The sequence below is a fragment of the Streptomyces sp. NPDC002785 genome (assembly GCF_040295565.1).
Classification (GTDB): Bacteria; Actinomycetota; Actinomycetes; order Streptomycetales; family Streptomycetaceae; genus Streptomyces.
Map to the genome: position 1 here is coordinate 1 of NZ_JBEOVN010000047.1, position 41,357 is coordinate 41,357.

Sequence of the window (41,357 nt, forward strand, 5' to 3'; positions counted from 1 at the left end):
TCACCCTCTCGGGCTTTCCTCCGGGCTTTTCCCTTCGGTCTTGCGTTTCCGACTCTATCAGACTCTTTCGTGTCCGATTCCCGGTCGAAGCGGGGCTGCTTTTCAGTTCTTCGCTTTCGCGTTTCCCTTTCCGGCGGTTCCAACCTTACCAGATTCTTTTTCGTTCCGTTTCCGGTCCGAATTTGAATTCCGGTGGCCTTTGGAGTGGCCTTTACCTTTCGGCTGATCCGACTTTATCAGAAGTTCTGAGTCGAAATTCCCGCCCGTTCGGGGTTCCCAGGGCACATGAGTGTGCGCGGTGTTTCCCGGTCAGGCGGAGCCGTAAACGTACTGGAGCGGGGCCCCCGATGCAAATCGGGGGCCCCGCTCCGGAGTTCGCGTCTGTCGGGGTCAGACCTCGACGACGACGGGAAGGATCATCGGTCGCCGGCGATAGGTGTCGGAGACCCACTTGCCCACCGAGCGGCGGACGAGCTGCTGGAGCTGGTGAGGCTCCATCACGCCGTCCTGGGCGGACTTGTTGAGCGCTTCCTCGATCTTCGGTACGACGGCGTTGAATGCCGAGTCGTCGATACCGGAGCCACGGGCCTGGATGTAGGGACCGCCCGTGATCTTGCCGGAAGTGCTGTCGACCACGATGAAGACCGAAATGATGCCCTCGTCGCCGAGGATGCGGCGGTCCTTGAGAGAGGTCTCGGTGACATCGCCGACCGAGAGGCCGTCGACGTATACGTAACCCGCCTGGACCTTGCCGACGATCTTGGCCTTGCCGTCGATGAGGTCGACGACGACACCGTCCTCTGCAATGACGATGTGGTCCTTGGGTACACCGGTGAGGGCGCCCAGTTCGGCGTTGGCCCTGAGGTGGCGCCATTCGCCGTGGACCGGCATCAGGTTCTTCGGCTTGCAGATGTTGTAGAAGTACAGCAGCTCGCCGGCCGAGGCGTGGCCCGAGACGTGGACCTTGGCGTTGCCCTTGTGGACGACATTGGCGCCCCAGCGGGTCAGGCCGTTGATCACGCGGTAGACGGCGTTCTCGTTGCCCGGGATCAGGGACGACGCCAGGATTACCGTGTCGCCCTGGACGATGCGGATCTGGTGGTCGCGGTTGGCCATACGGGACAGCGCGGCCATCGGCTCGCCCTGGGATCCCGTGCAGACCAGCACGACCTCGTCGTCCGGCAGATCGTCGAGGGTCTTGACGTCGACCACCAGGCCCGCGGGGACCTTCAGATAGCCGAGATCACGGGCGATGCCCATGTTGCGGACCATCGAGCGCCCGACGAAGGCGACCCGGCGGCCGTATTCGTGTGCCGCGTCGAGGATCTGCTGGATGCGGTGCACATGGCTGGCGAAGCTCGCCACGATGATGCGCTTCTGGGCGTTGGCGAAGACCGTGCGCAAGACGTTGGAGATGTCCCGCTCGGGTGGCACGAAGCCGGGGACCTCCGCGTTGGTCGAGTCGGAGAGGAGAAGGTCGATGCCTTCCTCGCTCAGCCGGGCGAACGCGTGCAGGTCGGTGAGCCGGCCGTCCAGCGGGAGCTGGTCCATCTTGAAGTCACCGGTCGCGACGACCATGCCCGCAGGTGTGCGGATGGCGACCGCGAGAGCGTCCGGGATGGAGTGGTTGACCGCGATGAACTCGCAGTCGAAGACGCCGATGCGCTCGCGCTGGCCCTCCGCGACTTCGAGGGTGTACGGACGGATGCGGTGCTCCTGGAGCTTCGCCTCGATCAGCGCGAGGGTCAGCTTGGAGCCGATCAGGGGGATGTCCGGCTTCAGTCGCAGCAGGTACGGGACACCACCGATGTGGTCCTCGTGGCCGTGCGTGAGGACGATCCCGTCGATGTCGTCGAGACGATCCCGGATCGTGGTGAAGTCCGGCAGGATCAGGTCGATTCCGGGCTGCTCTTCCTCCGGGAAGAGAACTCCGCAGTCGACAATGAGCAGGCGGCCGCCGTACTCGAAGACCGTCATGTTGCGGCCGATTTCGCCGAGGCCGCCGAGCGGGGTGACCCGGAGGCCGCCCTTCGGGAGCTTCGGCGGGGTGCCGAGTTCGGGATGCGGATGACTCAAAAGACTCTCCTTACCACGCACGCCACGTACCGCTTGGGCACGTGGCGCGCATGTCATTCGTGCACTTGCTGTTGTCGGTGTTGTCACTCTTGCGAGTGTTCTTCGCTTATTCAGTTGTGAAGTCTGTGGTTACAGCTCTACCCCACCGGCGGCGAGATCGATCTTGAGCTGCGCCGTTTCCTGTGCGGTGAGTTCCACCAGAGGAAGGCGCAGGGGGCCCGCGGGGAGGCCCTGAAGGGCCAGCGCGGCCTTGGTGGTGATCACGCCCTGGGTACGGAACATGCCGGTGAAGACCGGCAGGAGCTTCTGGTGGATCTCCGTGGCCTTCTGGACGTCGCCGCCGAGGTACGCCTCGATGAGGGCCCGCAGGTCCGGGGTGACGACATGGCCGACGACGGAGACGAATCCAATGGCGCCGACCGAGAGCAGTGGCAGGTTCAGCATGTCGTCGCCGGAGTACCAGGCGAGGCCGGACCGGGCGATGGCCCAGCTGGCACGGCCGAGGTCGCCCTTCGCGTCCTTGTTGGCGACGATGCGCGGGTGCTCGGCGAGCCGTACCAGCGTCTCCGTGTCGATGGGCACACCGCTGCGGCCGGGAATGTCGTAGAGCATCACCGGCAGACCGGTGGCGTCGGCGATGGCCGTGAAGTGGCGGAAGATGCCTTCCTGCGGCGGCTTGTTGTAGTACGGCGTCACCGCGAGGAGGCCGTGGGCACCGGAGCGTTCGGCCGTGCGGGCGAGCTCGATGCTGTGGCGGGTGTCGTTGGTTCCGATGCCGGCGACGACGTGGGCCCTGTCTCCCACCGCTTCCAGTACAGCCCTTACGAGCTGGTCCTTCTCCGCATCGCTGGTGGTCGGGGACTCGCCGGTGGTGCCGTTGACGATCAGGCCGTCATTGCCTGCGTCCACCAGATGGGCGGCGAGCCGCTGGGCACCGTCGAGGTCGAGTGCACCGTCCGCCGTGAAGGGCGTGACCATAGCGGTGAGGACCCGCCCGAAGGGGGTCTGCGGAGTGGAGATCGGAGCCATGGGTAACACGCTACTCGTTGCTCGGCGCCCTATGCCCCCTCGGGGGGACACGCAGTAGGAGCCCGGCACTGCCTGCTCGGGGGTTCAAGCAGTGCCGGGTCCGTTTGATCAGCCTAGATGAACTTCACGAAACGCCGCAATACGGACACCGCTTACGGGGCTACGCGTCCGTTCTTGTTGAAGGCTGCATGGGTGAGCGGCATGAGCCGGGCCCAGTGCTCCTCCATCTGCTGGCCGACCATCTCGATCTCCCGCTGAGGGAAGGACGGCACCTTCGCCAGCTCGTGCTGGGTGCGCAAGCCGAGGAAGTGCATCAGCGAGCGGGCGTTGCATGTGGCGTACATCGAGGAGAACAGGCCGACGGGGAGCACCGCGCGGGCGACCTCTCGGGCCACTCCTGCGGCAAGCATCTCCTGGTACGCCTCGTACGCCTGGCGGTAGGAGTCCTCCATGATGCGGCCGGTGAGCTCCTGCTGGGCCTGGGTGCCCTCGACGAACTCGTACTTGCCGGGGCGGCCCTGCTGCACGAGCTTGCGGGACTCCCCCGGAACGTAGAAGACCGGTTCCAGCTCCCTGTAGCGGCCTGATTCCTCGTTGTACGACCAGCCGACGCGGTGGCGCATGAACTCGCGGAACACGAAGATCGGGGCGCTGATGAAGAAGGTCATCGAGTTGTGCTCGAACGGGCTGCCGTGCCGGTCACGCATCAGGTAGTTGATGAGCCCCTTGGACCGCTCGGGGTCCTTGGTGACCTCCTCCAGGGACTGCTCACCGGCCGTGGAGACACGGGCCGCGAACAGGACGTCGGAGTCGCCTGCGGTGTGTTTCACCAGGTCAACGGTGACATCGCTGCGGAAGCTGGGCTTTGCGGGCTCGGGGGTCTCGGTCACCGGCGGGGTCCTTCCAATTGCTTCGCTCGGGCGGCGTCCACTCTACGGGCCGCCACTGACACCGACGGCCGGAACGGTCGTGCAGGGAATTCTTCGACGAATTCGGCAATTCGGGGCACCGAACGGGTCTGCCGTGCGTCTGACTCGGTAGCAGCATCCGTTAGAGAGTTCAAGGAGAGTTTCCTCATGTTCCGCCGGCGTGAATCCGTCCCGTTCTCGTTCGTAGCCGAGGCCGACCGATTCCGCAGTAACGTCACCCCGCCCCCGCGGGAGCGCACCACCGCCTCCCAGCTGGCCGGCCGTTCCCTTGTCGGGCTGACGGTCGTCGCAGGTCTCGTCGGGTCGCTGATCCTCGGCTTGCCCGCCCTGAGCCCCGCCCAGGGGCCGTCGCACACCCAGCAGACCGAGGCCGGCCACGGACGCTGACTCCTACGGACCCCCTGGGGTGGTCTGGTCGGCGGCCTCCTCGGTAGCCTCACCGGGCACAGCAATCGAGCGTGCTTGTGAGTGAGGATCAGTCGTGCCCCTGCCCTTCCTGACGGCCGACCGCGCGTTTGACGCGAGCGCTGAGGACATCGCGCTGCCGTTCGACGACCACGACAGCTGGCGGCGTCCGTACCGCCCAGGACCCTGGCGGGTCGCGGCTGCGGCCGCCCTGTTGCTACTCGTGTCGTTCATCCTGCTCGCGGGGATGATCACCGCGTTCGCCGGGGCGATGCCGGGTGCCGCCGCGTGCCTGGGGCTGACCGTCGTGGTCATCGGCTGTGCCCTGCGGCTGCTGCGGGTCGGCGCCTGGGTGAGCCGGCACGGCGTGCGCCGAGTCGGCTTCTTGACGACGACGACCGTGCCGTGGAACCGCGTCGCGGCCGTCCGTACGGTGCAGCAGCCGGTGAAGTGGCTCGGGTTGCCGCGCACGGTGCAGGGGCAGGCGTTGATCGTCGTACGCCAGGGGGGCGAGGCGATTACGCCCCTGCTCACCGACAGCAATGCGGATTTTCTGGCGCGGGGTGAGGCATTCGACCGTGCGGCCGACACGGTCGAGGCGTGGGGGGACGAGTATCGGCGGGACTGAGCGTGTGGTTACCGGGGCCGTCCGGTGGCCGTTCTGTCCTCAAGCGCCGGACGGGCTTGCTTTGGCCGGACGGGCTTGTTGATTTGGTCGGACGGCCCACCGGCCCGGGTCAGGGTGTGCTGGGCTGGGTGGGCTTGGTGTGCAGAGCGATGGCGCGCTGCATGGCCTTTCGGGCGCGGGGGGTGTCCCTGGCGTCCTGGTAGGCGACGGCCAGGCGGAACCAGCAGCGCCAGTCGTCCGGGGAGTCCTCCGTCTCCTCGCGGCGGCGTGCGAACACGGCATCGGCCGAAGCGCGGTCGATACGGCCGGACGGGGTGCGGACCAGCTCGTCGACCGGCAGGCCGCCCTCCGCGTCCAGTTCCGCGGCCAGCGCGTTGGCCCGCGCCACGAACTGGGTGTTCTTCCAGAGGAACCAGATACCGATCACCGGCAGGATCAGCACCGCGACCCCGAAGGTGACTGTCAGCAGCGTGCCGTGCTGGATGAGCAGGACGCCACGGCTGCCGACCAGGGCGAAGTAGAAGACCAGGACGGCAGCGGTGACGAAGTAAGTGATCTTTGCGCGCATGGCAGGGCTCAGTCAGTTCAGGTCGAGGAAGTGTTCCAGGCCGAATGTGAGGCCGGGAGTGGTCACCACGCGGCGTGTGCCGAGCAAGATGCCCGGCATGAAGCTGCTGTGGTGCAGGGAGTCGTGGCGGATGGTGAGCGTCTCGCCCTCGCCACCGAGCAGCACTTCCTGGTGGGCCAGGAGGCCGCGGAGCCGGATCGCGTGGACCGGGACTCCGTCGACGTCCGCGCCACGGGCACCGTCCAGGGCCGTGGTGGTGGCGTCCGGTTGCGGGGCGCAGCCGGCCTTCCTCCGGGCCTCGGCGATCAGCTCGGCGGTGCGGGTGGCGGTGCCCGAGGGGGCGTCGACCTTGTTGGGGTGGTGCAGTTCGATGACCTCTACGGACTCGAAGTAGCGGGCGGCCTGCTCCGCGAACTTCATCGTGAGGACGGCGCCGATGGAGAAGTTCGGCGCGATGAGCACACCGGTTTCCGGGGAGCCGGAGAGCCAGGTGTTCAGCTGCGCGAGCCGTTCGTCGGACCAGCCCGTCGTACCGACGACGGCGTGGATGCCGTGCCGGATACAGAAGTCGAGGTTGCCCATCACCGACGCGGGGGTGGTGAGCTCGACGACGACCTGGGCGTCGGATTCCGCGAGGGTCTCCAGCTTGTCGCCGCGCCCCAGGGCGGCCACCAGCTCCATGTCGTCGGCGGCCTCGACGGCTCGTACCGCCTCGGATCCGATACGGCCCTGGGCGCCGAGAACGGCCACGCGCAGCTTGCTCATTGCTCTGCTTCCTTACGGGTGGAGTTAGGAGACCGCTTCATCGAGGCGGTCGGCCTGCTTGTCCTTGAGCGGGCCGATGACGGAGAGCGAGGGGCGGTGTCCGAGGACCTCTCCCGCCACCGCGCGTACGTCATCGGGGGTGACCTGCGCTATCCGGGCCAGCATGTCGTCGACCGACATCTGGTCGCCCCAGCACAGTTCGCTCTTGCCGATGCGGTTCATCAGTGCGCCGGTGTCCTCCAGGCCCAGGACCGTGGAGCCGGAGAGCTGCCCGATGGCGCGGCCGATCTCCTCGTCGCTCAGCCCTTCGGACGCTACCCGGTCGAGCTCGTCCCGGCAGATCTTGAGGACATCGTGGACCTGGCTGGGCCGACAGCCCGCGTACACGCCGAAGAGTCCGCAGTCCGCGAAGCCCGAGGTGTACGAGTAGACGCTGTAGGCGAGGCCGCGCTTCTCCCGTACCTCCTGGAACAGGCGTGAACTCATGCCGCCGCCGAGAGCGGTGTTGAGTACGCCGAGCGCCCAGCGGCGGTCGTCGGTGCGGGCCAGGCCGGGCACGCCGAGGACGACGTGGGCCTGCTCGGTCCTGCGGTTCAGCAGCTCGACGCGGCCCGCGGTGCGCAGGGTGCGGGAGCCCGCACGCGGAGCGACCGGGACGGCGTCGGTGCGGGACAGGGCGCCCGCGCGCTCGAAGGCCCTGCGGACCTGGCGTACGACCGTGGCGTGGTCGATGTTGCCCGCGGCGGCGACGACCAGGTGCGTGGGGTCGTAGTGCTTCTTGTAGAAGCGGGCGATCCGGCCGCGGTCGAGCGCGTTGATGGTGTCGACGGTGCCGAGGACCGGGCGGCCGAGGGGGGTGTCGCCGAGCAGTGTGTGCGCGAACAGGTCGTGCACGCAGTCACCCGGGTCGTCCTCGGTCATCGCGATCTCTTCGAGGATGACGCCGCGCTCGGCGTCGACGTCCTCGGCGGTGATCAGCGAGCCGGTCAGCATGTCGCACACGACATCGATGGCCAGCGGCAGGTCGGTGTCGAGGACCCGCGCGTAGTAGCAGGTGTACTCCTTCGCCGTGAAGGCATTCATCTCGCCGCCGACCGCGTCGATGGCGGCGGAGATGTCGAGGGCGCTGCGCTTGGCGGTGCCCTTGAAGAGGAGGTGTTCGAGGTAGTGCGTCGCGCCGTTCAGGGTGGGGGTCTCGTCGCGTGATCCGACGTTGGCCCAGATCCCGAAGGTGGCGGAGCGGACGGAGGGCAGGGTCTCGGTGACGACCCGCAGACCGCCGGGAAGGACGGTGCGGCGGACCGTACCGATGCCGTTGGTGCCCTTGAGAAGCGTTTGGGTACGGGCGACGGCCCGCGCCTTCGAGGAGGCGCGGGCCGTCGTCACGGAACTACGGGACGTCACTTGGCGGCATCGTCCTTCTTCTCGTCCTCTTCGCCCTCGATGACGGGGATCAGGGAGAGCTTGCCGCGGGAGTCGATCTCGGCGATCTCGACCTGGACCTTGGTGCCGACACCGACCACGTCCTCGACGTTCTCCACGCGCTTGCCACCGGCGAGCTTGCGGATCTGCGAGATGTGCAGCAGACCGTCCTTGCCCGGCATGAGGGACACGAACGCACCGAAGGTGGTGGTCTTGACGACCGTACCCAGGTAGCGCTCGCCGACCTCCGGCATGGTCGGGTTGGCGATCGAGTTGATCGTGGCGCGGGCGGCCTCGGCGGCCGGTCCGTCGGCGGCACCGATGTAGATGGTGCCGTCGTCCTCGATCGTGATGTCGGCGCCGGTGTCCTCCTGGATCTGGTTGATCATCTTGCCCTTGGGGCCGATGACCTCACCGATCTTGTCCACCGGGATCTTGACGGTGATGATCCGCGGGGCGTTCGGGGACATCTCGTCCGGGACGTCGATGGCCTCGTTCATCACATCGAGGATGTGGAGGCGGGCGTCGCGGGCCTGCTTCAGCGCGGCGGCCAGGACCGAGGCAGGGATGCCGTCGAGCTTGGTGTCGAGCTGGAGCGCGGTGACGAACTGCTTCGTACCGGCGACCTTGAAGTCCATGTCGCCGAAGGCGTCCTCCGCACCGAGGATGTCGGTGAGGGCGACGTAGTGGGTCTTGCCGTCGATCTCCTGGGAGATCAGGCCCATGGCGATACCGGCGACGGCGGCCTTGAGCGGCACACCGGCGTTCAGCAGCGACATGGTGGAGGCGCAGACCGAGCCCATGGACGTCGAGCCGTTGGAGCCCAGCGCCTCGGAGACCTGGCGGATCGCGTAGGGGAACTCCTCGCGCGTCGGCAGCACCGGCACGATGGCGCGCTCGGCGAGCGCACCGTGGCCGATCTCGCGGCGCTTGGGCGAGCCCACGCGGCCGGTCTCACCGACGGAGTACGGCGGGAAGTTGTAGTTGTGCATGTAGCGCTTGCGGGTCACCGGGGAGAGGGTGTCCAGCTGCTGCTCCATGCGGAGCATGTTGAGGGTGGTGACGCCCAGGATCTGGGTCTCGCCACGCTCGAACAGCGCCGAGCCGTGCACGCGCGGGATGGCCTCGACCTCGGCGGCGAGCGTACGGATGTCCGTGACACCGCGGCCGTCGATGCGGACCTTGTCCTTGATGACGCGCTCGCGGACCAGCTTCTTGGTCAGCGAACGGTACGCGGCCGAGATCTCCTTCTCGCGGCCTTCGAAGGCCGGGAGAAGCTTCTCGGCAGCGATCTCCTTGACGCGGTCCAGCTCGGCCTCGCGGTCCTGCTTGCCGGCGATGGTGAGCGCCTGGGCCAGCTCGGACGTGACGGCGGCGGCGAGCGCCTCGAAGACGTCGTCCTGGTAGTCCAGGAAGACCGGGAAGTCGCCGGTGGGCTTGGCGGCCTTGGCGGCAAGGTCCGACTGGGCCTTGCAGAGGGCCTTGATGAAGGGCTTCGCGGCCTCGAGACCGGCGGCGACGACCTCTTCGGTCGGGGCCTCGGCGCCGTCCTTGACGAGCTGGATGGTCTTCTCGGTGGCCTCGGCCTCGACCATCATGATCGCGACGTCGCCGTCCTCCAGGACGCGACCGGCGACGACCATGTCGAAGACGGCGTCCTCGAGCTCGGTGTGCGTCGGGAAGGCGACCCACTGGCCCTTGATCAGGGCGACACGGGTGCCGCCGACCGGGCCGGAGAAGGGCAGGCCGGCCAGCTGCGTGGAGCAGGAGGCGGCGTTGATCGCGACCACGTCGTACAGGTGGTCGGGGTTGAGGGCCATGATCGTCTCGACGATCTGGATCTCGTTGCGCAGGCCCTTCTTGAAGGAGGGGCGCAGCGGGCGGTCGATGAGGCGGCAGGTGAGGATCGCATCCTCGGAGGGCCGGCCCTCACGACGGAAGAAGGAGCCGGGGATTTTGCCCGCGGCGTACTGCCGCTCCTCGACATCCACCGTGAGGGGGAAGAAGTCGAGCTGGTCCTTGGGCTTCTTGGAAGCCGTGGTGGCCGACAGCACCATGGTGTCGTCGTCCAGGTACGCAACGGCGGAGCCGGCGGCCTGCTTGGCCAGGCGGCCCGTCTCGAAGCGGATGGTGCGGGTGCCGAAGGTTCCGTTGTCGATAACGGCCTCGGCGTAGTGGGTCTCGTTCTCCACTAGCGTTTTCTCCGATACATATCGTCTTCTCGCCCCCACGCCCGTGTGGCGGGGGACGGTAGCGGAGAAGCCCTCCATCGGCGGGCCGGTCTTCGATCGAAGCACCCGGGTCGATGAGTCCGGGGGCCACTACCGAGGACCGGCGGCGGGGAGGTCTGCTTCTCGCTCGTCTGTTGGTCGTTCTCCGACCAGGTTACTGAGATTCGGCTCAGCTTGGCATTCCGGTGGTGCGGGCGGGCCCGCCACTTCCCGGATATGTGTGCGTACGCACAATCGTACGTACAACAAAGGGAGCGGCCCCCTCAGTGGTGGGAACCGCTCCCTTCACGGCGAACTACTTGGCGCCGCCGGCCGCACCGCGGCGGATGCCGAGGCGGTCGACCAGCGCACGGAAGCGCTGGATGTCCTTCTTGGCCAGGTACTGAAGGAGGCGGCGACGCTGGCCGACCAGGATCAGCAGACCACGACGGGAGTGGTGGTCGTGCTTGTGCGTCTTGAGGTGCTCCGTCAGGTCCGAGATCCGGCGGGAGAGCATCGCGACCTGGACCTCGGGGGATCCGGTGTCACCCTCCTTCTGGGCGAACTCGGACATGATCTGCTTCTTCGTAGCGGCGTCGAGCGGCACGCGTACTCCTCTTGATGTTCGATGCGCCCACGAGTGCCCCTGGTCTTGATCGCAGGGGAGCTTCCATGACTCGGAGGCGAAGGTCCGATGAGCGCAGCTTCCAGCATGATCCGGAAGGGCGTACACAAACGGCCGTTACACAGCGTACCAGTCCGGCGCAGCCGGTTCGGCCGGGGTGCGGTGGCCCGGGAGCGACCGGGAGGCGGCTTTGTCCTCGATCGCCCCACGGGCTGGCTTTTGCCCGGCTGAGCCGGGTTTGGCCGGGCGGGCCCGCAGGGTCAGCTGGTGAGGGCGCGGATCGAGTGGTAAAGAGCGAAAACGGCGAGGCACAGGGGCATCGGCGTCAGGAGCACGCACGCTTCGGCGATCTCCAGGAAGCGCCCCAGAACGGGGTGACTCCCTTGCGCGGCACGCTCAGCCCAATGGCAGTGATCAGGACGACGGCGCCCGCGGGGGCGATGCAGCAGTTCTTGACGACGCACAGCACGCTGGACGGCCTGCCCATGACGGTCTCGCTGCGCGCCTTCTACCACCTGACAATCAGCGGCGAAGCGGAGGCCGTCCGTCCACGGCCCGTGCGATGGTCGGTGCGCTCGCCTCGCTGCGCTCCCCCGAGGATCTGGTCATCGCCATCGCGACGGGCCAGGACGCTGTCCCGCGCCGGGAATGGGCGAAGTGGCTTCCGCACGTCCAGGCCCCGGACTTCGTCGACGGCGCCGGCAGCCGCCGCCTGATCACCACCAGCATCGCGGAGCCGGAGGAGATGCTCGCGGGCCGGCTCGACAGCCGGCCGCGCTTCCAGCCCGATGGCCGGCCGCTCGTGGACCAGCCTCATGTCGTCGTTGTGCTCGACGGCCAGTCCGTATCGCCGGTGTCGACGCTCCTTGCGGCCGAGGGCCTCCAGTGCGTGACGGTCGTCGAGTCGTACCGGGTGAGGTCAACGGGGCACACGGCGGCCTGTCCGTCGTGGTGCACCCCCCATTCGCTGCAACTGGAGTCCGGGCACGGGCTGGTCTACGACGGCCTTCCGGCTTGCTCAGTCATGAGGCCGCCGAAGCACTGGCCCGGCAACTGGCGCCGCTCCATGCGGCCTCGGGCGGGGACGACGACGAACCGCTGCTCGTCAATCCCGAATTCACCGATCTGCTGAACCTCGGTGACGTGGCCTCGATCGACGTCAGCAGGATCTGGCGGGCCCGCTCCCGGGCGGAGCGGCTGCGCGTCCCGATCGGCGTCGGCGAGGACGGCAGCCACGTGGTGCTGGACCTCAGGGAAGCGGCGCAGGAGGGCCCTGGCGGACGGTGTCACGCTCTGGGTGGCGGGCCGCGAGCGCCACTGGGTGATGACCAGCGCGACGGATATCGAGAACGGCCTGCTGGGCACTGCTCGCCGGATGGACTGAATACTGTTTCGTTCGCAACCCCGGGCCTGCCGCTTCCAGGGAGGATGGCCGGGAAACGACACGGTTCGATCGAAGGGACGCCGACATGGGCACCCAGCAGGAAAAGGAAGAGCTCTACGCCCTCGACATCTCGGATGTGGAGTGGCTGAGCGCACCGGGGACCGAGAACGTCGAGGAACGGGTCGAGATCGCGCATCTGCCGGGCGGCGCGGTCGCGATGCGCTCGTCACTGGAACCGGAGACCGTGTTGCGGTACACGGAGGCCGAGTGGCGCGCCTTCGTCCTGGGCGCACGGGACGGCGAGTTCGACCTCACGTAGGCGAGGGGCGGTTGAGAGGGTGGCTGTCCGGACACGACGGCCACCCTCTCACTGCGCCTGGGTATGTACCGAGTTGACCGCTTCGGACCGTGCGCGCTGCCGTACTCGGGGCACTTGAGGACGGTGCGTGGCCTACTGGACAGTTTCTGCCGAGAGGAACGGCCTGCCGCAGTGAGCCCGATGACGATTAGGGTGGGTCGGGGCGCGACAGAAGAACCTGCGGGCAGGCGATGCGCGTCCCAAGGGGGAGAGCCGGGCGGATCGGACAACGGAAACGGTCGCCCCCACCCACCACGGCACAAGGGTGCTCGACCACACCAGGAGGCAAAGTGAACGGCGATCGGGACGAGATCCGCGGGGGCCGGAACAAGCCCGTCGACGAGTCGTCCGACGCGGAGCCCGCCGAGATGACGGGTGAGTTCACCATCGACTACACCCCGCCCGCCTGGTACACGCAGAACGCGCCGGGGGACTCGTCGGGTGGTGCCGGATCACACCTGGCGCCGCCGCCGCCCAACGGGGCGCCGTTGTCCGTGCCCGCGCCGCAGGCCGGGGGCGGTTTCGACCCCAACTGGGCTCCGGCGCCGCCCGTTCCTGCTCCTGCTCCTGCTCCTGCTCCTGCTCCTGCTCCTGCTCCTGCTCCTGCTCCTGCTCATTCAGCGGCGAGTGACTCCGCTCCTTCTCCTGCTCCTGCGGAGGGGGCAGCGGCGGGGGCTCCTGACGGGATGACGGACCCGTTCGGGAGCGGTGATGTGGAGAGCGGCGCGACCATGCGGTTCTCACCGGCCGCGCTGAAGCGGGAGATCGAGGAGCGCGAGGAGGCGTCGAAGAACGCAGACGGGGACGTCTCGGGTTCGGGCTCCGGTTCCGTGGGTGCCGGTGCTGACGGTGCTGACGGTGCTGACGGTGCTGACGGTGCTGACGAGAGCGAAACCTCCAATTCCGGTTCCGCGCAGGCGGCGGACGCGACCGGCGAGGAACCAAACGGCGCCGCCGCCGCGGATTCCGATGTCGATACCGCGGCGCCTGCCGAAGCTCCGGGCGGCGTCACGAGCGGTGGTGCCGGCGGACCGGAGGGCTCCGTGCCCTCGGACGCCGTCACGGATGCGGCACCCCAGGACGTACCGCCCCCCGACGCACCGCAGGACGCCGAGGCACCCGCAGCGCCGACCCCCTGGACCCAGGCGCCGCCGCAGGGCGGTCTGCCGCCGCTGCCGCCCGCGTTCCAACCCGCCACGCCGCAGCCCTCCACGCCCCAGTCGGCGCCGCAGTGGCCCGCTCGGACCCCGGCCGACCAGGCGCCCGGCGGCTACGGATTCCCGCATGCCGGAGCGCCCCAACAGCCGCAGGCACCGGTACCGCCGCAGGGCGGTTACGGATTCCCGCAGCAGCCCGCTCCCCCCGCGCAGCAGACACCGGCGCAGGGCAGTTACGGGTTCCCGCAGCCCCCTCAGACGCCCCAGACGCCGCAGGCACCAGTACCGCCGCAGGGCAGTTACGGATTCCCGCAGCAGCCCGCTCCCCCCGCGCAGCAGACACCGGCGCAGGGCAGTTACGGGTTCCCGCAGCCCCCTCAGACGCCCCAGACGCCGCAGGCACCAGTACCGCCGCAGGGCAGTTACGGATTCCCGCAGCCTCCTCAAGCGCCCCAGCAGCCCCAGCAGCCGCAGGCACCCCAGTGGCCCGCGCAGCAGGGCGCGCCCCTGCCGCCTCAGGTCCCCCAGGCGTCCCAGCAGCCGGTCCAGGGCACGCCCCATCTGCCCGCGCAGGTCGCCCCGCAGCCGCCCGCGCCCCAGCAACCGGCCCACCCCCAGCCCCCACAGCAGCAACAACCGCAGGGACAGCCCGTCGACCCGCGCACCGGCACCGCCTGGCCGACCCCGGTCACCCACGACCAGCGCGAGCGTTCCGTGCCCGGCGCCCCGCTCGGGTACACGGCGGCCGTGGAGCTCTCCTCCGACCGGCTGGTCCGGGGCAAGCAGAAGGCGAAGAGCAGCCGTACGCCGTCCAGCGCGTCCCGCTTCAGACTGGGCGGCAAGAAGGAGGAGGCCGAGCGGCAGCGCAAGCTCGACCTGATCCGTACGCCCGTGCTGTCCTGCTACCGGATCGCGGTCATCAGCCTCAAGGGCGGCGTCGGCAAGACCACGACGACCACCGCACTCGGCTCGACCCTGGCCACCGAGCGGCAGGACAAGATCCTGGCCATCGACGCCAACCCGGACGCGGGCACGCTCGGCCGCCGGGTGCGCCGGGAGACCGGGGCCACCATCCGTGACCTGGTCCAGGCGATCCCGTACCTCAACTCGTACATGGACATCCGCCGCTTCACCTCGCAGGCGCCCTCCGGTCTGGAGATCATCGCCAACGACGTGGACCCGGCGGTCTCCACGGCGTTCAACGACGAGGACTACCGGCGCGCGATCGATGTGCTGGGCAAGCAGTACCCGATCATCCTCACCGACTCGGGCACCGGTCTGCTCTACAGCGCGATGCGCGGAGTGCTGGACCTCGCCGACCAGCTCATCATCATCTCGACACCGTCGGTCGACGGTGCGTCAAGTGCGTCCACCACACTGGACTGGCTGTCGGCGCACGGGTACGCGGAGCTCGTGCAGCGCTCCATCACCGTCATCTCGGGTGTCCGTGAAACCGGCAAGATGATCAAGGTCGATGACATCGTGCAGCACTTCGAGATGCGCTGCCGCGGCGTGGTCGTCGTACCGTTCGACGAGCATCTGGCGGCCGGTGCGGAGGTCGATCTCGACATGATGCGCCCCAAGACCCGCGAGGCGTACTTCAACCTCTCCGCGATGGTCGCCGAGGACTTCGCGCGCGCCCAGCAGCAGCAGGGGCTGTGGACATCGGACGGCTCCAGCCCGCCCCCGCAGTACGCCCCGCCGATGCCCGGCCAGCAGGGTTACGCCCCGCAGCAGCAGCAACAGCCGTACTCGCAGCAGCCGTATCCGCTGCCGCAACAGCCGCCGCACGGCGGGCAGCAGCCCCCGCAGCCGTACCCCCCGCAGCCCGGCCCCGGAGTGCAACAGAACGGCTGGCAGCAGTCGTTGCCCTCCCAGGCCCAGTCCGCGGCGAGCCCGGCCGGACCGCCGCCGCCTCACCAGCAGCAGCACGGTCAGCCGGGCCGGCCCGGTCAACCCGGTCAGCCGATCCCGCCCGAACTGCAGGGTCCCGTACCGCCCGCCGCTTGGCAGCAGCAGCCGCCGCCAGCGCCTCAACAGTAAGGCGACAGAGGTCTAAACCAATGAGGGCCCGCACCGTCTCCACGGTGCGGGCCCTCATCGCATTCCCGCAGACCACACGCCGTTTCAATGACCGTTGACGCGGCTCGACCACCGCTGATAAACCTTCGCTTCACCAGCTGGCGAACCACAGATCAACCCGCCTTCTCCGTGCGAGTCATGACGCGAGGTCCCTGACCATGGTCGAAAGAGTTCCACCACTGTCTGCTCAGCCACGCTCACGTCTGCGTGTGCTTCTGGCCTCCGGTGCCGCCGCTCTGGCACTGGCCGCCGGTTCCATCGTCCCGGGTGTACCCCTCGGTGCCGCGCCACAGCAGGCGCAGGCGGCCGACAGCGGCAAGTCGACGCTGACCGTCGCCGTCGCACAGAGCGTCGACTCGCTGAGCCCGTTCCTCGCTCAGCGGCTGATGAGCACGAGCATCAGCCGGCTCATGTACGACTTCCTGACGAACTACGACACCAAGGACAACCACGCGATCCCCGGCCTCGCCACCAAGTGGGAGCCGTCGGCGGACAAGCTGACCTGGACGTACACCATCCGGTCCGACTCCAAGTGGTCGGACGGGCAGCAGGCCACCGCCGAGGACGCGGCGTGGACGTTCAACAAGATGATGACCGACGAGGGCGCCGCGCAGGCCAACGGCAGCTTCGTCGCGAACTTCAAGAAGGTGACGGCGCCCAGCCCGACGCAGCTGGTCATCCAGCTCAAGGAGCCGCAGGCCACCATGGCCGCGCTCGACGTGCCGATAGTGCCGAAGCACGTCTGGGAGAAGGTCGGTGACTTCTCCAAGTTCAACAACGACACGAAGTTCCCGATCGTCGGCAACGGGCCGTTCATCCTGACCGACTACAAGGTCGACCAGTACGTGAAGCTCAAGGCCAACAAGAACTTCTGGCGCGGAACGCCGAAGTTCGACGAGCTGGTCTTCAAGACGTACAAGGACCAGGACGCCGCGGTCGCCGCACTGCGCAAGGGCGAGGTCTCCTTCGTCGCCGGCTCCCCCGCCCTGACACCCGCTCAGGCCGCGTCCCTCAAGGGCGAGAAGAACGTCAAGGTCAACGAGGGCCCGGGCCGCCGATTCTTCGCACTGGCCACCAACCCGGGCGCGCAGACCAAGGACGGCAAGAAGTTCGGCAACGGCAACAAGGCCCTTCTCGACCAGAAGGTGCGCCAGGCCCTCTTCCTGTCCATCGACCGCAAGACCGTCATCGACAAGGTCTTCCAGGGCCACGCCGTCGAGGGCCAGGGCTACATCCCGCCGCGCTTCTCGGCGTACCACTGGCAGCCGTCCGCCGACCAGAGCCTCGCCTACGATCCGGCCAAGGCGGCCAAGCTCCTCGACGAGGCGGGCTACAAGCTCAAGGGCGACCAGCGCGTCGGTAAGGACGGCAAGCCGCTCGACCTGCGCATCCTGTGCCACGCCACGGACCCGAACGACAAGGCGATCGGCAAGTACCTCAAGGAGTGGTGGGGCAAGCTCGGCATCGGCCTCAAGGTCGACTGCCTCGACGACGTCTCGGTGCCCTGGTACGCCGGTGAGTACGACCTCGCCTTCGACGGCTGGTCCGTCAACCCGGACCCGGACTTCGTCCTCGGCATCCACACCTGCGACGCGCTGCCCGCCAAGGCCAAGGAGAGCGCCGCCACCGACAACTTCATCTGCGACAAGACGTACGACGACCTCTACAAGAAGCAGCTCGCCGAGTACGACCCGGCCAAGCGCGCGGACATCGTCAACCAGATGCAGTCGTGGCTGTACGACTCCGGGTACATGAGTGTCATCGCGTACCCGAACGCGGTCGAGGCCTACCGCACCGACCAGATCAAGTCGATCACGACGATGCCCCAGGCGGCAGGCAACATCTACGGCCAGGACGGGTACTGGAGCTGGTGGTCGGCCGTTCCGGCAGGCAGCAGCAGTTCGGACAGCTCCGGCGGTGGCTCCGACTCCACCGGTGTCGTCATCGGCATCGTCGTCGTCGCGCTCGTCGTCATCGGCGGCGGGATCTTCCTCGGCGCCCGTCGGCGAAACACGGTGGACGACCGTGAATAAGTTCGTATCCCCGGGTCCCTGCGGAAACAGCCGCCTTCGCGAAGCGGCGCCGTACACTCGAACCCTGCCCACGGGCAGCGGTCAGGGCTTGGCCGTCATGAGGTTCCATGGAACCGAGTGAGGAGCCGCCCCGCTTGCGGGGAGGAGGAGTCACGACAGCTGAAAGCACTCAGTCGCTCGTCCGGGGTGCGGGAACACGTTCAGGCACCGACGGTCCGGCTCAGGCCGGGCCGTCGGCCGCCCGCGGCCCACGGGCGCGTAACACCAAGGCCTACCTCCAGTACGTGGCGGCCAAGATCGCGGGAGCGGCCGTCTCCCTGTTCGCGGTCCTGGTCACCAGCTTCTTCCTCTTCCGGCTCATTCCCAGCGACCCGGTGAAGCAGATGACGGGCGGCCGCCCCGTCTCTGCCGAACAACTCCAGTCGCTCCGGCATCAGTTCGGCCTCGATCAGCCGATGTGGCGGCAGTTCACCACATACGTCGGCGACGCCCTCACAGGCGACTTCGGCACCTCGTTCCAGTTCCACGCGCCCGTCATCGACAAGATCACCGAGGCGCTTCCGGCGACCCTGCTGCTCACCGGCACGTCGTACGTCCTCTACACCGCGCTCGGCATCTGGCTCGGCACCCGAACCGCCTGGCGCAACGGCTCCATGAGTGACCGCTTCAACACCGCGTTCGCGCTCACGCTCTACTCGGTGCCGTCGTTCTGGCTGGGCCTGCTCCTGATCATCGTCTTCTCGGTGGGCATCGGACCGATCCCCGGAATGTTCCCGACGGGCGGAATGGAAACGGGCGGCGAGAGCGGACTCGCGTACATCCTCGACGTAGCGCACCACCTGGTCCTCCCGGTCATCACACTGGTCGCGGTCGGGTACGCGCAGACGCTCCTGGTGATGCGCTCCTCGCTGCTGGACGAGATGGGCAGCGACTATCTGACGACGGCCCGCGCGAAGGGGCTGCGGGACGACGTCGTGCGCCGCAAGCACGCCGTGCCGAACGCGATGCTGCCGACCTTCACGCTGATGTTCGTGAACCTCGGGCATGTGGTCGCCGGACAGATCCTGGTCGAGACGGTGTTCTCCTGGCCGGGCCTCGGCGGCCTCTTCTACCAGGCACTCAGCGTGCCCGATCTCCCGCTCGTGCAGGGGCTGTTCTTCATCTTCGCCACCGCGGTGATCCTGGCGAACACCCTTGCCGATGTGCTCTATCCGTTGCTCGATCCCCGGGTGGGCCGATGAGAGGCGAATCCATGCCCACGCCCACAAAGGCGGAGGCCGCGCAGAATCCGCGCGCCCTGGCCCGCGCGCGCAAGCGCCGGTCCATCGCCCGTTTCTGGCGGGAGTACCGCAGTCACAGGAGCGGACTGTGGGGTCTGGGCGCGCTCGCCCTGATCGCGCTGGTCGCCCTGTTCGCGCCGCAGCTCGTCGGCGCCGACTCGCAGAGCGTCACCGGCGCCCCCGGTGGCGCGCTGGAGTCGCCGAGCGGTGAATTCCCCCTCGGCACCGACCAGTTCGGCCGCAGCGTGCTGGCCCTGCTGGTGTGGGGCACCCGTGTCTCGTTGACGGTCGGCCTGCTCGCGGCGTTCCTGTGCGTCGCCATCGGTACGGTCGTCGGCATCGTCGCGGGGCACTTCCACGGCTGGTACTCGACGGTCCTGATGCGGATCACCGACTGGTTCCTGGTGATGCCGACCCTGGTCCTCGCGATCGCGCTCGCCACCGTGATGGACCGCTCGATGTGGACGGTCATCATCGCGATCGGCGTCACGACCTGGCCGACCACGGCCCGGCTGGTCCGTGCCCAGACCCTTGCCGTGGAGTCCCGCCCGTACATCGAGCGCGCCCGCGCCCTGGGCGGCGGCCACGGGCACATCATGGTCCGGCACGTCCTGCCGAACGTGATGCCGCTGGTGCTCGCGCAGACCACGCTGGTGATCTCCAGCGCCATCCTCACCGAGGCCACCCTGGCCTTCCTCGGCCTCAGCGACCCGACCACCACCTCCTGGGGCGGCATGCTCCAGGACGCCCGCGAGGCGGGCGCGGTGAGCGCGGGCGACTGGTGGTACCTGGCACCGCCCGGCATCGCCATCGCCGTGGTGGCCCTGGCGTTCACGCTGTGCGGCCGCGCCATCGAGTCCGTCCTCAATCCCAAGCTGGGGGTGGCCCGTTGAGTACGACGAGCATCCGCAAGACACCGCTCCTCGACGTACGGGACCTCACGGTGACGTACGCCGGCGGGGCGCAGGCCGTCCGCGGCGTGAACCTCACCGTCGACGCCGGACAGAAGCTCGGCATCGCCGGCGAGTCCGGCTGCGGGAAGTCAACACTGGCGCTCGCGCTGCTGCGGCTGCTGCCCGCCGGCACGAAGGTCTCCGGCGAGATCCTGCTGAACGGCGAGGACGTCCTCGCCATGAAGTGGGGACAGGTCAGGGCGGTGCGCTGGGCGGGGGCATCGATCGTCTTCCAGGGCGCGATGCACTCCCTCAACGCGGTGCACCGCATCGGGGAGCAGATCGTCGAGCCGATCCTGCTGCACAAGAAGGCGACGCAGGCCGGGGCGGCGAAGAAGGCCGGCGAACTCCTGGAACAGGTGGGGCTGCCGGCCGCCCGCGCGGACGCCTATCCGCACGAGCTCTCCGGCGGGCAGCGGCAGCGCGTGATGATCGCGATGGCACTCGCCTGCGATCCGGGCCTGATCATCGCGGACGAGCCGACCACAGCTCTCGATGTGATGATCCAGGCCCAGATCCTGCGGCTGATCGAGCAGTTGGTGTCCGAGCAGGACCTCGGCCTGATCATGATCAGCCATGACCTGGCGGTGCTCTCGGACACCTGCGACCGGCTCGCGGTGATGTACGCGGGCCGGGTCGTGGAGGAGGGCCCGGCGTCCGAGGTATACGAGAACGCGCACCATCCGTACGGCAAGGCCCTGTCCGGCGCCTTTCCGCGCATCGGCGACCCGGCCTCCCGGTTCGCGCCCCGCGGGCTGCCCGGCGATCCGCCGGACCCGTCGGCGCTGCCCGGCGGCTGCACCTTCCACCCGCGCTGCACGGTGGCCCTGGACTCCTGCACGACGCAGGACCAGGAGCTGCGGGACGCGGGGCCGAAGCGGCGGGCCGCCTGTGTGCTGGTGGAGCCGGGGGCCGCCGCGGCCTTGGCCCTGCCGGGTGCCGAGGAAGCAAGGAGCACATCATGAGCACCACCACTCCCCTGCTCAGTGCCCAGGGGCTGAACGTCACCTTCCCCGGCCGGCGCGGGGCCGCCCCGGCGCGTGCCGTGGACGGCGTCGACCTGGACATCCGGCCCGGCGAGATCGTTGCCCTGGTCGGCGAGTCGGGCTGCGGCAAGACCACGCTGGCGCGTTCGCTGCTGGGCCTGGTCCCGCCGACGTCCGGGCAGGTCACCTTCGGCGGGCAGCCGCTCGACTATGCGAGCCGGGCGCTGAAGGCGTACCGCAAGCGGGTCCAGCTGGTGCTCCAGGACCCCAGCGGCTCGCTCAACCCGAGGCACACGGTGTACGACGCCGTCGCCGAGGGCCTGCGGATCCACGGGTACGCGGGGGACGAGCGGGCGGCGGTGGCCGAGGCGCTGTCGCGGGCGGGGCTGCGGCCTCCCGAGCGGTTCTTCCTGCGCTATCCGCACGAGCTGTCGGGCGGTCAGCGCCAGCGGGTCGTGATCGCGGGCGCACTCGTGCTGGAGCCGGAGCTCATCGTGGCCGACGAGCCGGTGGCCTCGCTGGACGCTTCGGTACGCGGCGAGATCCTGGCCCTGCTGCTGCGGCTGCGGAACGAACTGGGCCTGTCCGCACTGGTGGTCACGCACGACCTCGGCCTGGCGTGGAACATCGCCGACCGGGTCGCGGTGATGTACCTCGGGCGGATCGTGGAAACCGGCGACGTGGAACAGATCCTGACGGCTCCGCAACACCCGTACACCCAGGCGCTGCTGTCGGTGCTGCCGGAGGCCGAGACCGATCCGGTGATTCTGACCGGTGAGCCGCCGGACCCGTCCAGGGTGCCGTCCGGGTGCCGGTTCCACGCCCGCTGCCAGGTGCTGGCCTCGGGCGAGGCCGAGCGGGCGGGTGTCGCGGACGCGTGCCGTACGAAGGATTTGCCGGTGCTTGCGGGCGGCGGCCGGACACAGGTGGCGTGCCACTGGGCGGGCGCGGCTGCGAAGACGCGGGCGTAGCGGGGTGACTGGGGCCTGTCCGGCGGATCACCCTCGGACGGGCCTCGGCTCGTCCGGCGGACGCCGGCGGGCCTCCGTGCTGTCCTGGCTCGGCTGGTGCGGCGAGCGCGGCTACGACGGCCCGAAGGTGCCGATATGGGCGAAGCGGCTCACCCCGCCGGACTCCGAGACCCCGGCCCGCTCGAAGATGGCGATCGACCGGCTCATCGCACGCCGCGACGTCCACCTGAGGGAGAAGACCCTGTGGCGGATGCTCTACGAGACGTGCGCGCGGGCGGAGGAGATCCTCGGCGTCAACATCGAGGAGCTGGACCGGGCCGGCCGCCGGGCCCCGGTGAAGGCCAAGGGCGCCCGGCCGCGCACCCGCCGCCGCGGCGCGGTGCGCGAGGACTTCGTGCTGGAGCCCGTGTACTGGGACGCCGGGACCGCCCGGCTGCTGCCCCGCCTGCTCAAGGGCCGTACGCGCGGGCCGGTGTTCACCACCCACCGCAAGCCCGGCCCCGGCAAGGTCGTCAGCGCCCGCGACGTGTGCGCGGACACCGGCCTGGCCCGGCTGTCGTACGGGCAGGCCCGCATGCTGCTGGACGAACACACCGCCCTCGGAGGCGAGAGCGGCACGGGCTGGGACCTGCACGAGTGGCGGCATTCCGGGCTCACCCACCTAGGCGAGGGCGGGGCGAGCCTGCTGATGCTGATGGCGAAGTCCCGGCACAAGAAGCCGGAGAACGTCCGCAAGTACTTCCATCCCTCGGCGGAAGCGATCGCCGAGGTCACCAGCCTGCTCGCGCCCGGCGACAGCAGGCGGTGACTCCGACACGGGTCACCGGCAGGCTCGTGGGCAAGCACCCCTCGGTCGCCTCCCTGTACCGGGCGCTGGCCGAAGCCGAGGAGACCGCGGCGATTCCCCGGCCGGCCGCCCCGGCCGCCGAGCCGCCCGGTCGGAGAAGATGGCGCGGTGAACACTGCGCTGGCGGAGTCCCTCTCCGCCGTTCTTCTCGTGGTCGTGCTGGCATGCGCGGTCATCCGCCCGTTCGGCTGGCCGGAGGCCGTCGTCGCCGTCCCGGCCGCCGGCCTCGTGATCGCTACCGGGGCGATCTCACTCGACCACGCCGCCGACGAGGCCGCCCGGCTTGGTCCGGTGATCGGGTTCCTGGCGGCCGTGCTGGTCCTGGCCCAGCTGTGCGACGACGAGGGCCTGTTCCACGCGTGCGGAGCGTGGATGGCCCGCACCGCGGCGGGACGGCCGCGCCGCCTGCTGGTGCAGGTGTTCGCCCTCGCCTCGGTGGTCACCGCGGTGCTCAGCCTGGACGCCACCATCGTGCTGCTGACTCCGGTGGTGTTCGCCACCGCCGCCCGGCTCGGGGCCCGGTCCCGGCCGCACGTGTACGCCTGCACCCACCTGTCGAACACCGCCTCGCTGCTGCTGCCGGTCTCCAACCTGACCAACCTGCTGGCGTTCACCGCGAGCGGGCTGAGCTTCACCCGCTTCGCCGCCCTGATGGTGCTGCCCTGGCTGGTGGCCATCGGAGTCGAGTACGTCGTCTTCCGACGGTTCTTCGCCACCGACCTGGACGCCGGCGCCTCCGCCCCGGCCACCGCCGAGCCGCGCGAGGTGCCGGTGTTCGCCCTGACCACCGTCGCGTGCACGCTGGCCGGGTTCGTCCTCACCTCCGCGCTCGGCATCAATCCCGCCTGGGCGGCGTTCGCGGGCGCCGCCGTCCTCGCCGTCCGCGCCCTGGCCCAGCGCCGCACCACGCCCACTGCCATCGTGCGCGCGAGTGCGGTGCCGTTCCTCGCCTTCGTCCTTGCCCTGGGCATCGTGGTCCGCGCCGTCGTCGACAACGGTCTCGACACGGCCCTGGGCCACCTGATCCCCGGCGGCACCGGCCTGCCCGCCCTGCTGGGCATCGCCGCGCTGGCCGCCGTCCTGGCTAATGTGATCAACAATCTGCCCGCGGTGCTGGTGCTGCTGCCGCTGACCGCCCCGTCCGGGCCCGGCGCCGTTCTCGCGGTACTGCTCGGGGTGAACATCGGGCCGAACCTCACCTACGCCGGTTCGCTGGCCACCCTGCTGTGGCGGCGCATCGTCCACGCCCACGACGCCGAGGTGGAGCTGAAAGAGTTCACCCGGCTCGGCCTGTATGCCGTACCGGCCAGCCTGTGCGCCGCGGTACTGGCACTGTGGGTCTCACTGACCGCGATCGGAGGAGGCTGACCGGATGGCTGTGGTGGTCTGGATCGTCGAGGGCACCTGGCCCGCCTGCGTGAACGCCGCCCGCACCCATGCCCCGGAGGGTGCGGACGTCGTCCTGCTCCATGTCACCCCGGCCGACGTCCCGGGCGCGGCACACGGCGCGTTCGCCGGGCTGCTCGGCCGCGGCCACCCCGAACGCGACCCCGGCACCCGCGTCGAACATCTGGCGGCCGCCTCCGCCGGCCAGCTCCTGACCGACGCCGCGCAATCCCTGGGCCGCGAGTGCACCCGGACCGAGCGCACCGGCCGCATCGAGCGGGAAGTCGTCGCCGCCGCCGAAGGCGCCGAGCTGCTGATCCTCGCCCGCGACGGCGACCGCACCCACCTCGGCCCCCGCAGCCTCGGCCCCGCCAGCCGCTTCATCGTCGACCACGCCCCCTGCCCCGTCCTGCTGGTCTGGCCCGAGACCGCACCCGGCATCGCCACCATCCCGACCCCGCCACCACACCCGCCGCACCACCGGTAGCGGACGTCGTCCGGATCCCGGCCGGAGAGACGACTCCCGGGATCCCCTCCAGGCCGCTGGCCAGTGCGGAGGCCCTGGTCAAGGTGGTGGCGACCACGACGACCGGGGCGAGCGCTCACTCGTCGTCGGAGGCGTCCTTGTCGCGCAGGGGACGCAAGCCCCCGGGCAGGTCGGGCAGCTGGAACGAGTACCGGCCGGGCATGTTGATGTGCTGCCGCACGAACGGTGAGAGGCGGGCCACGTCCTCGTCACGGACGTCGAACCCGTCCGCCCGCAGCAGGGTGACGGCCGCGTCCATGTACCTCGTGTTGAACAGCACGACGGCGTTGAGGACCAGGCCGAGGGCGCCGATCTGGTCCTCCATGCCGTCCTGGTAGCGCTGGTAGAGCTGCCCGGAACGGCCGTGGAAGATCTTCAGCGCCTTGAGGACCGGCAGGCCCTCCGGGGTGGCACCGAAGTCGACGACCTGGACGAGGAGGGCCAGGAACGGCCGTACGGTGGGGAACCGGGCGACCAGCATCGCCCGCCATGCCTCGTCCGCGTCCGAGTCGAGCGGCGGGGCCAGCTCGAACAGCGCGGCGATCGCCGCCCGCCAGCTCCTCCCGGGGCACCACCTGCTCGATCTCCGCCCACATCGCCTCCAGCGTCTCCACCTTCGGCGGAGCGATCTCCCCGGTACCGGTGTCGACCTGCTCGCTCGTGGTATCGAACACCACCCGGAACGCGGTCGCCAGCCGCATCCCGGCCCGCTCCACCCTCGGCAGCGTCTTCAGCTTCTGCTCGCCGTCTCCCGCTCCGCCCGCGCCAGCAGCTTCGTCGCGATCAGCACCTCCAGCAGATCGAGCGCGTCGTCGACCGCCCTGGTCGTCAGGTAGACCGCGGTTGCCAGCAGCGTCGCCAGACGCCGGGAGTCGCCGTGACGGCGCAGCAGCGACGCCTTGCCGTCCACCCCGTACCGCGACAGCTCCGCCAGCCGCCGCGGCGGTATCCCCGACACGTCTTAGTTATTGGCCCCTAAGACACTTCTTTCCAGGGTCACCGCAACTCCTCTGTTCGCGGAAGGATCCCCATGTCAGTCGTGGCCACCGGCCCCACCGTGAGCTCCATCTCGGCCAGGCTCGAACGCCTGCCGAGCTCCCGTTGGCACATCAAGGTCCGCACGCTCATCGGCACCGTCACGTTCTTCGAGGCGTTCGATCAGCTGCTGACCGCCTCCGCACTGCCCGTCCTGACCGAACAGTGGAAGCTGAGCACCGGTCAGGGCACGGTGATCGTCACCAGTGGTTCGGTCGGCATGCTGCTCGGTGCACTGGTCGCCGGCTGGCTCGGCGACCGCATCGGCCGGGTCCGAACGGTCGCGCTCGGCGTCGCCGTGACCGCACTGGCCAGCCTCGCCGTCGCCTTCTCCCCGGGCTTCGCCCTCTTCACCGCCTTCCGGTTCGTCCAGGGCCTCGGCATCGGCGGTGTGGTGCCCGTCGCCGCCACGTACATCAACGAAATCGCCCGGGCCGACCACCGCGGCCGGTTCGTAATGCTCTACGAGCTGATCTTCCCGGCCGGTCTCGCCTCGGCGACGCTCGTCGCCAGCTGGGTGGTGCCCAGCTTCGGCTGGCGGGTCACGTTCCTGATCGGCGCTCTGCCCGTGCTGTTGGTAGTCGTCCTGCGCCGCCAGGTCCCCGAGTCGCCCCGCCGGCTGCTTTCGCGCGGCCGGGTCGAGGAGGCCGAGGAGGTCATCGCCCGGATCGAGAAGGACGTGGCCGAGTCCATCGGCTCGCAGCTGCCGGAGCCCGGTCCCGCGACGCCCGTCGAGACCGCGCGCGGCGGGCTGCGCGATCTGTTCGCCGGCCGCTACCTGCGACGCACGCTGGTCGTCTCGGCGCTGTGGTTCGTCGCGTACTACGTCAACCACGGCATCGCGACCTGGCTGCCCTCGCTCTACACCAAGACGTTCGGCCTGGATCTGCGGACCGCCCTGAACTACTCGCTGCTGTCCAACTTGACCGGGCTGATCGGCTGTCTGCTGGTCGCCCTGGTCATCGACAAGGTGGGACGCCGGATCTCGCTCACCGTCGCGCTCGGCGGCGCGGCGGTCGCGCTGCTCTCGCTGGCCGTCCCAGGCGCCACCTCGGGCGGCCAGGTCGCGGTCTGGGCCTCGGTGGCGACGCTCTTCGTGTTCGCCACCAATGTCAGCCTCTACCTGTACACACCCGAGCTGTACCCCACCCGCAGCCGGGCGCGCGGGGCATCGTTCGGCGGGGTGTGGAACAGGCTCGGCGTCATCCTCGGGCCCATCGTGGTCGGCGCGATCATCGGCTCGGGCGGCAGCCTCGCGATGGTCTTCACCCAGCTGGGCTGCGTCGCGGTGGCCGGCGCCGTGGTCGCATGGTTCGCCGTGGAGACCAAGGGGCGCACGCTGGAGGAGCTGAACAGCTGATTCCGACACGACCGGGGCCAAGACCGTTCTCCACGGTCCCGGCCCCGGTCGTGTACGAGGAAAGATTCAGCCGCGCTCGTACGCGGAGATCAGCTCGCTGCACCGCTTCACATCGGCGGCCATCGCCACGAGCAGGTCGTCGATCGAGTCGAACTTCAGCATCCCGCGTACGTACGCGAGGAAGTCCACCGAGACGTGGAGCCCGTACAGGTCGAGGCCGACGCGGTCGATCGCGTACGCCTCCACCGTTCGCTCCGTGCCGTCGAACTGCGGGTTCGTGCCGACCGAGATCGCGGCGGGCATCGCCTCGCCGTTCACATCGAGCCAGCCCGCGTAGACGCCGTCGGCGGGGATCGCGGTGTGCGGCAGGGTCTCCACGTTGGCCGTGGGGAAGCCCATCTCACGGCCGCGCTGTGCGCCGCGGACCACGACGCCCTCGACCCGGTGCGGCCGGCCCAGGATCTCGGCGGCGCCCGCGACATCGCCCTCGGCGACCAGCCGCCGGGTGAGGGTGGAGGAGAACGGCTCGCCTCCGCCCGCCTCGCCGCTCACATACAGGTCGATGACCTCGACGCCGTAGTCGTACGTCTCGCCGAACTCGGTGAGCAGCTGCACATTCCCGGCCGCCTTGTGACCGAAGCGGAAATTGGGGCCCTCGATGACCAGCTGCGCGTGCAGTTTGTCGACGAGCACCTTCACGATGAAGTCGGCCGGCGCCAGCTTCGAGAACTCGGTGGTGAACGGCAGGATCAGCACCGCGTCCACCCCCAGCTCCGCCATCAGCTCGGCGCGCCGGTGGTGCGGGGCGAGCAGCGGCGGGTGGCTGCCGGGCCGTACGACCTCGCTGGGATGCGGATCGAAGGTCACCACGACCGACGGCACACCCAGCTCGCGTGCCCGCTCCACGGCCCGGCCGATGATCAGCTGGTGTCCGCGGTGCACCCCGTCGTAGGAGCCGATGGTGACGACGCTGCGTCCCCAGTCCTGGGGGATGTCCTCCAAGCCACGCCAGCGCTGCACTGTGACCGCTCCTCGCCCGAACCTGTGTACGTGAGATTGCCTATTACGCAGGTCTAAGACTGCCATGCTCACGCCCCGCGGCCTGCATCGGCATCGTCATCGGGCTTCCCAGCGCCTCCACCGTCCGCCGCGCACTCGGGCCGACGAGCGCCGCCCACTCCTGCGGGGCGTCGGCCAGCCACCCGGTGACCAGGGCGGCGAATCCGGGCACGTCACGAGCGAGTTCGACCAGCCGGCGGTCGAAGCGGACCGCACCCTCGGGGGTACGGACCAGCAGCATCCCGGTGCGGTGGACCAGGGCGCGGGTGCGGGCCGGTGCGCGCCCCGCGGAGCCGGTGGCGGCAGCCCGCAGCAGGGTGTCGAGCACGGCCGGGTCGCGGTGGGCGTCCTGCTCGAATTCCAGCAGGACCTCCAGCAGCTCGCCCCTCAGCTGCCCGGAGGCGGGACTGCCGGGCGCGGCGAGCACCCCGGCGAGCGCGCCGCGCACCGGCGGCGGCACGGGACGGTCCCGCAGCAGTCCTGTCACCAGGGGCAGCAACAGCGCGCGGGCGGCCGGACCGTGCTCCAGCCTCCGGTCGATGTACGAGGCGGCGTGCACGGCATCGTCGGGGTGGCTGTCGATGTACGCCCGCACGAGCCCGGCGGCGTGCAGGGCCAGCGCGGGGGCGTCGATCCCGGCGAGCGAGCACAGCACCTCCCCCGCCCCCTCGTCGGACCGGGTGAGCCGCTCCCGGAATGCGGTGAGCACCTGCTCCGGATGGGAGGGCAGCGCGACGGCCAACGCGTCCGCGGCCGGCTGCGGCTCGCCCGCGACGAAGGCCCGCAGAGCCTGTGGGAGGTAGCGCTCCCTGGTCTGCGGATCCTGTACGAGGAGGGTGAGCGCGGCCCCGTGCAGGGAGGAATCGGCCGGGCGGGCCAGCAGGGCCAGGGCGGCCCCGCGCAGCAGCTCGCGGTCGGAGTCGAGGGTGACGTGCGCCGCGGTGACCAGTGCGTACGAGGCGGCGGCGGTCCGGCGGGCGCGCCGGTCCTCGTCACGGGCCCAGCGGTCGACGGCCCGGCAGAGCGCGGAGGGCTCGTCCTCGGCCAGAGCGGCGAGCAGCTCCTCGGCCCGGGGGTGGGCGGTCGAGACGAGCGCGTCGGTCAGATCATCGACGGCCAGGTCCCGACGGGCGTAGAGCAGCGCCTGAGCGGCGGCGGCCACGGTCGGGCGGACCGCTGCGCCCTCATCGGCAGGGAGAGGGCGATCGTCGGTGAACCAGCCGCATAGCAGCGGCTGCACGGTCCGGGGCTGCGCGACGAGCCGCCGCGCGACGGCATCCAGAAATCGCTCGCCGCTGTCGCCATCGGGGTACGGCTCGCAGGTGCGGTCGCCGTCGCCACGGGGGTCGGACCGGCGCGGGCTGTCGGCGGGGACGAGACGCCGGAACAGATCGATCCGGTCCGCCTCGGGCAGTCTCAACCGCCGCCAGAACCATGGCCCGAACTCGGCGTACGCCCCCGGGCTCCCCGGCCCACCCGTGGCCGCACGCCGCACGACACGGCCGGCGAGCAGCCTCAGCACCCCGAGATGGGGCCGGGCATCGGGCACCCGGAGCAGAGTCTCCGAGAGCAGGTGCGCCGCCCACCAGCGGGCGTCACAGGCGGTCTCGGCACGCACCCCCGGCTCCGGTCCCGGCTCCGGTTCCGGTTCCGGTTCCGGTTCCGGCGACATCCGGTCCAGAGCCTCGATCAGATCGGCCAGCCGGTGTGCCAGTGCGGCAGGGCCCTGGCGGCGGCCCAGGAGCAGCAGGGCCTGGATCACCGGGCCGATCCGATGGCGCGGTACGGGCAGGGTGCGCGGCCCCGTCGTCGCCCCGGCCTCCATCGCCACTTCGGGCACGGGCGCCCGGCTGCGCCCGGTACGCGGCCTCCTCGGCTGCGGAACGCGGGGCTCCGACGCCACGGCCCCCTCTCCCGGCCCCTCCTGCGCATGCCACCGGTGAACCAGCGCGTGCAGCGCCGCGTCCAGGTCCAGGTGGGCGCCCTGCACCCAGTCCCCCAGCTCCTCGTGCGCAAAGCGGTAGCCCGCGCCCGCCGGGACGAACAGTCCCTCGCTGAGGACCGCCGACGCCCAGCCCGTGCGCCAGGGGAACACCTCCTCGAACACCGCCCGTTCCAGCTCCCCCTGTCCGGGCCCCAGACAGCGCCGCGCCGCTTCGTGGACCTGCCCCGCCACCTGCGCGGCCAGTCGGCGGACCGCGGTGCCACCGGGCGCCGGGCCCGATACGGCCGCGATGCGGAACGCGATGCGCAGGCACATCAGGTCCAGGTGGGCGCCGAAGACGTCCTCCGCGTCCGGCTGCCCGGCGAGGTCCCCGGGCAGGGCCTCGCGCACCTCCGCGAGAAGGCGCAGGGTGAGCGGGTGCCGGTCGTGGCCGGGGGCGAGCGCATCGGGCGGGATGGCGTACCGCTCCCTGGCCTGTTCGGCCTGGCTCGCGGTGAGGTCGCCGAGGCGGACCGCGGACGGCAGCCGCCTCGCAGGCCTGGCGGGGCTGTGCAGGGCACCGGGTGGGCAGAGCGCGCCGGCCGTCTCCCAGTGCTCGGGCGTGCAGGCGACCACGAGCCGCGCCCCGCTCCCCCGCAGCCAGTCGACGGTACCCGCGATCCACCGGGCCAGCCCGTGTGCCAGTACGGGAGGCATCTCCTCCGGTCCGTCCAGCAGGACGAGCAGTGGGCTCCCGGACTCTTCGGCCAGCCCTGCCACCCGCTCGGGGGTGGCACTCGCCATGTCGCCCCTCGCACCGGCGGCGGTGACGATCCGCCCGGCCCGCCGGAGCGTACGGGCGATCGCGTCGGCGACCGAGGCGTCGTCGGCCAGCAGATCGGCGCCGCGCAGCCAGAGGGTGGGTGCGGGTACTGAGCCGCGGGCCCTGCGGGCGGCGAGTGCGGCCAGTTCGGTGGTACGGCCGGTGCCCGGCGCTCCGACGAGACCGAGGACCACGGCGGGGCCGTGCGGCGCGGACGAGGGGTGGCCGGGGGCCGAGAAGGTGGTGAACTCCGCGATGACGTCCGGGCGTTCAACCGGATCGGGACAGCCGGCCTGCTCGCCCGCCGAGCCGAGCGATGTCGCGGTGAGGTGCAGGGCGCCCGCGAGATTCAGGTCGTGTCCGTATCCGGGAACGCTCGTCGCGTTGCGCCGCAGCAGCTCGTCCAGCGGACCGCCGGTGCCCGCGCCCCTGAGCGGCACCGCGAACCCTGCGGCGGGATGCCCGGCGCGCAGCGCGGTGCCCAGCACGGCGATGACCGCGCCGCTCTCCGGATCGAGGACCGGACCGCCCACGGCCGCACCGCCGAGCCGCAGCGCGTCTCTGCCGTCCGTACCGAGCGCCAGCTCCAGTGCTGCGCCGATCCGATGGGAGCGGCCGTTCGCGGTGTACGTCACCGGGGCCGCGCCGAGCACCCGCGCCTCGCGCCAGCCGTGGGCGGCGATCGTCACATACGTACCGGCGTTGATCCGGTCCCGTAAGACGATCGGCGTCGGCTCCACGCCGAGCGTGGAGAGCCCTCCGGTGCGCAGCAGAGCGAGGTCCAGTTCGGGCAGCGCGGTGACATCGGCGGCCTCGACGGGGTGGCTGCGACCGTCCGTTCCGTGCAGGACAAGCCGGATCGGACCGTCGACCGCTTCGTGGCTGGTAACCACCGTGCCCCGGTCGTCGGCGACGAATCCGGTCCCCCGCGGTCGGCCGTCCGGATCGCAGATACGTACCAGCGCTGCCCGGTCCCCGCTTCCCATGGTCCGACGTTAGGCCGACGGTGATCGGCGCGAACACCACTCGGAGTAAAAGCGCCCCCGAATGCACCCCTGATTCACTCCGAGCGCCTGCCCGTTGGGGTGAATTCATGGTGTCCAGTGGACAGAAACCCTTGGGGGGATCGTGGAGCGGGCAGAGGGGGCCCGCCCGCTCCACGATGACCAACAGCATCCGCTCCACGACGGGGCCTCAGGCCCCGGGTCGCCGGTCAGGCAAAGACAGCGAGGCTCTTGGCCTTGCCCTTCTGCTCCTCGACGAGGACCAGGAACCGCCCGTCAGGCCCGAAGACCCCGACCGGTCCCGGCGGGAAGGCCGGCATGTCCAGCCGTACCCCGTTCAGCAGCAGCTTGGCGCGCTTCTCGTCCACGTCCCAGCGGGGGAACGCCGAGGCGGCGGCCTCGGCCACCGGCATCACGGTCAGCTCCTGCTGGTGCTGGTCGAGCGTCCGCGCCATGTCGAGGCCGTACGGCCCGACCCGGGTGCGCCGCAGCGCGGTCAGATGACCGCCGACGCCGAGCCCGGCGCCGAGGTCGCGGGCGATCGCGCGGATGTACGTCCCCGACGAGCAGACGACGGAGACGACCAGGTCGACGACCGGCGTCCCGTCCTCGGCGACCGCCTCGCGGACGTCGTAGACGTTGAAGGACGAAATCGTCACCGGCCGGGCCGGGATCTCGAACTCCTCGCCGCCGCGCACCCGTGCGTAGGACCGCTTGCCGTCGATCTTGATGGCGCTGACCTTGGACGGCACCTGCATGATCGGTCCGGTCAGGGCCGCGACCCCGGCATCGATGCCCTCACGGGTCACACAGGACGCATCGGTGGACGAGGTGATCTCGCCCTCCGCGTCGTCCGTGATGGTGTTCTGGCCGAGCCGGATCGTGCCGAGGTACTCCTTCTCGGTCAGTGCGAGATGGCCCAGCAGCTTGGTGGCCTTCTCCACACCGAGCACGAGAACGCCCGTCGCCATCGGATCCAGCGTGCCGGCATGGCCGACGCGGCGGGTCCGGGCGATGCCGCGCATCTTGGCGACGACGTCGTGCGAAGTGAAGCCGGACGGCTTGTCGACAATGACAAGGCCGTCCTCCCGTCGCCCGCCGCCACCCTTGCCCGAGGTCGCTGCGCTCCCGCTCCCTTGATCGGGCGTCTTGTTCTGCGATGTCATTCGGAGGCTTCGCCCTCGTCCTCCGCCTTGCGGTACGGGTCGGCGCCGCCGGCGTACGTGGCGCCCGAGGACGCCTCGCGCACCCGTGCGTCCGAGGCCCGTGCCCGGTCGAGGAGGTCCTCGATCGCCTTGGCGTTCTCCGGAAGGGCGTCGGCCACGAAGGCCAGCGTGGGGGTGAACTTCGTCCCCGCCGCCGCTCCGACCGCCGAACGCAGGATGCCCTTGGCGCTCTCCAGGCCGGCCGCCGCGCTCGCCCGCTCCTCGTCGTCGCCGTAGACCGTGTAGAAGACCGTGGCCTCCCGCAGGTCACCGGTGACCCGGGTGTCCGTGATGGTCACGTGCGTACCCAGACGCGGGTCCTTGATACCGCGCTGCAGTTTCTCGGCGACCACCTCCTGGATGAGGTCCGCCAGCTTCTTCGCCCGCGCGTTGTCGGCCACTGGTCCGTCTCCTTCTTTGCCTTGCTCAATCGTCTTCGTCGCTGTGCAGCCGCCGTCGTACGGACAACAGCTCCACCTCGGGCCGGCCGGCGATCAGCCGCTCGCACCGGTCGAGTACGTCTGTGAGGTGTCCGGTGTCCCCGGAGACCACGGCGAGGCCGATCTCGGCCCTGCGGTGGAGATCCTGACCGCCCACCTCCGCCACGCTCACCGCGTACTTGCGCTGGAGTTCGGCGACGATCGGACGGACGACGGAGCGTTTCTCCTTCAACGACCGTACGTCGCCGAGGAGCAGATCGAAGGACAGTGTCCCCACATACATGTATGTCCGGATGTCCCGCCGGTTCGGGGTCGCGCCCTGCGCTTTTGGCAGGGACACAAGAACCGTACACGGAACGGCCGGGGCCGATCGACGGAAATATGACCCGTCGACCGGCCCCGACTGTTGAGGTACGGGTCAGCCTCGCGGCTTCTCGCGCATCTCGTACGTCGCGATGACGTCGTCGATCTTGATGTCGTTGAAGTTTCCGAGGTTGATACCGCCCTCGAAGCCTTCGCGGATCTCGGTGACGTCGTCCTTGAAGCGGCGCAGACCGGAGATGTTGAGGTTCTCCGCGATGACCTTGCCATCGCGCAGCAGGCGCGCCTTGGTGTTGCGCTTGACCTCGCCGGACCGGACCAGCACACCGGCGATGTTGCCCAGCTTGGACGAGCGGAAGATCTCGCGGATCTCCGCCGTGCCGAGCTCGACCTCTTCGTACTCCGGCTTGAGCATGCCCTTGAGGGCCGCCTCGATCTCCTCGATGGCCTGGTAGATCACCGAGTAGTAGCGGACGTCGACACCCTCGCGCTCCGCCATCTGCTGGGCACGCCCGGCAGCGCGGACGTTGAAGCCGATGACGATGGCGTCGGAGCCGGTCGCCAGGTCGATGTCCGACTCGGTGACCGCACCCACACCGCGGTGCAGGACCCGGATGTCGACCTCGTCGCCGACGTCGAGCTGGAGCAGCGAGGACTCGAGAGCCTCCACCGAACCGGACGCGTCGCCCTTGATGATGAGGTTGAGCTCCTGGACCAGACCGGCCTTGAGCGCCTCGTCCAGGTTCTCCAGGGAGAACCGGACACCCTTGCGGGCGAAGTTGGCGTTGCGCTCACGGGCGGCACGCTTCTCGGCGATCTGACGGGCCGTACGGTCCTCGTCGACCACCAGGAAGTTGTCGCCGGCACCCGGGACGTTGGTGAGACCCAGCACGAGGACGGGGGTCGACGGACCCGCTTCCTCGACGTTGTTGCCGTTGTCGTCGAGCATCGCCCGGACACGGCCGTACGCGTCGCCGACGACCATCGTGTCGCCGATGCGCAGCGTGCCGCGCTGGACCAGGACCGTCGAGACGGCACCGCGGCCGCGGTCGAGGTGGGACTCGATCGCAATACCCTGCGCGTCCTGCTCCGGGTTGGCCCGCAGGTCGAGCGAGGCGTCGGCGGTGAGGACGACGGCCTCCAGAAGAGCCTCGATGTTGAGGCCCTGCTTGGCGGAGATGTCGACGAACATCGTGTCGCCGCCGTACTCCTCGGCCACCAGACCGAACTCGGTGAGCTGACCGCGCACCTTGGTCGGGTCCGCGCCCTCGACGTCGATCTTGTTGACCGCGACCACGATCGGCACGTCGGCCGCCTTGGCGTGGTTCAGCGCCTCGATCGTCTGGGGCATCACACCGTCGTTCGCCGCCACCACGAGGATCGCGATGTCGGTGGACTTCGCACCACGGGCACGCATGGCGGTGAACGCCTCGTGACCCGGGGTGTCGATGAAGGTGATACGGCGGTCCTCGCCGTTGACCTCGGAGGAGACCTGGTACGCACCGATGTGCTGCGTGATACCGCCGGCCTCGCCCGCAACGACGTTCGTCTTGCGGATCGCGTCCAGAAGACGGGTCTTACCGTGGTCGACGTGACCCATGACGGTCACGACCGGCGGACGGGAGACCAGAGCCTCTTCGCCGCCCTCGTCCTCGCCGAACTCGATGTCGAAGGACTCGAGCAGCTCGCGGTCCTCCTCCTCGGGGCTGACGATCTCGAGGACGAAGTTCATCTCGTCCGCGAGGAGCTTCAGCGTCTCGTCGGAGACGGACTGCGTGGCAGTGACCATCTCGCCGAGGTTCATCATGACGCCGACGAGCGACGCCGGGTTGGCGTTGATCTTCTCGGCGAAGTCGGTCAGCGAGGCACCGCGCGACAGGCGGACGGACTGTCCGTTGCCGCGAGGCAGCATGACGCCGCCCACCGACGGGGCCTGCATGGCCTCGTACTCCTGGCGCCTCTGCCGCTTCGACTTGCGACCACGACGCGCGGGACCGCCGGGGCGGCCGAACGCACCCTGTGTGCCACCACGGCCACCGGGGCCGCCGGGACGTCCACCGAAGCCGGGACGACCGCCGAAGCCGCCGCCACCGCCGGGACGACCCGCACCGCCACCGCCGCCGCCACCACCGGGACGACCGGCGAAACCGCCGCCACCGCCACCGGGACCGGCCGGACGGCCCGCGAAGCCACCGCCGGCGGGACGGCCTGCGCCGCCACCGCCGCCGGGACGACCGCCGCCACCGGGACCACGGCCACCGCCGGGGCCACCGCCGGGACGCGGGCCCGCAGCGGGACGCTGCGGCATCATGCCCGGGTTCGGACGGTTACCACCGGGGGCACCGCCCGGACGGGGAGCCTGCGGACGGGGCATGCCGCCCGGAGTGGGACGGGCACCGCCCTGGCCCTGCGGGCGCGGGGCGCCACCGGGGCCGCCCTGCGGACGCGGGGCGCCCGGACGGTCCTGACCGCCACCGGGACGCGGGGCGCCGCCGGGACGGGGCGCCTGCGGACGGGCCATGCCCGTCGAGCCGCCGGAGGTGAAGGGGTTGTTGCCCGGACGGGGACCCGCCGGACGTGCGCCGCCGGGACGCGGGGCGCCCTGGCCTGCGGGACGTGCGGGGCGGTCGCCGCCGCGCTCGCCACCACGGCCGCCGTCGCGCTGGCCACCGTCACGCTGACCGCCGGCCGGGGCCGGACGGGCAGGACGGGGCCCGGGGGTGGCACCCGCGGGACGCGGGGCCTGCTGCTGCGGGGCAGCCTGCTGGGCCGGAGCCGGAGCCGAGAACTCGGCAGCGGGGACCGGAGTCACCGGAGCGGGCTTGGGCGCGGGCTTCGGGCCCGGACGCGGGCCCGCAGACGGTGCGGAAGGCGCTGCGGGGGTGCTGCTCGCCGGGGCGGCGGCTGCTGCCGGCTTGGGAGCCGGGGCGCCGGGCTTCGGGGCAGCGGGACGTGCCGCAGCGGCCGGGGAGGGCGCTGCGGGCTTTGCGGGCGTCGCCTTGCGGGGCGCGCCAGGCTTTGCAGCGGACTTGCCGGCGTTGCCGCCGGGCCCCTGCAGTGCGTCGGTCAACTTGCGTACAACCGGCGCCTCGATCGTCGAGGACGCCGAACGGACGAATTCACCGAGTTCTTGGAGCTTGGCCATGACGACCTTGCTCTCGACGCCGAACTCCTTGGCGAGTTCGTATACCCGGACCTTAGCCACTTCGCTCCTTTTAGGTCCGGGTTACCGCCGGACCGTCGCTACTTCATGGGCGTACTCATCGCGTACTCATCGAGTGCTCATCGCAATCTCGACCTACTTCCAACTCGCGAGGTACCTGACCGCACGGGGACCCGTGCCGTTCACTTCTTACGGTGTCGCCCGCTCGACGAACCGCTGCACTGCGGCGGGGTCGAACGGCCCCTTGGCCTTGAAGGCCCGGGGGAATGCCCGGCGGCGAACCGCCAGGTCCAGACAGACAGGGACGGGGTGTACGTAGGCACCCCGGCCGGGCAGCGTACCGCGAGGATCAGGGACGCAGGCGTCCCCGTCCGCGACGATGCGCAGCAGCTCGCTCTTGGCCGCCCGCTCCCGGCATCCCACACAGGTTCGCTCAGGGCAAGCGCGGGCGTGCGTCCGGCCAGACACCTTTAAGTCTACCTCCCCGCACCGACCTCACCCCTTTGGGGCAAAAATCGAACGGACGTTGTCGTGTTCTCAGCGGCATGCCGCCCAGATATATTCCCTGCCGCTGTATTCCCTGCGGCCCACGCGACCCAGCCCCTGGCGCCCTTTCCGGGGCGGCGCCAGGGGTTCCGGCGCGGGCCGCAGCCCGGCGACCGCCGGGTTGGTCAGCTGCGCTCCGAACGCTCGCGGGCCCGCTCGGCCCGCTCCCGGTCGGCGACATCGCGCTCGGCATCGGTCTCGGTGTCCGGACGGATGTCGATGCGCCAGCCGGTCAGGCGGGCGGCGAGGCGGGCATTCTGCCCCTCCTTGCCGATCGCGAGCGACAGCTGGTAGTCCGGAACGGTGACCCGGGCGGACCGTGCGCCGAGGTCCACGACCTCGACCTGGCTCACCCGTGCGGGCGACAGGGCGTTGGCGACCATCTCGGCCGGATCGTCCGACCAGTCCACGATGTCGATCTTCTCGCCGTGCAGCTCGGCCATGACATTGCGGACCCGGCCGCCCATCGGGCCGATGCAGGCGCCCTTGGCGTTCAGCCCGGAGCGGGTTGAACGGACCGCGATCTTGGTGCGGTGACCGGCCTCGCGGGCGATCGCGCAGATCTCGACGGAGCCGTCCGCGATCTCCGGGACCTCCAGCGCGAAGAGCTTCTTCACCAGGCTGGGGTGGGTCCGCGACAGCGTCACGGACGGACCGCGTACGCCCTTGGCGACCCGTACGACATACGTACGCAGACGCAGGCCGTGGGTGTACTCCTCGCCCGGCACCTGCTCCTGCACCGGCAGGATCGCTTCCAGCTTGCCGATGTCGACCAGGACGTTCTTCGGGTCCTTGCCCTGCTGGACGACGCCGGTGACGACATCGCCCTCGTGGCCCGCGTACTCGCCGAAAGTCCTGTCGTCCTCGGCGTCGCGCAGCCTCTGCAGGATGACCTGCTTCGCGGTGGTCGCGGCGATCCGGCCGAAGCCGGACGGGGTGTCGTCGAACTCCTTGGCCTCCTGGCCCGGTTCGAGGTCGGCCGGGTCCTCCTTCGCCCACACCGTCACATGGCCGCGCTCGTCGAGCTTCACGCGCGCGCGTCGGTAGCTTCCGTCCGTACGGTGGTAGGCGATGAGGAGGGCCGACTCGATCGCCTCGACGAGCACGTCGAAGGGGATCTCCTTGTCCTGTGCCAAGCCCTTCAAGAGCTTCACATCGATGTCCACGGCTACGCCTCCTCTTCCTTCTTGTCCTTGCGGCTGAATTCGATCTCCACGCGCGCCTTGGCGATCTCGTCGAAGGCGACCCGGCGGGACGTGGGCTTGCGGCCCTTGACGCCCGGCACTTCGAGGTCGAGTCCTTCCTCGTCCACGGCGAGGATGCGAGCCACCAGCTCGCCGCCCTCGCGCAGGTGCAGCTTGGCCAGGCGGCCCGTGGCACGTACGTAGTGGCGGTGCTCCGTCAGCGGACGGTCGGCACCGGGGGAGCTGACTTCGAGGACGTACTCGCCCTCGCCCATCGCGTCGGTCTCGTCGAGCTTCTCGGAGATCGCGCGGCTCAGCTCGGCGCAGGTGTCCAGCTCCACGCCCTCTTCGGAGTCCACGACGATCCGCAGCACCCGGCGGCGGCCCGCCCGGGACACCTCGATCTCTTCGAGATCCAGCTGCTCGGCGCTGACGAGCGGTTCGAGCAGTCCGCGCAGCCTCTCGCTCTGGGTGGTGCTCATCCGGGTGACTCCTCGGCCGCGTGTGCTGTTGTGGGGATCTCGCGTGTCAGGTCAAAGGGTATCCGGTCCCGAGGGGTGTTGCCGTCCGCCTGCTCCGCTGCCGCGGGTACGCTCGCCTGCGGTGATCACTTCAGGACAGATCCAGTCAAGACAGGTCCAAACCCGAAGGAGAACAGGTGCGGCGCACGGGGACGACGCGCAGAGGTGCGTTCACCGCGACGGGGGTGATCGCTTTGGGGGCGGTGCTGGCCGGCTGCGGCGACGGGACCGGGCGCCGGGAGGACTCCGCACGGGCCGACGCGGCGAGTGCGGCCGAGCAGGCCTCGGCCGCACGGGCGGAGAAGACGCTCCGGGCGGATGCCGCGCGTACCAGCAGGGAACTGCTTGCCCGGTACGAACAGGTGGTCAGGGCCCATCCGGCGACGGCCGCCGGGCTCTCGCCGCTGCAGGACGCCGTACGGGCCCATGCCAAGGCGCTGGCGCCCGATGGCGGTAAGACGCTCGTGTTCTCGCGGACACGCGCGACCGACGCCGGGGCCGCCCTCAAGGAGCTGGCCGCGGCGGAGCGCCGCACCGCGGACACCCACACGACGACGCTGCTGAAGGCCCCGCCGGAGCTGGCCCGGCTGCTGGCATCGATCGCGGCAGCGAGCGCGGCCCATGCCTATCTGCTGACCGAACTGGCCAAGGAGACCTCGTCATGAGCGCCGGGACACAGAAGGCGGCTCAGGCGGCGCTGGCCGCCGAACACGCGGCGGTGTACGGGTACGGGGTGGTCGGCGGCCGGGTCGCCGACGGCCGCCGGGCCGAGGCCACCGCGGCGTACCACGCGCACCGGGCCCGGCGCGACGCACTGGTACGGACCGTGCGTGACCTGGGCGGTGAACCGGTGGCGGCTCAGGCCGCCTACGCTCTGCCGTTCGCGGTGCCGGACCCGGCTGCGGCAGTGCGGCTGGCCGCCCTGCTGGAGGACCGGGTCGCGGCCGTGTACTCCGATCTCGTACGGGCCGCCGGGGGTCCGCTCAGGCGGGAGGCCGCGGATGCGCTGCGGGAGGCCGCAGTGCGTGCGGTCCGCTGGCGGGGCAGCGGCGTACCCTTTCCCGGGCTCGCCGAGCGGACCGCCGACGGAACCGACGCGACGGCAGGGACGAATACCAAAGCCGGGTCCGACGCGATCCACGGGACCGATGTGACGAACGGGACCGGCGCGACGCACTGAAGAAGCTCTGAAAGGGAACAAAGCACGTATGGGTTTCGAACCGCCGCAGCGTCTGGTGCGAGCGCTCGGCGAGTCGTACGGGGATGCGGCCGCCGCCGACTGGCTCGCGCGGCTTCCCGCACTGACCGAGGAAGCGCTGTCCTCGACCGGGCAGGAGTTGACCGTGGAGCGGGTCGCCACCCCCGGGGGCCGCAGCAGTCTGGTCCTGTTGGTGACGTGCTCCGACGGCACCCCGGCCGCGCTGAAGATCGCTCCGTCCGGGGCCCTGCCCGAGCTGGAGCAAGCGGCGCTCGCTCACTGGAACGGCTGGGGCGCGGTGCGGCTCCTGGCCGACAGCCCCGGCGCACTGCTGCTCGAGCGGCTGCATCCCGAGGTGTCCCTGCGCTCACTGCCGGAGGCGAAGGCGCTGCTGGAGGCCGCGGGGACGGTGCGCCGGCTCTGGGTCGAGCCGCCGGCCGGCCATGGATTCGAGACGGTCGCCGAGCGGACCGGGCGCCGGGTGGAGCCGATGCGCGCCTGCGCCGCGGCCGACCCGAGCCTGGAGCCGCTGGTCTCCGCGGCGCTCGCGGCGCGCGAGGAGCTTGTCGCCCACTCGCCCGAACTCCTGCTGCTGCACGGCAACTTCCGCCAGAGCAAGGTGCTCGGCGGTGAGCGGGTGCCCTGGCTGACGGTCGGGCCCGAGCCGCTGGTCGGTGAGCGGGCCTACGACCTGGCGCGCCTGGTGCGCGACCGCGTCGAGGACCTGATCGCCTCCCCCGGCGGCCCGGTGACGGCCCGTCGGCGGATCAAGAAACTCGCCGATTCGCTGGACGTGGACCGGGAGCGACTGCACGGCTGGACGCTGTTCCGCGCGGTGGAGTCGGGAACCCGGGCACTGGCGGTCGGCCGTCGCCAGGAGGGCGAGCTGACGCTGGAGTTCGCGGGCTGGCTGTAAAGGTCCCGCAAAGCCGTAGGCCCCCGCCGGTGCGGGGG

33 protein-coding genes and 4 pseudogenes are annotated in these 41,357 nt (G+C 70.3%); 17 read left to right on the forward strand and 20 right to left on the reverse strand.

Going from position 1 to position 41,357, the window contains the following annotated elements:
• Positions 1-390: 390 nt before the first annotated feature.
• From ABTZ94_RS14290 to thyX, 3 genes are all read right to left on the reverse strand, one after another.
• Positions 391-2,076, reverse strand: coding sequence for a ribonuclease J (locus ABTZ94_RS14290; RefSeq protein WP_351200896.1), 1,686 nt, complete (start codon positions 2,074-2,076; stop codon positions 391-393).
• Between the two features lie 129 nt (positions 2,077-2,205).
• The gene (gene dapA / locus ABTZ94_RS14295; RefSeq protein ID WP_351200898.1) at positions 2,206-3,105 is read right to left on the reverse strand and encodes a 4-hydroxy-tetrahydrodipicolinate synthase; all 900 of its coding nucleotides are present in this window, start codon (positions 3,103-3,105) and stop codon (positions 2,206-2,208) included.
• 152 nt (positions 3,106-3,257) lie between these two features.
• On the reverse strand, positions 3,258-3,995 hold the full coding sequence (thyX, locus tag ABTZ94_RS14300; RefSeq protein WP_351200900.1) for an FAD-dependent thymidylate synthase: 738 nt from the start codon (positions 3,993-3,995) through the stop codon (positions 3,258-3,260).
• A 186-nt stretch (positions 3,996-4,181) separates the two neighbouring features.
• On the opposite strand from thyX, the gene ABTZ94_RS14305 reads away from it, so the two are divergent.
• Both ABTZ94_RS14305 and ABTZ94_RS14310 read left to right on the forward strand, forming a co-directional pair.
• Positions 4,182-4,421: a hypothetical protein gene (locus tag ABTZ94_RS14305; protein ID WP_351200902.1), complete on the forward strand. Its 240-nt coding sequence runs from the start codon at positions 4,182-4,184 to the stop codon at positions 4,419-4,421.
• A gap of 94 nt (positions 4,422-4,515) precedes the next feature.
• Positions 4,516-5,067 (forward strand): SCO5741 family PH domain-containing membrane protein, encoded by a 552-nt coding sequence (locus ABTZ94_RS14310; RefSeq protein ID WP_351200904.1) that lies wholly within the window; start codon positions 4,516-4,518, stop codon positions 5,065-5,067.
• A 109-nt stretch (positions 5,068-5,176) separates the two neighbouring features.
• On the opposite strand, the gene ABTZ94_RS14315 is transcribed toward ABTZ94_RS14310, so the two are convergent.
• The 6 genes and pseudogenes from ABTZ94_RS14315 to ABTZ94_RS14340 all read right to left on the reverse strand — a co-directional run.
• Complete coding sequence (locus tag ABTZ94_RS14315) at positions 5,177-5,635, reverse strand: tetratricopeptide repeat protein (protein WP_114247001.1); 459 nt, start codon at positions 5,633-5,635, stop codon at positions 5,177-5,179.
• A 12-nt stretch (positions 5,636-5,647) separates the two neighbouring features.
• Positions 5,648-6,400, reverse strand: a complete 753-nt coding sequence (gene dapB, locus ABTZ94_RS14320; protein WP_351200907.1) for a 4-hydroxy-tetrahydrodipicolinate reductase — start codon at positions 6,398-6,400, stop codon at positions 5,648-5,650.
• 24 nt (positions 6,401-6,424) lie between these two features.
• Positions 6,425-7,804 (reverse strand): M16 family metallopeptidase, encoded by a 1,380-nt coding sequence (locus ABTZ94_RS14325; RefSeq protein ID WP_351200909.1) that lies wholly within the window; start codon positions 7,802-7,804, stop codon positions 6,425-6,427.
• Positions 7,801-10,014, reverse strand: a complete 2,214-nt coding sequence (locus ABTZ94_RS14330; protein ID WP_351200911.1) for a polyribonucleotide nucleotidyltransferase — start codon at positions 10,012-10,014, stop codon at positions 7,801-7,803. Before ABTZ94_RS14330 ends, ABTZ94_RS14325 begins: the two co-directional genes overlap by 4 nt.
• A 334-nt stretch (positions 10,015-10,348) precedes the next feature.
• Positions 10,349-10,639: a 30S ribosomal protein S15 gene (rpsO, locus tag ABTZ94_RS14335; RefSeq protein WP_003965855.1), complete on the reverse strand. Its 291-nt coding sequence runs from the start codon at positions 10,637-10,639 to the stop codon at positions 10,349-10,351.
• A gap of 278 nt (positions 10,640-10,917) precedes the next feature.
• A pseudogene (locus ABTZ94_RS14340) lies at positions 10,918-11,096 on the reverse strand (type VII secretion integral membrane protein EccD); the annotation flags it as partial.
• Here ABTZ94_RS14340 and ABTZ94_RS14345 point away from each other — a divergent pair.
• The 11 genes and pseudogenes from ABTZ94_RS14345 to ABTZ94_RS14395 all read left to right on the forward strand — a co-directional run.
• Positions 11,089-11,977 (forward strand): annotated as a pseudogene (locus tag ABTZ94_RS14345) (type VII secretion protein EccC); the annotation flags it as partial. The pseudogenes ABTZ94_RS14340 and ABTZ94_RS14345 sit on opposite strands and share 8 nt — an antisense overlap.
• Positions 11,978-12,126: 149 nt before the next feature.
• A complete protein-coding gene (locus tag ABTZ94_RS14350; RefSeq protein ID WP_327272584.1) occupies positions 12,127-12,360 on the forward strand; it encodes a DUF397 domain-containing protein in 234 nt (77 codons plus the stop codon).
• A 329-nt stretch (positions 12,361-12,689) separates the two neighbouring features.
• Positions 12,690-15,599: an SCO5717 family growth-regulating ATPase gene (locus ABTZ94_RS14355; RefSeq protein WP_351200913.1), complete on the forward strand. Its 2,910-nt coding sequence runs from the start codon at positions 12,690-12,692 to the stop codon at positions 15,597-15,599.
• A 197-nt stretch (positions 15,600-15,796) separates the two neighbouring features.
• Positions 15,797-17,671, forward strand: a complete 1,875-nt coding sequence (locus ABTZ94_RS14360) for an ABC transporter substrate-binding protein (RefSeq protein ID WP_351200915.1) — start codon at positions 15,797-15,799, stop codon at positions 17,669-17,671.
• A 107-nt stretch (positions 17,672-17,778) separates the two neighbouring features.
• Positions 17,779-18,912: an ABC transporter permease gene (locus ABTZ94_RS14365; protein ID WP_351200917.1), complete on the forward strand. Its 1,134-nt coding sequence runs from the start codon at positions 17,779-17,781 to the stop codon at positions 18,910-18,912.
• Positions 18,913-18,923: 11 nt separating this feature from the next.
• On the forward strand, positions 18,924-19,844 hold the full coding sequence (locus ABTZ94_RS14370) for an ABC transporter permease (protein ID WP_351200919.1): 921 nt from the start codon (positions 18,924-18,926) through the stop codon (positions 19,842-19,844).
• The gene (locus ABTZ94_RS14375) at positions 19,841-20,869 is read left to right on the forward strand and encodes an ABC transporter ATP-binding protein (RefSeq protein WP_351200921.1); all 1,029 of its coding nucleotides are present in this window, start codon (positions 19,841-19,843) and stop codon (positions 20,867-20,869) included. The genes ABTZ94_RS14370 and ABTZ94_RS14375 overlap by 4 nt, the downstream gene beginning before the upstream one ends.
• Complete coding sequence (locus tag ABTZ94_RS14380; RefSeq protein WP_351200923.1) at positions 20,866-21,861, forward strand: oligopeptide/dipeptide ABC transporter ATP-binding protein; 996 nt, start codon at positions 20,866-20,868, stop codon at positions 21,859-21,861. The genes ABTZ94_RS14375 and ABTZ94_RS14380 overlap by 4 nt, the downstream gene beginning before the upstream one ends.
• Before the next feature lie 64 nt (positions 21,862-21,925).
• Positions 21,926-22,669, forward strand: a pseudogene (locus tag ABTZ94_RS14385) (site-specific integrase); the annotation flags it as partial.
• 147 nt (positions 22,670-22,816) lie between these two features.
• On the forward strand, positions 22,817-24,076 hold the full coding sequence (locus ABTZ94_RS14390; protein WP_351200925.1) for an SLC13 family permease: 1,260 nt from the start codon (positions 22,817-22,819) through the stop codon (positions 24,074-24,076).
• A gap of 4 nt (positions 24,077-24,080) precedes the next feature.
• The gene (locus ABTZ94_RS14395) at positions 24,081-24,581 is read left to right on the forward strand and encodes a universal stress protein (protein ID WP_351200927.1); all 501 of its coding nucleotides are present in this window, start codon (positions 24,081-24,083) and stop codon (positions 24,579-24,581) included.
• 115 nt (positions 24,582-24,696) lie between these two features.
• On the opposite strand, the pseudogene ABTZ94_RS37840 reads toward ABTZ94_RS14395, so the two are convergent.
• Both ABTZ94_RS37840 and ABTZ94_RS37845 read right to left on the reverse strand, forming a co-directional pair.
• A pseudogene (locus ABTZ94_RS37840) lies at positions 24,697-25,002 on the reverse strand (Tn3 family transposase); the annotation flags it as partial.
• A gap of 348 nt (positions 25,003-25,350) precedes the next feature.
• Positions 25,351-25,578: a hypothetical protein gene (locus ABTZ94_RS37845; RefSeq protein WP_502967243.1), complete on the reverse strand. Its 228-nt coding sequence runs from the start codon at positions 25,576-25,578 to the stop codon at positions 25,351-25,353.
• Between the two features lie 72 nt (positions 25,579-25,650).
• Between ABTZ94_RS37845 and ABTZ94_RS14405 the strand changes: the two genes are divergently transcribed.
• The gene (locus tag ABTZ94_RS14405; protein ID WP_351200929.1) at positions 25,651-27,015 is read left to right on the forward strand and encodes an MFS transporter; all 1,365 of its coding nucleotides are present in this window, start codon (positions 25,651-25,653) and stop codon (positions 27,013-27,015) included.
• Between the two features lie 66 nt (positions 27,016-27,081).
• Here ABTZ94_RS14405 and ABTZ94_RS14410 read toward each other — a convergent pair whose 3' ends face one another.
• The 9 genes from ABTZ94_RS14410 to rimP all read right to left on the reverse strand — a co-directional run bounded on the left by ABTZ94_RS14410 (position 27,082) and on the right by rimP (position 39,166).
• Positions 27,082-28,035: a bifunctional riboflavin kinase/FAD synthetase gene (locus tag ABTZ94_RS14410; RefSeq protein WP_351200931.1), complete on the reverse strand. Its 954-nt coding sequence runs from the start codon at positions 28,033-28,035 to the stop codon at positions 27,082-27,084.
• A gap of 43 nt (positions 28,036-28,078) precedes the next feature.
• A complete protein-coding gene (locus tag ABTZ94_RS14415; protein ID WP_351200933.1) occupies positions 28,079-31,807 on the reverse strand; it encodes a trypsin-like peptidase domain-containing protein in 3,729 nt (1,242 codons plus the stop codon).
• A gap of 227 nt (positions 31,808-32,034) precedes the next feature.
• On the reverse strand, positions 32,035-32,991 hold the full coding sequence (truB, locus tag ABTZ94_RS14420; protein ID WP_351200935.1) for a tRNA pseudouridine(55) synthase TruB: 957 nt from the start codon (positions 32,989-32,991) through the stop codon (positions 32,035-32,037).
• Complete coding sequence (rbfA, locus tag ABTZ94_RS14425) at positions 32,988-33,431, reverse strand: 30S ribosome-binding factor RbfA (RefSeq protein ID WP_351200937.1); 444 nt, start codon at positions 33,429-33,431, stop codon at positions 32,988-32,990. The genes truB and rbfA overlap by 4 nt, the downstream gene beginning before the upstream one ends.
• A gap of 25 nt (positions 33,432-33,456) precedes the next feature.
• Positions 33,457-33,753, reverse strand: a complete 297-nt coding sequence (locus ABTZ94_RS14430) for a DUF503 domain-containing protein (protein WP_351200953.1) — start codon at positions 33,751-33,753, stop codon at positions 33,457-33,459.
• A gap of 135 nt (positions 33,754-33,888) precedes the next feature.
• Positions 33,889-36,996, reverse strand: coding sequence for a translation initiation factor IF-2 (gene infB / locus ABTZ94_RS14435; protein WP_351200939.1), 3,108 nt, complete (start codon positions 36,994-36,996; stop codon positions 33,889-33,891).
• 147 nt (positions 36,997-37,143) lie between these two features.
• The gene (locus tag ABTZ94_RS14440) at positions 37,144-37,422 is read right to left on the reverse strand and encodes a YlxR family protein (RefSeq protein ID WP_351200941.1); all 279 of its coding nucleotides are present in this window, start codon (positions 37,420-37,422) and stop codon (positions 37,144-37,146) included.
• Positions 37,423-37,625: 203 nt separating this feature from the next.
• Complete coding sequence (gene nusA / locus ABTZ94_RS14445) at positions 37,626-38,666, reverse strand: transcription termination factor NusA (RefSeq protein WP_351200943.1); 1,041 nt, start codon at positions 38,664-38,666, stop codon at positions 37,626-37,628.
• A 2-nt stretch (positions 38,667-38,668) separates the two neighbouring features.
• Positions 38,669-39,166 carry a ribosome maturation factor RimP gene (rimP, locus tag ABTZ94_RS14450; protein WP_351200945.1) on the reverse strand — a complete coding sequence of 166 codons (498 nt, stop codon included), beginning with the start codon at positions 39,164-39,166 and terminating at the stop codon, positions 38,669-38,671.
• A gap of 176 nt (positions 39,167-39,342) precedes the next feature.
• Here rimP and ABTZ94_RS14455 point away from each other — a divergent pair, with 176 nt between their 5' ends.
• Genes ABTZ94_RS14455 through ABTZ94_RS14465 form a run of 3 tightly spaced genes read left to right on the forward strand, consistent with a single transcriptional unit; the run spans position 39,343 to position 41,319 of the window.
• A complete protein-coding gene (locus ABTZ94_RS14455) occupies positions 39,343-39,870 on the forward strand; it encodes a hypothetical protein (RefSeq protein ID WP_351200947.1) in 528 nt (175 codons plus the stop codon).
• Positions 39,867-40,385: a ferritin-like domain-containing protein gene (locus ABTZ94_RS14460; RefSeq protein WP_351200949.1), complete on the forward strand. Its 519-nt coding sequence runs from the start codon at positions 39,867-39,869 to the stop codon at positions 40,383-40,385. Before ABTZ94_RS14455 ends, ABTZ94_RS14460 begins: the two co-directional genes overlap by 4 nt.
• A 28-nt stretch (positions 40,386-40,413) precedes the next feature.
• Positions 40,414-41,319 carry an aminoglycoside phosphotransferase family protein gene (locus ABTZ94_RS14465; RefSeq protein ID WP_351200951.1) on the forward strand — a complete coding sequence of 302 codons (906 nt, stop codon included), beginning with the start codon at positions 40,414-40,416 and terminating at the stop codon, positions 41,317-41,319.
• Positions 41,320-41,357: the final 38 nt, after the last annotated feature.

What these genes read in the sequence shown, in the direction of transcription:
- ABTZ94_RS14415 (WP_351200933.1), bottom strand. Translation starts at nt 31,807, where the DNA reads ATGGGAAGCGGGGACCGGGCAGCGCTGGTACGTATCTGCGATCCGGAC.
- ABTZ94_RS14395 (WP_351200927.1), top strand. Translation starts at nt 24,081, where the DNA reads ATGGCTGTGGTGGTCTGGATCGTCGAGGGCACCTGGCCCGCCTGCGTG.
- ABTZ94_RS14370 (WP_351200919.1), top strand. Translation starts at nt 18,924, where the DNA reads ATGCCCACGCCCACAAAGGCGGAGGCCGCGCAGAATCCGCGCGCCCTG.
- ABTZ94_RS14365 (WP_351200917.1), top strand. Translation starts at nt 17,779, where the DNA reads ATGGAACCGAGTGAGGAGCCGCCCCGCTTGCGGGGAGGAGGAGTCACG.
- ABTZ94_RS14380 (WP_351200923.1), top strand. Translation starts at nt 20,866, where the DNA reads ATGAGCACCACCACTCCCCTGCTCAGTGCCCAGGGGCTGAACGTCACC.
- rimP (WP_351200945.1), bottom strand. Translation starts at nt 39,166, where the DNA reads ATGAGCACCACCCAGAGCGAGAGGCTGCGCGGACTGCTCGAACCGCTC.
- ABTZ94_RS14430 (WP_351200953.1), bottom strand. Translation starts at nt 33,753, where the DNA reads ATGTATGTGGGGACACTGTCCTTCGATCTGCTCCTCGGCGACGTACGG.
- ABTZ94_RS14465 (WP_351200951.1), top strand. Translation starts at nt 40,414, where the DNA reads ATGGGTTTCGAACCGCCGCAGCGTCTGGTGCGAGCGCTCGGCGAGTCG.
- ABTZ94_RS14460 (WP_351200949.1), top strand. Translation starts at nt 39,867, where the DNA reads ATGAGCGCCGGGACACAGAAGGCGGCTCAGGCGGCGCTGGCCGCCGAA.
- dapA (WP_351200898.1), bottom strand. Translation starts at nt 3,105, where the DNA reads ATGGCTCCGATCTCCACTCCGCAGACCCCCTTCGGGCGGGTCCTCACC.
- truB (WP_351200935.1), bottom strand. Translation starts at nt 32,991, where the DNA reads ATGACATCGCAGAACAAGACGCCCGATCAAGGGAGCGGGAGCGCAGCG.
- ABTZ94_RS14405 (WP_351200929.1), top strand. Translation starts at nt 25,651, where the DNA reads ATGTCAGTCGTGGCCACCGGCCCCACCGTGAGCTCCATCTCGGCCAGG.
- ABTZ94_RS14360 (WP_351200915.1), top strand. Translation starts at nt 15,797, where the DNA reads ATGGTCGAAAGAGTTCCACCACTGTCTGCTCAGCCACGCTCACGTCTG.
- ABTZ94_RS14315 (WP_114247001.1), bottom strand. Translation starts at nt 5,635, where the DNA reads ATGCGCGCAAAGATCACTTACTTCGTCACCGCTGCCGTCCTGGTCTTC.
- ABTZ94_RS14350 (WP_327272584.1), top strand. Translation starts at nt 12,127, where the DNA reads ATGGGCACCCAGCAGGAAAAGGAAGAGCTCTACGCCCTCGACATCTCG.
- ABTZ94_RS14305 (WP_351200902.1), top strand. Translation starts at nt 4,182, where the DNA reads ATGTTCCGCCGGCGTGAATCCGTCCCGTTCTCGTTCGTAGCCGAGGCC.
- dapB (WP_351200907.1), bottom strand. Translation starts at nt 6,400, where the DNA reads ATGAGCAAGCTGCGCGTGGCCGTTCTCGGCGCCCAGGGCCGTATCGGA.